Annotated in this window: 49 protein-coding genes and 1 other RNA gene (2 of these 50 cut by a window edge); 16 read left to right on the top strand and 34 right to left on the bottom strand. The window is 50.9% G+C overall.

Annotated features, from left to right (window positions below; translation table 11 throughout):
- Positions 1–100, bottom strand: partial view of a GNAT family N-acetyltransferase gene (locus AC07OI_RS25385; RefSeq protein ID WP_492706967.1) — the start only. The gene continues 455 nt to the left of window position 1, outside the view; only the first 100 of its 555 coding nucleotides appear in the window; its start codon is at positions 98–100; its stop codon lies off the left edge, out of view.
- Positions 101–103: 3 nt separating this feature from the next.
- Positions 104–1,042 carry a histone deacetylase family protein gene (locus tag AC07OI_RS25380; RefSeq protein WP_492706965.1) on the bottom strand — a complete coding sequence of 313 codons (939 nt, stop codon included), beginning with the start codon at positions 1,040–1,042 and terminating at the stop codon, positions 104–106.
- A 287-nt stretch (positions 1,043–1,329) separates the two neighbouring features.
- On the opposite strand from AC07OI_RS25380, the gene AC07OI_RS25375 reads away from it, so the two are divergent.
- The 5 genes from AC07OI_RS25375 (at position 1,330) to AC07OI_RS25355 (ending at position 7,062) form a co-directional block, all read left to right on the top strand.
- Positions 1,330–2,250, top strand: a complete 921-nt coding sequence (locus tag AC07OI_RS25375; RefSeq protein ID WP_492706963.1) for an AAA family ATPase — start codon at positions 1,330–1,332, stop codon at positions 2,248–2,250.
- A 28-nt stretch (positions 2,251–2,278) separates the two neighbouring features.
- Positions 2,279–3,253: a DUF58 domain-containing protein gene (locus AC07OI_RS25370; protein ID WP_495259151.1), complete on the top strand. Its 975-nt coding sequence runs from the start codon at positions 2,279–2,281 to the stop codon at positions 3,251–3,253.
- Positions 3,254–3,258: 5 nt separating this feature from the next.
- Positions 3,259–5,271 (top strand): transglutaminase TgpA family protein, encoded by a 2,013-nt coding sequence (locus AC07OI_RS25365; protein WP_495259150.1) that lies wholly within the window; start codon positions 3,259–3,261, stop codon positions 5,269–5,271.
- Between the two features lie 17 nt (positions 5,272–5,288).
- Entirely contained in the window at positions 5,289–6,428 is a 1,140-nt protein-coding gene (gene mltB / locus AC07OI_RS25360; protein ID WP_495259149.1) for a lytic murein transglycosylase B, read from the top strand.
- Positions 6,429–6,762: 334 nt separating this feature from the next.
- Positions 6,763–7,062: a hypothetical protein gene (locus tag AC07OI_RS25355; RefSeq protein WP_110257001.1), complete on the top strand. Its 300-nt coding sequence runs from the start codon at positions 6,763–6,765 to the stop codon at positions 7,060–7,062.
- 342 nt (positions 7,063–7,404) lie between these two features.
- Here the strand turns inward: AC07OI_RS25355 and cysM are convergent, their stop codons facing one another.
- From cysM to AC07OI_RS25340, 3 genes are all read right to left on the bottom strand, one after another.
- Positions 7,405–8,307 (bottom strand): cysteine synthase CysM, encoded by a 903-nt coding sequence (gene cysM / locus AC07OI_RS25350; RefSeq protein WP_495259148.1) that lies wholly within the window; start codon positions 8,305–8,307, stop codon positions 7,405–7,407.
- A gap of 249 nt (positions 8,308–8,556) precedes the next feature.
- Positions 8,557–9,069 carry a ComEA family DNA-binding protein gene (locus AC07OI_RS25345; protein WP_495259147.1) on the bottom strand — a complete coding sequence of 171 codons (513 nt, stop codon included), beginning with the start codon at positions 9,067–9,069 and terminating at the stop codon, positions 8,557–8,559.
- Positions 9,070–9,221: 152 nt separating this feature from the next.
- On the bottom strand, positions 9,222–10,106 hold the full coding sequence (locus AC07OI_RS25340) for a LysR family transcriptional regulator (protein WP_495259146.1): 885 nt from the start codon (positions 10,104–10,106) through the stop codon (positions 9,222–9,224).
- Between the two features lie 174 nt (positions 10,107–10,280).
- Between AC07OI_RS25340 and AC07OI_RS25335 the strand changes: the two genes are divergently transcribed.
- Complete coding sequence (locus tag AC07OI_RS25335; protein WP_495259145.1) at positions 10,281–11,084, top strand: DODA-type extradiol aromatic ring-opening family dioxygenase; 804 nt, start codon at positions 10,281–10,283, stop codon at positions 11,082–11,084.
- A 53-nt stretch (positions 11,085–11,137) separates the two neighbouring features.
- Here the strand turns inward: AC07OI_RS25335 and rfaE1 are convergent, their stop codons facing one another.
- The 12 genes from rfaE1 to gyrA all read right to left on the bottom strand — a co-directional run bounded on the left by rfaE1 (position 11,138) and on the right by gyrA (position 25,600).
- Positions 11,138–12,052 (bottom strand): D-glycero-beta-D-manno-heptose-7-phosphate kinase, encoded by a 915-nt coding sequence (rfaE1, locus tag AC07OI_RS25330; protein WP_495259144.1) that lies wholly within the window; start codon positions 12,050–12,052, stop codon positions 11,138–11,140.
- Positions 12,053–12,083: 31 nt separating this feature from the next.
- Positions 12,084–13,457, bottom strand: coding sequence for a UDP-glucose dehydrogenase family protein (locus AC07OI_RS25325; RefSeq protein ID WP_492706948.1), 1,374 nt, complete (start codon positions 13,455–13,457; stop codon positions 12,084–12,086).
- A 111-nt stretch (positions 13,458–13,568) separates the two neighbouring features.
- A complete protein-coding gene (lapB, locus tag AC07OI_RS25320; protein WP_492706946.1) occupies positions 13,569–14,744 on the bottom strand; it encodes a lipopolysaccharide assembly protein LapB in 1,176 nt (391 codons plus the stop codon).
- A gap of 129 nt (positions 14,745–14,873) precedes the next feature.
- On the bottom strand, positions 14,874–15,188 hold the full coding sequence (locus tag AC07OI_RS25315) for a LapA family protein (protein WP_162042230.1): 315 nt from the start codon (positions 15,186–15,188) through the stop codon (positions 14,874–14,876).
- 156 nt (positions 15,189–15,344) lie between these two features.
- Entirely contained in the window at positions 15,345–15,650 is a 306-nt protein-coding gene (locus AC07OI_RS25310) for an integration host factor subunit beta (protein ID WP_110256992.1), read from the bottom strand.
- Between the two features lie 23 nt (positions 15,651–15,673).
- Positions 15,674–17,377 carry a 30S ribosomal protein S1 gene (gene rpsA, locus AC07OI_RS25305; RefSeq protein WP_110257122.1) on the bottom strand — a complete coding sequence of 568 codons (1,704 nt, stop codon included), beginning with the start codon at positions 17,375–17,377 and terminating at the stop codon, positions 15,674–15,676.
- Positions 17,378–17,528: 151 nt separating this feature from the next.
- Positions 17,529–18,206 (bottom strand): (d)CMP kinase, encoded by a 678-nt coding sequence (gene cmk, locus AC07OI_RS25300; RefSeq protein WP_162059727.1) that lies wholly within the window; start codon positions 18,204–18,206, stop codon positions 17,529–17,531.
- 17 nt (positions 18,207–18,223) lie between these two features.
- A complete protein-coding gene (gene aroA / locus AC07OI_RS25295; RefSeq protein ID WP_495259143.1) occupies positions 18,224–19,561 on the bottom strand; it encodes a 3-phosphoshikimate 1-carboxyvinyltransferase in 1,338 nt (445 codons plus the stop codon).
- A gap of 49 nt (positions 19,562–19,610) precedes the next feature.
- Positions 19,611–20,519 (bottom strand): prephenate dehydrogenase, encoded by a 909-nt coding sequence (locus tag AC07OI_RS25290; protein ID WP_495259142.1) that lies wholly within the window; start codon positions 20,517–20,519, stop codon positions 19,611–19,613.
- Between the two features lie 7 nt (positions 20,520–20,526).
- Entirely contained in the window at positions 20,527–21,600 is a 1,074-nt protein-coding gene (gene pheA, locus AC07OI_RS25285; RefSeq protein WP_492706939.1) for a prephenate dehydratase, read from the bottom strand.
- A 238-nt stretch (positions 21,601–21,838) separates the two neighbouring features.
- Complete coding sequence (serC, locus tag AC07OI_RS25280; protein ID WP_495259141.1) at positions 21,839–22,942, bottom strand: 3-phosphoserine/phosphohydroxythreonine transaminase; 1,104 nt, start codon at positions 22,940–22,942, stop codon at positions 21,839–21,841.
- 6 nt (positions 22,943–22,948) lie between these two features.
- Positions 22,949–25,600 carry a DNA gyrase subunit A gene (gyrA, locus tag AC07OI_RS25275; RefSeq protein WP_495259140.1) on the bottom strand — a complete coding sequence of 884 codons (2,652 nt, stop codon included), beginning with the start codon at positions 25,598–25,600 and terminating at the stop codon, positions 22,949–22,951.
- A gap of 297 nt (positions 25,601–25,897) precedes the next feature.
- On the opposite strand from gyrA, the gene AC07OI_RS25270 reads away from it, so the two are divergent.
- The 5 genes from AC07OI_RS25270 (at position 25,898) to ssrA (ending at position 29,563) form a co-directional block, all read left to right on the top strand.
- Positions 25,898–26,482 carry an OmpA family protein gene (locus AC07OI_RS25270; RefSeq protein ID WP_492706935.1) on the top strand — a complete coding sequence of 195 codons (585 nt, stop codon included), beginning with the start codon at positions 25,898–25,900 and terminating at the stop codon, positions 26,480–26,482.
- A gap of 306 nt (positions 26,483–26,788) precedes the next feature.
- Positions 26,789–27,445 (top strand): outer membrane protein OmpA, encoded by a 657-nt coding sequence (gene ompA, locus AC07OI_RS25265; RefSeq protein WP_492706933.1) that lies wholly within the window; start codon positions 26,789–26,791, stop codon positions 27,443–27,445.
- A 225-nt stretch (positions 27,446–27,670) separates the two neighbouring features.
- On the top strand, positions 27,671–28,375 hold the full coding sequence (gene ubiG, locus AC07OI_RS25260) for a bifunctional 2-polyprenyl-6-hydroxyphenol methylase/3-demethylubiquinol 3-O-methyltransferase UbiG (RefSeq protein WP_495259139.1): 705 nt from the start codon (positions 27,671–27,673) through the stop codon (positions 28,373–28,375).
- Positions 28,376–28,481: 106 nt separating this feature from the next.
- Complete coding sequence (locus AC07OI_RS25255; RefSeq protein ID WP_495259138.1) at positions 28,482–29,159, top strand: HAD family hydrolase; 678 nt, start codon at positions 28,482–28,484, stop codon at positions 29,157–29,159.
- A gap of 44 nt (positions 29,160–29,203) precedes the next feature.
- Positions 29,204–29,563: a transfer-messenger RNA gene (gene ssrA, locus AC07OI_RS25250) on the top strand.
- Between the two features lie 343 nt (positions 29,564–29,906).
- On the opposite strand, the gene AC07OI_RS25245 is transcribed toward ssrA, so the two are convergent.
- From AC07OI_RS25245 to AC07OI_RS25230, 4 genes are all read right to left on the bottom strand, one after another.
- Positions 29,907–30,170 carry a nucleotidyltransferase domain-containing protein gene (locus tag AC07OI_RS25245; RefSeq protein ID WP_495259137.1) on the bottom strand — a complete coding sequence of 88 codons (264 nt, stop codon included), beginning with the start codon at positions 30,168–30,170 and terminating at the stop codon, positions 29,907–29,909.
- 37 nt (positions 30,171–30,207) lie between these two features.
- Positions 30,208–30,849: a hypothetical protein gene (locus AC07OI_RS25240; RefSeq protein ID WP_495259136.1), complete on the bottom strand. Its 642-nt coding sequence runs from the start codon at positions 30,847–30,849 to the stop codon at positions 30,208–30,210.
- A gap of 8 nt (positions 30,850–30,857) precedes the next feature.
- The gene (locus AC07OI_RS25235; protein WP_495259135.1) at positions 30,858–31,550 is read right to left on the bottom strand and encodes an HNH endonuclease; all 693 of its coding nucleotides are present in this window, start codon (positions 31,548–31,550) and stop codon (positions 30,858–30,860) included.
- Positions 31,551–32,257: 707 nt separating this feature from the next.
- Positions 32,258–32,917 carry a glutathione S-transferase family protein gene (locus AC07OI_RS25230; RefSeq protein WP_495259134.1) on the bottom strand — a complete coding sequence of 220 codons (660 nt, stop codon included), beginning with the start codon at positions 32,915–32,917 and terminating at the stop codon, positions 32,258–32,260.
- A gap of 402 nt (positions 32,918–33,319) precedes the next feature.
- On the opposite strand from AC07OI_RS25230, the gene AC07OI_RS25225 reads away from it, so the two are divergent.
- Positions 33,320–35,863 (top strand): DUF4962 domain-containing protein, encoded by a 2,544-nt coding sequence (locus AC07OI_RS25225; protein WP_495259133.1) that lies wholly within the window; start codon positions 33,320–33,322, stop codon positions 35,861–35,863.
- 194 nt (positions 35,864–36,057) lie between these two features.
- Here AC07OI_RS25225 and AC07OI_RS25220 read toward each other — a convergent pair whose 3' ends face one another.
- The gene (locus AC07OI_RS25220) at positions 36,058–36,801 is read right to left on the bottom strand and encodes a transglutaminase-like domain-containing protein (protein WP_492706917.1); all 744 of its coding nucleotides are present in this window, start codon (positions 36,799–36,801) and stop codon (positions 36,058–36,060) included.
- Positions 36,802–37,135: 334 nt separating this feature from the next.
- Here AC07OI_RS25220 and AC07OI_RS25215 point away from each other — a divergent pair, with 334 nt between their 5' ends.
- A complete protein-coding gene (locus AC07OI_RS25215; protein ID WP_492706915.1) occupies positions 37,136–39,172 on the top strand; it encodes a di-heme-cytochrome C peroxidase in 2,037 nt (678 codons plus the stop codon).
- Here AC07OI_RS25215 and AC07OI_RS25210 read toward each other — a convergent pair.
- From AC07OI_RS25210 to AC07OI_RS25190, 5 genes are all read right to left on the bottom strand, one after another.
- Entirely contained in the window at positions 39,166–40,182 is a 1,017-nt protein-coding gene (locus AC07OI_RS25210) for a substrate-binding domain-containing protein (protein WP_492707350.1), read from the bottom strand. The two genes, AC07OI_RS25215 and AC07OI_RS25210, sit on opposite strands and share 7 nt — an antisense overlap.
- A 76-nt stretch (positions 40,183–40,258) precedes the next feature.
- Entirely contained in the window at positions 40,259–41,515 is a 1,257-nt protein-coding gene (locus tag AC07OI_RS25205) for an MFS transporter (RefSeq protein WP_495259132.1), read from the bottom strand.
- A 75-nt stretch (positions 41,516–41,590) separates the two neighbouring features.
- On the bottom strand, positions 41,591–42,244 hold the full coding sequence (gene pgmB / locus AC07OI_RS25200; protein WP_495259131.1) for a beta-phosphoglucomutase: 654 nt from the start codon (positions 42,242–42,244) through the stop codon (positions 41,591–41,593).
- Entirely contained in the window at positions 42,237–44,630 is a 2,394-nt protein-coding gene (locus AC07OI_RS25195) for a glycoside hydrolase family 65 protein (RefSeq protein ID WP_495259130.1), read from the bottom strand. The genes pgmB and AC07OI_RS25195 overlap by 8 nt, the downstream gene beginning before the upstream one ends.
- 408 nt (positions 44,631–45,038) lie before the next feature.
- The gene (locus AC07OI_RS25190; protein ID WP_492706907.1) at positions 45,039–46,049 is read right to left on the bottom strand and encodes a LacI family DNA-binding transcriptional regulator; all 1,011 of its coding nucleotides are present in this window, start codon (positions 46,047–46,049) and stop codon (positions 45,039–45,041) included.
- Between the two features lie 587 nt (positions 46,050–46,636).
- On the opposite strand from AC07OI_RS25190, the gene AC07OI_RS25185 reads away from it, so the two are divergent.
- Positions 46,637–49,090 (top strand): TonB-dependent receptor, encoded by a 2,454-nt coding sequence (locus AC07OI_RS25185; RefSeq protein ID WP_495259129.1) that lies wholly within the window; start codon positions 46,637–46,639, stop codon positions 49,088–49,090.
- Between the two features lie 59 nt (positions 49,091–49,149).
- Here the strand turns inward: AC07OI_RS25185 and AC07OI_RS25180 are convergent, their stop codons facing one another.
- Positions 49,150–49,815 (bottom strand): thioesterase II family protein, encoded by a 666-nt coding sequence (locus AC07OI_RS25180; RefSeq protein ID WP_495259128.1) that lies wholly within the window; start codon positions 49,813–49,815, stop codon positions 49,150–49,152.
- Positions 49,816–49,889: 74 nt separating this feature from the next.
- Between AC07OI_RS25180 and AC07OI_RS25175 the strand changes: the two genes are divergently transcribed.
- Positions 49,890–50,690, top strand: coding sequence for a 4'-phosphopantetheinyl transferase family protein (locus AC07OI_RS25175; RefSeq protein WP_495259127.1), 801 nt, complete (start codon positions 49,890–49,892; stop codon positions 50,688–50,690).
- Between the two features lie 94 nt (positions 50,691–50,784).
- Here AC07OI_RS25175 and AC07OI_RS25170 read toward each other — a convergent pair whose 3' ends face one another.
- Entirely contained in the window at positions 50,785–51,018 is a 234-nt protein-coding gene (locus AC07OI_RS25170; RefSeq protein WP_492706899.1) for a hypothetical protein, read from the bottom strand.
- 270 nt (positions 51,019–51,288) lie between these two features.
- Between AC07OI_RS25170 and AC07OI_RS25165 the strand changes: the two genes are divergently transcribed.
- Positions 51,289–51,600, top strand: coding sequence for an STAS domain-containing protein (locus tag AC07OI_RS25165; RefSeq protein WP_492706897.1), 312 nt, complete (start codon positions 51,289–51,291; stop codon positions 51,598–51,600).
- A gap of 265 nt (positions 51,601–51,865) precedes the next feature.
- Here AC07OI_RS25165 and AC07OI_RS25160 read toward each other — a convergent pair whose 3' ends face one another.
- From AC07OI_RS25160 to AC07OI_RS25140, 5 genes are all read right to left on the bottom strand, one after another.
- A complete protein-coding gene (locus AC07OI_RS25160; protein WP_492706895.1) occupies positions 51,866–54,157 on the bottom strand; it encodes an ABC transporter transmembrane domain-containing protein in 2,292 nt (763 codons plus the stop codon).
- A 141-nt stretch (positions 54,158–54,298) separates the two neighbouring features.
- Positions 54,299–54,568 (bottom strand): acyl carrier protein, encoded by a 270-nt coding sequence (locus AC07OI_RS25155; protein WP_495259126.1) that lies wholly within the window; start codon positions 54,566–54,568, stop codon positions 54,299–54,301.
- Positions 54,569–54,590: 22 nt separating this feature from the next.
- Positions 54,591–56,366, bottom strand: coding sequence for a fatty acyl-AMP ligase (locus AC07OI_RS25150; protein WP_495259125.1), 1,776 nt, complete (start codon positions 56,364–56,366; stop codon positions 54,591–54,593).
- On the bottom strand, positions 56,363–57,304 hold the full coding sequence (locus AC07OI_RS25145) for an MsnO8 family LLM class oxidoreductase (RefSeq protein WP_495259124.1): 942 nt from the start codon (positions 57,302–57,304) through the stop codon (positions 56,363–56,365). Before AC07OI_RS25145 ends, AC07OI_RS25150 begins: the two co-directional genes overlap by 4 nt.
- Positions 57,301–57,671: the 3' end of a 1-aminocyclopropane-1-carboxylate deaminase/D-cysteine desulfhydrase gene (locus AC07OI_RS25140; RefSeq protein ID WP_495259123.1), read on the bottom strand. 652 nt of this gene lie beyond the right edge of the window; the window shows 371 of its 1,023 coding nt (coding positions 653–1,023); its start codon lies beyond the right edge, outside the window — the gene reads right to left on this strand; the stop codon is at positions 57,301–57,303. Before AC07OI_RS25140 ends, AC07OI_RS25145 begins: the two co-directional genes overlap by 4 nt.

Genomic DNA, 57,671 nt, shown 5'->3' with positions numbered 1-57,671 from the left:
CACCATGGATGGTGGCAGCGCTGTCTATATCGCTACGTTCCATCTTGCGTAGTAAGAGACGCTCCGTCTTCAGCGGACTCAGTCTACTGTAATTAATCATGGTTCAATCCAGATCAGCCAGGACTTTGAGATGTGCCACCACGCTACGCCCCAGGGCAGACAGGTTATAACCACCTTCAAGACAACTGACGATGCGCTTATTGGAAAACTCCTGGGCAATCTTCATGATTTCCTTGGTGATCCAGGCATAGTCAGCTTCGACCAGGCCCATCTGCCCCATATCATCTTCACGATGGGCATCAAAACCGGCAGAGATAAAGATCATCTCCGGTTCAAACTTGCGCAAGGCAGGCAACCATTGCTCAGTGATCAACTGGCGCACGACGTCACCATAACTATGCGCCGGTACGGGAATGTTCACCATATTGCGGGCTGGATGCTCAGTACCGGTGTAGGGATAATAGGGGTGCTGGAAAAAACTCACCATGAGCACCCGTTCATCATTGCGGAAAGCCTCCTCCGTGCCATTACCATGATGGACATCGAAGTCAACAATGGCGATGCGCTGCAAGCCGCGCATTTCCAGTGCATGCTTGGCTGCCACGGCCACATTATTAAACATGCAAAAACCCATGGCTTCGCTAGGGGTAGCATGGTGGCCAGGCGGACGTATGGCACAAAAGGCATTTTCCACTTCGCCATCCAGCACGGCATCAGTTGCGGCTACTGCTGCACCGGCAGCACGCAGCGAAGCACGCCAGGTATAAGCATTCAATGAGGTATCAGCATCCAGCGGGAAATGCTCGTACTCTGACCGCTCTGAAGGACAGTTTTCGCGTATGCGGTAGATGGCATCGGCAGTATGCACACGGGCCAGATGGGCTTCTGTGGCTTGCGGTGCCTCACGGTGATCGAGCAAAGTACTGATACGGCTGGCGATCAATTGGTCGTCTATGGCTTGCAGGCGCTCAGGTGATTCCGGGTGCCATGAGCCCATTTCATGGCGTTTGCAGTCAGCATGGGTGTAATACGCAGTTGTCATGTCTCTGTGCCAGAACTGCCACAAATCCCGTCCGGCACAGACATGCCAGCGCAGTATGAGTGATACAAGTTCCGTTTATCTTATCTGTCTTATTATCAGTTTCACCCTATTTGCCTGATTTTGCAAATCCGTCTGTCTGAAACTTTTCACTATGAGCAACAGTTTTTGACATTTCGGTTTACACTGTGAGCACTTAAATTTGACAATTCATGGGCAGTATCTACCGGCTTCAGACATACCCTGCATGAATTTCAGGCAATAATAAACATCGCTCAGCAAGGAAAAACATGTTTTCCAAAGTACATAAAGTAGCAAAACAGGTCAATAGCGTCATCATAGGCAAGGAACAGCAAATCAGGCAGGCGCTGGTCTGTTTGCTCGCAGGTGGGCATTTGCTGATCGAAGATTTACCTGGTGTCGGCAAGACCACACTGGCACATGCGCTGGCAATTTCACTGGGTTTGAAGTTCAATCGCCTGCAATTCACCAGTGACCTGTTACCGGCTGACGTGGTTGGCATCTCGATTTTTGACAGGGAAAAATCGCAATTTGTTTTTCATCCCGGCCCTGTGTTTGCCCAGGTATTGCTGGCCGACGAAATCAATCGCGCTACCCCCAAGACACAATCTTCATTACTGGAAGCCATGGAAGAAAGGCAGGTCTCGGTAGAAGGACAGACCCGCAACCTGCCCTCACCTTTCTTTGTCATCGCCACCCAGAATCCTGCCCATCAGGTAGGTACTTTTGCCTTGCCTGAATCGCAACTGGACAGGTTTTTGATGTGCCTGTCGCTCGGCTATCCAGATGCTGCGGCAGAACGTGCCCTATTGCTGGGAGAAGACAGGCGCAGCCTGCTGGCGCAATTACCAGCAGTAATGCAGGCAGAAGAATTAATGGAAGCGCAACAACAACTCAAGAAAATCCATACCTCGTCTGCACTGGTTGATTACGTACAGTCACTGGCGCACGCGACACGCCAGGGTGATTTATTTGCAGAAGGCATGAGCCCACGCGCCTCTATCGCCTTGTTGCAGGCAGCGCGCGCCTGGGCAGCCATGGAAGGCCGCGACCACGTCTTGCCAGAAGATGTACAGGCAGTTTTGATACCCGTGATTGCGCACAGGTTGCGGCCCTTGAAGTCGATGACGGGCAAAGTCAGTGCCAGTAGCGAATTGCTGGCGCAATTGATGAAACGCGTCAGCGTCTGAAGCTGAGCAGCCACTGATAAATAACGGCATGTTCACATCGATAAAAAAAAGACTGCGCAAAATCGTTTTTCTGGAACACAAACCAGAAAGCGGTGAAGTGTTCCTGAACCAGCGAAGGGTGTTCACCCTGCCCAGCAAACCCGGGCTGGTATTTGTCGTCCTTTTGCTGCTGATGTTTTTGGCAGCCACCAATTACAGCCTGAACCTGGGCTTTGGCCTGACCTATGTATTGGGCGGCATTGCGCTGGTCAATGTCTTCTATGGTTTTCGTAATCTGGCTTACCTGCATCTGTTGCCGGGCTCAGCCAGGGCAGTCTTTGCCGGCGAAGAAACCGAATATACGGTTTATCTGATCAACCGCCGCGCTCACCCACGCTATGCCATCAGCGTGGGTTTTGCTGAAAAAGGCCATCCAGAAAAATTTGTAGATATCGCTGCCGACAGCCGGGTCGCAGTGCAACTCAGTTATCCCACTGTCAACAGGGGTCTGGTGGCCATACCAAGAATACGTTTGCAAACCAATTATCCGCTCGGTCTGCTGCGCGCATGGAGTACCTGGCTGCCAGATGCGAATGCCCTGGTTTACCCGCAGCCGGAACCTAATCCACCTCCTTTACCGATGTCCGGCGCTGGAAAAAAAACGGATGTGCCAGGCCATGCAGGCGACGAAGATTTTGCCGGTGTGCGCGCCTATCAGCCCGGGGACGCCATGAAACATCTGGCCTGGAAGCAGATAGCCAAAGTCGATACGGCTTTGGGTGGTGCGTTGGTAACCAAGCAGTTCGCTGGTGGTTCTGGCAGTGACGTCATGCTGGACTTTGCCGCCCTGCCAAGGAATCTGGATACAGAATTGAAATTATCGCGCCTGACCAGTTGGGTACTGGAAGCCGATCAACGTGGCCTGACCTACGGCTTCAAACTCGCGCAAACGCAGTATCCGCCCACCACAGGACCGGAGCATTGCGAAGCCTGCCTGCGCGCACTGGCACTGTACGAGATATGAGCATCATGAAACTGCCCGTCTTCCGCACCATACTCTCACGTGATAAAGCAGATACCCTGCTGCTGATCTTTGCCTGTGTCTTCGTACTCTTGCCGCATGCAGATCATGTCAAATGGTGGGTAAATGCGTCTTGTGCCCTGCTTCTGGTGTGGCGAGGCTGGCTGACACTGAGTGGCCGCCGTCTGCCACCGCCTTTGCTACTATTACCTGTCGCTACCATGATGATGGCAGGCGTGTATCTGACACACAGGACTTTTTTTGGCAGGGAAGCTGGCGTTACCATGCTGGTCTTGCTGCTGACTTGCAAGCTATTGGAAATGCATGCCAAGCGCGATTTGTTCGTCGTGATTTTCCTTGGTTTCTTTTTATTACTGACCAGTTTCTTTTATCAGCAGACGATCTTCGCCGCCATGCTGACACTGACTGGTTTATGCCTGCTGTTAACAGCGCAACTGTCATTTCATTACACCGGTGTAGTACCACCATTACTACAAAGGCTCAAGCTGGGGGCGAGTATACTTGGGCTGGCAATTCCCCTGACCATCATCGCCTTTGTGCTATTCCCACGCATACAAGGGCCACTCTGGGGCTTGCCAGGTGATGCACAGTCCGGGCGCAGCGGGCTGTCAAGCTCCATGTCACCAGGCAATATCAGCGAACTGGCCCAGTCTGAAGAAATTGCATTTCGCGTCAAGTTCGATAAATTCATTCCTGCCAAACCCCAGCTATACTGGCGCGGCATCGTCATGAATCAATTCGATGGACGTAGCTGGTCACAGGAAGAAAAAAGGTCATCCTATAAAACTGATCAGGATAAAAACTGGATCAAGTACGGTGGTCAGGCGATCCATCAGGAAATCACACTGGAAGCGAATGGACAGAACTGGCTGTTTGCACTGGACATGCCTGCAGGCAAGCCGGAATTAGAAGCGAACACGGGCAGCGTTGCCATCATCAACAAACTGATGGAGACGCGGCGCGAACAAGCCACAAATGAAAGGCTCAAATACACAATAGAGTCTTACACCAGCTATACCCTGGAAGCAGCAAGCAGCCGGGAAATGATGGCGGATTCACTTAAATTGCCAGAGGGTTACAACCCGCGCACCATGGCTTTTGCTGCCACCTTACGTCAGCAGTATCCAGATGATATGCAACTGATCTGGGCAATACTCAATTATTTCCGTCGCGAGGCTTATTCTTACACGCTGGAGCCACCCCGTCTGGGCAAAAACAGTGCTGATGAATTTTTGTTTGACACCAGGGCCGGCTTTTGCGAACACTATGCCAGTGCCTTTGTCTTGCTGATGCGCGCAGCCAATATACCGGCGCGGGTAGTGGCTGGCTATCAGGGTGGCAATCTGAATTCTGTTGATGGCTACCTCGAAATACGCCAATCCGATGCCCACGCCTGGGCTGAAGTCTGGCTGGAAACGAAAGGCTGGGTCAGAGTCGATCCGACAGCAGCCGTCGCACCTGAAAGGGTGCAACGCTCACTTAATTACGCAGTGCCACGTCAGGGACTGGCCGGTCTGATGAATCTGAGCCCGGATGGAATTTCTTTTTTCAATCAGGTACGCATGCAGTGGAGTGCCGTCAACAATTCATGGAACCAGTGGGTACTGAATTACAACCAGAATACCCAAAGAAGCCTGCTGAACTCTCTGGGTTTCATGAAAGTTGACTGGGCTCAACTGACCTTGTTGTTTTTTATTGCAACCAGTCTGATACTGGGTCTGATCGCTTTACCCCTGATTCGCAACCGGCCACGTATCACAGCGCTTGATAAGGTATACTTTTCTTTCTGTCGCAAGATGGAAAAAAAGACCGCAGCACGTGCTTTGCATGAGGGGCCGCAAGCCTATCTTGAAAGATTGCGCAGCAGCCTGCCCGCAGCTGATTTTGAGAACGCCGAACGTTTTCTGACACTCTATGCAAGTGCCCGCTACGGCAAAAACCCAGGTCCGGAAAGCACGCTGATCCGGCGTTTGAAAACCTTGCTGGCCGCATGCCGCTAATTTTTTATTGACGTATTTTGATCTCACTGACCACCTCCGCATCAAACCAGCCCCGCACATTGCTGAATGGCGTTTACTCCCTGATCATCGCTACCGCCATGCTCACTGCGGGCGAAGCACATGCAACAGGGAAAAAGCATACAAAAAAAACCGCTGCGAATATTGCATCAGCCCCGGCTGCCAAAGCTAAAAAAGATGAAAGCCATTTTGAGCAATGGAAGGAAGTGTCCAACTTCATTTCTGAAATGGTCAGCAAACATGGTTATACCGAAGCAGAATTGAAAGCCATCTTCAAGCAGGCAAAGTACATAGAAACCGCCAGGCAATTAATGCGCCCTGCACCACCCGGCAAACCAAAAAACTGGAAGGCCTATCGCGCCCGCTTTGTCGAACCTTACCGTATCGAAGCCGGTATTGCCTTCTGGGATAAATATGCCGATGCACTGGCAAAAGCTGAGCAGGAATATGGTGTGCCGCCAGAAATCATCGTCGGCCTGATCGGTGTCGAAACCATCTTTGGCAAACAGACCGGTGGCTTCCGCGTGATGGATGTGCTGACCACGCTGGCCTTCGATTACCCCGACACGCCTACCCGTGATATACGCATGCAATTTTTCCGTGGCGAGCTGGAAAACATGTTGCTGATGTCGAGAGAAGCCTCATTGGATCCCTTCGTGTTTAAAGGTTCTTATGCAGGCGCGATAGGCTGGCCGCAATTCATGCCAGGCAGCATCAGAAAATATGCCGTGGACTTTGATGGCGATGGCAAAATCAACCTGACTGATTCACCGATAGATGCCATAGGCAGCGTCGCCCACTATCTTGCGGTGCATGGATGGAAGCGCAATTTGCCCATCGCCTTCCCTGCCACTCTGGTGCTGAATGAGAAAAGTGAACTGCTCAACACTGCATTGGGGAAAGGTTTACAGGTCAGCTATCAGTTGCAGGATTTAAAAGCCATTGCAACAACAGCCAGTAGTGAGGCGCCAACAAACATCCAATATGGTCTTGTCGATCTGCAAAATGGCAACGACGCAACAGAATACTGGCTGGCAACAGAGAATTTTTTTGCTATCACGCTGTACAACCGCAGTTATTTTTACGCAATGTCAGTCTTTGACCTGGGGCGTGTCATTGCTGCGGCAAGACAAAAATAATTCGTATTCAAGCCAAATAGATAGCATTACAGAGTGTTGAAGGAGGAAGGCCGTAATTTAACAGATTTTAATAAACCGAATAAAATTGTTAATTTATGTTATTCTAGTAACTAATTACTGGAATAAACATTGCCATTCAGTATTTTCTAAACTAAAGTGCTGTTATCTAGTTGACACATTTACTTCTTAACTAAGCAAAGTGTCAAGAGATTTAACAATGGTTTGCTATTTTTCTGACAAGCAAATTATATTTTAAAGATACAATATTACCGTTTGATTAATTTTTTATTGAAGCAACTAATTAAGCGTCAATAAACTACACAGCGAGGTAATTATGGCAAATTTGACCCAGCTTGAATCCGATGAAATCGACTATGATCCAAACAATCTGTTGGATACTCTGATCAAGCAATTGCATTTGAAAAATGATGCAGCACTCTCCAGAGCATTGGAAGTGGCACCACCAGTAATCAGTAAAATCAGGCATCGTCGCCTGCCGGTTGGCGCATCACTGCTGATCCGCATGCATGAAATCAGCGATGTCAGTATCAAAGAACTGCGCGAATTGATGGGCGACCGTCGTGCGAAGTTCCGTATCAGCGACAAACAATTCAAACCAAAAGACGCAGCTTAAGTCTTTTATTTGATCGGTGATTGCTGCCTGATAAATCTCTGGATTTTCAGGATAATTGCTTCATTGAAAAATACCGAAAACGCGCCACAAGCGTGATTTCGGTATTTTTTTTATTGCTTTATTTTGCACCGGATTTATGACAGCTTGATGTAAAAGCTGACAAAGATGTATAACAAAGATGTGTCGCTGACAGGATTCAGCTGAATGAGTTCTCCGAATGAGTTCTCTGAGTGAGTTCTGTGAATGAGCTCAGTAAGTAAGCCCTGCACGTGAATGCTCTGGGTGTGCCTGGTCCGTAAACCAATTAGTGAGCGCAATATCTGCGCTCACACCTGCGAATCCTCAGGCAGGAAATACACCCGTCGATAAATAACGGTCGCCACGATCACAGACGATGAAGACGATAGTGGCGTTTTCTACAGTCTGGGCAACGCGCAAAGCGATTTCGCATGCACCTGCGGCAGAAATACCACAAAATATTCCCTCTTCCACCGCCATCCTGCGTGCCATGTGCTCGGCATCTGCCTGCGTCACGGACTCCACCTGATCTACCCTGGCTTTATCAAAAATCTTGGGCATGTAAGCCTCTGGCCATTTGCGTATGCCTGGTATTTGCGAGCCTTCTTCCGGTTGCGCACCGATGATGTGGATCTGCGGATTCTGTTCCTTCAAATAAGCAGATACACCCATGATGGTGCCGGTGGTTCCCATGGCACTGATGAAATGAGTAATCTTGCCCTTGGTATCACGCCAGATTTCTGGCCCTGTACCCTCATAGTGAGCCAGAGGATTATCTGGATTGGCGAACTGGTCGAGTATCACGCCCTGTCCTTCTGACTGCATTTGTTCTGCCAGGTCACGCGCATATTCCATACCGCCAGTCTTGGGTGTCAACATGATTTGCGCACCATAGGCAGCCATGCTTTGACGGCGCTCTATGCTCAGGTTTTCTGGCATCAGCAAGATCATCTTGTAACCGCGCATGGCCGCAGCCATGGCGAGGGCAATACCAGTGTTGCCGCTGGTGGCTTCTATCAGGGTGTCACCAGGTTTGATACGGCCACGCTCTTCTGCCCTTTTGATCATGGACAAGGCGGGCCTGTCCTTGACAGAACCGGCAGGATTATTACCCTCCAGTTTGCCAAGGATGACGTTATTACGTCGGTGGTTTTCTTCGCCGGGTATGCGCTGCAATCTAACGAGCGGTGTATTGCCTATGGTGTCTTCGATGGTCAGATAGGTCATGGTAAGCAGCTTAAAAAGACAAACTCTTATTCTAATCGCAGTTACCTTTAGACGCTTGCCGCATAAGCAAGCAAATAGATGGCAAAACGCCGGGTAAACATGTTTAAATCCGCGTATTTCCCAGACAGATCAAGCCCTTCGCCGCTTTATATGATGTCGCAAATTTGCTTATACAGATTTTGAATAAGCTAATAAAAAACCTCAGGGTAGCCCCTGAGGTTTTTGCTTGCTACCAGCATCAACACCAAATTATTTGGTCTTGACTTCTTTGGTGCTGGCCTTGGAGGCAGCCGATGCTGCAGATGCTGCCGAAGCCACTGACGCAGCAGATGCTGCTGAGGCTTTGGAAGCTGCCGATGCAGCCGAGGCTGCAGAAGCAGTGGATGCAGCAGATGCCGCAGAAGCTGCCGGGGCGGCTTTTTCAGCTTTGGCTGCAGCTTTATCCGCTTTAGCAGATGCAGCACTGGCCGCTGGTTTTGCAGCTGCACCAGGTTTAGCCTGGCCATTAACAGTCAAACCCGCTTCAGACAATTTGCTGGAGCTTTTCTCGCCTATGCCTTTGACGCGGCTTTCAAAATCTGCCCAATCCTTGAAGGCGCCATTCTTGGTACGCTCTTCTATGATGGCCTTGGATTTGGCCGGGCCTATACCTTTGATACCATCCAGTGCAGCCTGGTCGCCTTTATTGACATCGACATCAGCAAATGCAAAACCAGTAGCAGCCAGCAAAGCCATCAGGCCAAATATAATTTTCTTCAACATGCGAACACTCCCTCAATAATTGAACATTTTTTTAAGCGAATTTAAAACGGATTTTTAACCGACATAGCCTGGTTTTATCGCTGGCTATGCAACTATCAACGGAACTGGATTCATTCCGTTGACAAGTATTCCACAATTTAATGTCAATATGACTAATCACCCAGCCTGTCTATCAAAAAGTCGATAAAACAGCGTAACTTGGGTGGCATCTGACGACGGCTGGCATAGACCGCATACAAATTACCGGTAAAACCCGGCTCATTACCGGCCACCAGTTGCAAACGGCCAGAAGCAAGATCTTCACTCACCAGCCATTCGGGTAAAAATGCAGCACCCATACCTGCCAGTACGCAGTGATAACTCAGCGTCGTGTCACCGCACTTCATGATGGCATCCAGCTTTAGTGGCCCGCCCCCTGTTTGCACCGGCATATGAAATCTTTCCAATTGCACGTAATTGGGTAATATCATCGCCATGTTGATGGGTTCGTCTTTTTTGCCAGCCCCCAGTTTTTTCACAAACACTGGTGTGGCAACCAGATGAAAATCGACTTTGCACAAACGCCTGGCAATCATGGCTGGTGATGGTTCGTCTGTCGCCCTCAGGGCCAGATCAAAGCCATCTGCCACCAGATCGACCATATGATTATCGAGGTGCAGATCCAGCCTGACTTCAGGATAATTTTCACGAAAGTCTGCCAGCACCCTGGCAAACCCAGGGTTGGCACACCAGACCGGGGCACTGATCTTTAATTCACCGCGTGGTGGCCCACTTTCTTGCGCGACCGAGGCGACGGCAGCATCAAGTATGTCCAGCGCCTGCCTGCCCTGTGCAAAGAAATCCTTGCCAGCCTCCGTCAGGCTCATGCTGCGGCTGCTGCGGTTGAGCAATCTGGCGCCCAGCTTGCGCTCCAGCCTGGCAATATGCTTGCTGACCATGGGTGCTGCCATACCCAGTCTGTCAGCCGCAGCAGTAAAGCTGCCGGATTCGACAATCTCGCGAAACACCCTGATGCCACTGATATCAAGTTCGTCCATATCCCGCCCCTCATGGCTCAATAGATCATTGCTGCACTTTTTGGAAACAATACAATTACTTTACCACCATCGATTTCCTCATCAGGAAACATTATGATGAATTACTTTGGGCTTCATGAAACTTAATTGAAAAAAATGGAGCCTGGCACCAAATGATCTGCGGAGGATACTCATATGAAATTACCTACCTACTTTATCTCGCATGGCGGTGGTCCCTGGCCGTATATGGAAGACATGCGCAAAACCATGCATGTGCTGGAAGAGTCACTGGTGGATATGCCACGGCAATTACCGCACAAGCCCAAAGCCATCCTGATGATCTCGGCACACTGGGAAGAAAGCACATTCAAGGTCATGACAAATCCCTGGCCAGGCATGCTGTATGACTATGGCGGCTTTCCTGAGCACACCTATAAAGTGCATTACTCTGCACCGGGTTCGCCTGAGCTGGCAGAGCGGGTAATGGGCTTGATCAAAGATGCAGGCTTGCCCGCCCAGGCCGATGCTCAGCGTGGTTTTGATCACGGCGCATTTGCGCCACTGGCCGTGATGTACCCTGAGGCTGATATGCCAGTCGTGCAATTATCACTGCGCATAGGGCTGGATCCGGCAGAACACCTTGCGCTGGGACGGGCGCTTGCTCCTTTGCGCGATGAAGGCGTGCTCATCATAGGCAGCGGGCTCAGCTACCATAACCTGCGGCGCTTTGGCCCGCTGGCGAAAGAACCCTCATCGAGTTTTGATGACTGGTTGCAGGATAGCCTGATCGCCAGCAGCACGACAGAAAGAGTCGCGCGCCTGATCCATTGGGAAGAAGCACCGGCAGCACGGGTGGCCCATCCAAGGGAAGAGCATTTACTGCCACTGATGGTGGCCGTGGGTGCCGCAGAAGATGAAGTTGCCAGTTGTGTCTATCATGAAGAAAACATCTTTGGCGGCGTGGTAGCATCGAGTTTTCGCTTTGGGGCGATTGCCTGATTCACACAATAAGAATGCTGGCTTGAATACTTCAAGCCAGCACAGGTAACAATTTAATGTGCAGCCTCGGGAAATAGCTCTTCCCGCGTCACAGTAGCGGTACCCAATTTTCCGACAACGATACCGCCAGCGCGGTTGGCAATCACCACGGCTTCTTGCATAGACTTACCCTGTGCCAGCATGACAGCCATGGTGGCGATGACGGTGTCACCAGCGCCAGAGACATCAAATACTTCACGCGCCATGGCTGGCACATGCGTTACGCCATCGGCGGTAAACAGGGTCATACCCTCTTCTGAGCGGGTCAGCAGCAAGCCGTCGATCTGCAACTCTGCGCGCAGTTGCTGAGCCCTGGATGTCAGCTCTTCTTCATTGGGCCAATCGCCAATGATTTGCTTTAACTCAGACTTGTTCGGTGTCAGCAAACTGGCGCCGGCATAGCGTTTGAAGTCACTACCCTTGGGGTCCACCAGCACGATCTTGCCTGCTGCCTTGGCCGCAGCGATCATGGCACTGACATTCACCAGACTGCCCTTGGCATAATCGGACAAAACGACCACGTCATAGCCAGTCAGCAAAGAATTGAAGCGATTGAGTTTGTCACGCAAGACATGCTCGGTCGGACGTTCTTCAAAATCGATGCGTAACAATTGCTGCTGCCTGCCGATGACGCGCAACTTGATGATGGTGGAAATTTGCTGGTCACGGCTGAGGTAAGCTTCTATGCCTGAAGTTTTCAGCAGACGCTCCATGCTATTGCCTGCATCATCGTCACCGATGACACCCATCAAGGCAGCCTGCACACCCAGGGCGACGGCATTGCGGGCCACATTGGCGGCACCACCAAGTCGCTCTTCACTTTTTTCCACACGTACGATAGGCACGGGGGCTTCGGGTGAAATACGGTTAACTTCGCCAAACCAGTATCTGTCGAGCATGACATCACCAGCGACCAGGATACGCTTCATCTTTGCATTCATGTTCTGCATTATTTGTTCGTCATTTACTTGTCAATACGGAGCGGCCTATGCCGTGGTATTCAATGCCGAGTTCGGTCATGACCGTGGGCTCAAACAGGTTGCGGCCATCAAACACCACAGGCTGTTTCAGTCGAGCCTTGACTTCATCAAAATCGGGGCTGCGGAAGGCCTTCCACTCGGTGACAATCGCCAATGCATCAGCATCCACCAGAGCATCCATGGGGTTGGCGGCATAGCGTATGGCCCCCAGCAATTCAGGTGCATCATAGAAATCCAATTCAAATACGCGTTTGGCTTCTTGCATGGAAACTGGGTCATACACCGCCACCGTCGCACCTGCACGCAGTAATTCACCCAGCAAGACGCGTGAAGACGCTGCGCGCATATCATCGGTATTCGGCTTGAATGCCAAACCCCAGATGGCGAAATGACGGCCACTGAGGTTTTCACCAAAGCGCTGCTGTATCTTGTTACCGAGTACCTGCTTTTGACGCGCATTGACGGCTTCGACTGCCTGCAGGATCAACAGATTCAAACCATAGTCTTGCGCAGTACGTTCCAGCGCCTGCACGTCTTTAGGGAAGCAGGACCCGCCGTAGCCGCAACCAGCATACAAAAAGCTGTGGCCTATGCGCGGGTCAGAACCTATGCCGTGACGCACCGCCTCAATATCGGCACCAACATGGTCAGCCAGATTGGCCAGTTCGTTCATGAAAGAGATACGGGTCGCCAACATGGCGTTCGCCGCATACTTGGTGAACTCTGCCGAGCGTACATCCATCCAGTAAGTACGTTCATGATTGCGGTTGAAAGGCGCATACAGCTTCTTCATCTGGCTGCGGGCTTTTTCACCTTGCGGTGTCTGGTCGCAACCGATAACGATGCGGTCGGGGCGCATGAAGTCTTCTACTGCCGCGCCTTCTTTCAAAAACTCTGGATTGGAGACGACCGAGAACTCCACTGCAGCGGAGCGCGTTGCAAGCTCGGCAGAGATGGCAGCACTGACGCGGTCCGCCGTACCGACAGGCACGGTAGATTTATCAACGACGACCTTGAAGTTCGTCATGTACTTGCCAATATTTTTTGCCGCCGCCACGACGTATTGCAGGTCAGCAGAACCATCTTCATCCGGCGGTGTGCCAACAGCGATGAACTGTACGTCACCATGCTTGACGCTGGCTTCGACATCGGTAGAAAACTGTATACGGCCTGCAGCGCGATTACGTGCAACGATTTCTTCCAGGCCCGGTTCATGGATAGGGATGCCGCCATTGTTGAGGATATCAATTTTGCGCTGGTCAACATCCAGGCAAAACACATCATTACCCAATTCAGCCAGGCAGGCACCTGTGACCAGACCGACATAACCTGTACCAATAATTGTGATTTTCATTTTTTGATCACCAAATTTAATAAGAAGACGCACCATCAAACCTGACACTGCTTGCCATATCCGGGCTAGCCTGGGGGGATATATCCCGTTCAAAGCTGGATGAATGCGGATCTAGTTCATAACGTTCAGTTCTTCTGTCCTTCTTGGAGGATAAGTTTCCCATTTACTGCAGCCAGGGCAATGCCAGTAAAACTGCCTGGCCTTGAAACCACAATTGGAACACTGATAACGCGCCAGTTTTTGTGCATAGCCGTGTACCAGGTTCTTGATGATGGCCAGCTCCGGCCTGACTTCAGGTGGCACCACCATGATGCGGCCATCCAGCAATTTATCCAGACCCAGCAAGGTCGGGGTGCGGCGCAATTCTTCACTGACCAGGCTATTGACGGCATCCACACCCTCCAGTTCCAGCGTGGCTTTGAAGGCAACTTCCAGCAGATCTATCGACGGTGCTTCGGCGAGGTAATTCTTTACCAGATTCAAGCCTTCTTGCGCCTTGTCGAGCTTGCGGTAACCATCCATGAGACGCTGGGCTACCAATGCCACATGCGGCACACTTTGCTGCTCTACCCTGCGCCAGGTTGCCAGGGCTATCTCGGTGTCGCCATTGGCCATATACATGTCACCCATGAGGATGATGGCACGTACATTATTGCGGTCTGCTGCCAGTGCTTTTTCCAGATTGGCCAGGGCAGCGTCAGTATTGGTATGCACCAGTTCATCCTGGGCTATTTCACAATAGAATTGGGCAATTTCTTTTTGGCGCCCACCGGCACCGCATTCCTGCAGGGCATTGGCAGCTTCTATAGCGCGCGCCCATTCTTTTTCACGCTGGTAAATTTCCAGCAAGGCGCGCCTGGCCTGGGCTTCAAAGGGGCTGTTGACGAGCAGGTTATAGGTTTCTTCGGCCCGGTCGAGCAGACCAGCCTTCAGGTAATCCTGGCCCAGTTCATACATGGCCTGGGTCTTTTGCTCGGTTGGCAGGTCTGGCCTGGCCAGCAGGTTTTGATGGACGCGGATGGCGCGCTCAGTCTCACCACGGCGGCGGAACAGGTTACCGAGGGCGAAATGCAGGTCTACCGCTTCAGGATCGAGCCTGACGATGTCGATAAAAGCATCAATGGCCTTGTCTGGCTGGTCATTGAGCAGGAAGTTCAAACCCTTGAAATAGCCGCGCGGCAGGCTGCGGGATTCGGAGATTAACTGACGTATATCGATACGCGCAGCACTCCATCCCAGGGTAAAGAATAAGGGTATGCCTAGCAGCCACCAAATTTCAAATTCCATGTGTATTTCTTCTTATTGTTGAGAACAATGTGATGCCAATGTGAGAGCGAACTTCAAGCTTACTCTGTGGATCTTCTTATGCCAGTGCTCATATGCTGCAACAAGTGCCTGAAAGTGCCAGCGCAGGTGTCAGATATTGCGAATGCTATCAGGCTGGGGCGCTTGTGTGCTGGCCCTTTGCGCGGCTTCACGTTCTTTTTCAATTTCTGCCAGGGTCTTTTTATGCTTGTGCAGATCGCGTCTGTGGCGGAATACCATAGGCACCATGGCCAGTGCGCCCAGCGTAGCACCGCCGGCAAAAAAAGCCAGCAGCATGATGACCAGTGGCGCAGATTGTTGATAGCCAAAGAAATATTGCAGCGTGACAATCTGGTCGTTTTTCAAGGCAAAGCCAAAGAACAGGACAAACAGCACGATGGCGAAAAATCTTGAAATATATTTCATGTATGCATCCTTGAGGATAAGCAGGGAAATCGTCAATTAAGCAATTAATCCCGAAAAGAGCATTGTACTGAAAAAAAACGGCATATCGGAAAACCGATATGCCGTTTTTATTTTTACATCGCTGTCGAAGCCCGATCTTTAACCAGTCAACCTGACTTAGTCATCGTGTATCGGTTGCCCCACCATGGCATCAACACGTTCGCGCAATTCCTTACCTGGTTTGAAGTGCGGCACCCGTTTTTCAGGGACCATCACCTTGTCACCGGACTTAGGATTGCGACCTATCCGTGGTGGACGACTGTTCAGTGCAAAGCTGCCAAAACCGCGGATTTCTATGCGTTGCCCTGTTGCCAGGGCATCCGACATTGCATCCAGTATGGTTTTAACAGCAATATCCACATCTTTAGCTACCAGTTGCGGATATCGCTCTGCCAGACGAGCTATCAGCTCCGACTTAGTCATAGTGAAAACCTTATGACCTAAGCTTAGTTTTTATTGTCGAGCTTGGCTTTCAACAAAGCGCCCAGGCTGGTTGTGCCGGATGCTGCGTTGGAATCAGTAGTGGACATTTTTTGCATAGCTTCTTGTGTTTCAACGCTATCTTTAGCTTTGATAGACAATTGGATACCACGAGCTTTGCGGTCAATGTTCAATACCAGGGCTTCAACTGTGTCGCCGACTTTCAGGTGTGTACCAGCATCTTCCACGCGGTCGCGGGAGATTTCGGATGCACGCAGGTAGCCTTCAACGTCGTCTGCCAACTGGATTACTGCGCCTTTGGCTTCAACGGATTTAACTGTACCAGTAACAACTGCACCTTTGTCGTTCATTGCGCAGTAGTTATTGAATGGGTCGCCTTCCAGTTGCTTAACGCCCAGGGAAACGCGCTCACGCTCAACGTCGATTGCCAGAACGATGGCTTCCAGTTCGTCACCTTTCTTGAAGCGACGTACTGCTTCTTCGCCTGTTTCATTCCAGGACAGATCAGACAAATGTACCAGACCGTCGATGTTGCCGGACAAACCGATAAATACGCCAAAATCAGTGATGGACTTGATCGCGCCGCGAACTTTGTCACCTTTCTTGTGGTTGATCGCGAAATCATCCCAAGGATTGGCTTTGCACTGTTTCATGCCCAGGCTGATACGACGACGTTCTTCGTCGATTTCCAGAACCATGACTTCAACTTCGTCGCCCAATTGAACAACTTTGTTTGGAGCAACGTTTTTGTTCGTCCAGTCCATTTCGGAAACGTGAACCAGGCCTTCGATACCTTGCTCGACTTCAACGAACGCGCCGTAGTCGGTCAGGTTCGTTACTTTACCGAACAGACGTGTGTTCGCTGGGTAACGACGGGACAAACCTGTCCATGGGTCGTCGCCCAATTGTTTTACGCCCAGGGAAACACGGTTTTTCTCTTGGTCGAATTTCAATACTTTTGCAGTGATTTCCTGACCAACTGTCAACACCTCGGAAGGGTGACGTACACGACGCCATGCCAGGTCGGTGATGTGCAACAAGCCATCGATGCCCCCCAGATCAACGAACGCACCGTAGTCAGTTATGTTTTTAACAACACCAGTAACCACTGTGCCTTCTTTCAGGGTTTCCATCAGTTTTTGACGCTCTTCGCCCATGGACGCTTCAACAACAGCGCGGCGGGACAGCACAACGTTGTTACGTTTGCGGTCGAGCTTGATAACCTTGAATTCCATGGTTTTGCCTTCGTAAGGAGTTGTATCCTTAACTGGGCGTGTATCAACCAAAGAACCTGGCAAGAAAGCGCGGATGCCGTTCGTCAGAACAGTCAAGCCACCTTTGACTTTGCCATTTACTGTACCAGTAACGATCTCGCCAGACTCCAGCGCTTTTTCCAGCGCGAGCCAGGAGGCCAGACGTTTAGCTTTGTCACGGGACAAAATTGTGTCGCCGAAACCGTTTTCCAGCGAATCAATCGCTACGGAAACGAAATCGCCGATATTAACTTCCAGGTCGCCCTGGTCGTTTTTGAATTCTTCAACAGGGATAAAGGCTTCAGACTTCAAGCCAGCGTTAACGATCACGAAGTTGTGGTCGATACGGACGACTTCAGCAGAAATCACTTCACCGGAACGCATATCCTGACGTGACAGGGATTCTTCGAACAAAGCTGCGAAGCTATCTGCACCGGTTGCGAAATCTTGGGACATGAAAACAGTAGACATAGTATTTACAAGTTAGCCGGAACGGTGCAAAAGGCACTATTTACCGGGTTAGGTTGAACATCCCTTTATTGACCTTGCGTCAATAAAGGCTCTTGAAACGACACCTGCAAACTTCACCAGATACTTAAATACTTACTTATATAGTGTTGTTTGTCTGTGTTTGCGCATACCAGACCAGTACTTTATTGACTGCTTCTTCAGCAGTTAATTCAGATGTATCCAGGATGATCGCATCTGGCGCGGGCTTGAGCGGCGCTGTGCTGCGGGCACTATCTCTCGCATCACGTTCCATCAAATCTTTTACCAAGTTTTCCATATTAGCAGAAATTCCCTTTTCAATCAATTGCTTATATCGACGGCTTGCGCGCGCCTCAGCACTTGCTGTTAAGAAAACTTTTAAGCTGGCATCTGGGAAGATCACCGTCCCCATATCGCGCCCGTCAGCCACCAGGCCGGGCGTATAGCGAAAAGCCACCTGCAAATCAACCAGCGCCTGGCGTACTGCTGGCAAAACAGCAATGCGTGAAGCAGCCACACCGACTTCTTCTGCCCTTACGGCGTCGGTGACATCAGCATCTTCCAGAAAAACATGGCCGTGAACAAAACGGCAAGGCAGGGTTCTTGCCATACTGGCAATGGTAGTTTCATCATCCAGAGCGATGCCATGGCGGGTAGCCATCAAGGCAGTCAGGCGGTACAGGGCACCAGAATCCAGGTAATGAAAACCCAGATGCTTGGCCACCCTGTGTGCCACCGTGCCCTTACCGGATGCGGTAGGGCCGTCTATCGTGATAACAGGACTACGTGTAGTCATAGAAACAATAAAAACCTTTAAAACAAATCTTTGTGATTAATTTTGGCAAAGACTTCAAAATAATCAGGGAAAGTCTTGGCCACGCATTTTGGATCATTGATGCGCATAGTAGCACCTCTGCGGGCCCGGCCATCGAGGCTGGCCAAAGAGAAGCACATGGCCATGCGGTGATCGTCATAGGTATCTATGGTCGCTGGCAGGATATGCTCCGGTGGGGTCACCGTCATATAGTCTGCCCCCTCTTCCACTATTGCCCCCAGTTTGCGCAATTCTGTTGCCATGGCAGACAGGCGGTCAGTTTCTTTCACGCGCCAGCTGGCGATATTGCGCAGCGTCGTGGTGCCATTTGCATATAGCGCCGCTACCGCAATTGTCATGGCAGCATCGGGGATATGGTTGAAATCCATGTCTATGGCTTGCAATACACCATTGGAAGTGGCTTCTATCCAGTTATCACCACGGGTGATGGTTGCACCCATTTTCTCCAGCGCCTCGGCAAAGCGCACATCGCCCTGTATGCTGGATTTGCCTACGCCTTCTACACGCACAGGGCCACCAGCAATGGCACCAGCTGCCAGGAAGTAAGATGCTGAAGAAGCATCGCCTTCTACGTGGATAACGCCAGGCGATACATAATGCTGGCCTTTTGTAACAGTAAAAGCCTGCCAGCCATCACGCTCTACCGTCACGCCAAATTTTTGCATGAGGTTCAGGGTGATTTCTATATAAGGCTTGGATATCAGTTCGCCTATCACTTCTATCGTCACATCATGTTCACGTGCCATCAAAGGTGCAGCCATCAGCAAAGCCGTCAGGAACTGGCTGGAGACATTACCCTTCACTTGCAAACGCTGGGCATGGATATGACCACGGCGTATATGCAAAGGCGGGTAGCCCGGGTTGCCGGTATATTCTATCTGCGCACCCGCTTCATTCAGAGCATCAACCAGGTCACCGATAGGACGCTCATGCATGCGGTGCACGCCGTGAACGGTGTAATCACCACCCAGCACGGCCAATGCACCAACCAGCGGGCGTATTGCTGTACCGGCATTCCCCATGAACAGATCAGCCTGGTGTTTGGGGAAGTGGCCGTTAACGCCCTCTACCGTGTAATTCTGGCTATCGCCTTCCTGCTCCCAGTGCACACCCAGTTGCGTCAGAGCGTTCAGCATGACCAGGGTGTCATCAGATGCCAGCAAATCCATGATCCGGGTCTTGCCTTCTGCCAGCGCTGCCAGCAAAAGAGTACGGTTGGAAATGCTTTTGGAGCCCGGCAATTTGACCGTGCCCTGCACCTGCATCACAGGTTGCAGATCGAGGTAATGCGGATAATGTTTGCTTGCTTGTGTCATGGTCTTATTCAATTCTGAGTTTGTCGATGTAGAGAAGAGCGTAGCCCTGTCAATCTCCACCTTCACGCTGCTGTTTCTCGGCTGCCTCAATGGCGCTGATCCAGTTATGGCGCGCACGCTGGGCATTGGCGTAAATACCTTCTATGCCTTCACTGTCTGCATCCACCAGATGCTGGCGCAAGATGGACAGGCGGGCGGTGTAGGAATCCAGTTCCTGCAACATCGCAGCGCGGTTCGCCAGGCTGATGTCACGCCACATTTCTGGTGATGAACCGGCAATGCGGGTAAAGTCGCGAAAACCGCTGGCGGCATACTGGAACAAGGTATCCGCATGCGGCTTGCGGGCGATATCATCGACCAGGGCATAAGCCAGCAAATGCGGCAAATGGCTGACTGCGGCAAATACGCCGTCATGGGCTGCTGGCTCCAGATGATGGATGATGGCACCGCATTGCTGCCATGCCCATGCCACTCTCGCCACATCCACATCGCTATTTTCTGGCAGGCGGGTGATGACGGCTTTTTTGCCTGCATACAAATCCACCAGTGCTGCCTCAGGGCCATTCAATTCACGACCGGCGATCGGATGCGCGGGTACAAATTGCGCGATCTTTTCGCCCAGGCTGGCGCGCGCTGAAGCAACCACATCAGCCTTGGTACTGCCAGCATCGGTCACTATCGTGCCCGGCTGCAGGTGAGGATAAATCGCTGTCAATATCGCGCCGGTCTGTGCCACTGGCGCAGCTATTAGCACCAGGTCACAGCTGCGCAATGCCTGTTCGGCACTCAGGGCGATTTCATCAATGATGCCCAGTTGCTGCGCTTTTTCCAGCGAAGCCTGGCTGCGCCCTACCCCGACTATCTGTTCAACTGCCCCTGCCTTTTTCAAAGCCAGGGCAAATGAGCCACCAATCAAACCTACGCCAAAAATCGCTATGCGTTGAAAAGCTTTTTGCATCAGGCGCTCACACTGTACAAGGGTAAGAACCCAGCACCTTGAAGAAGGCTGCCTTATCATTCAATTCGGACATGGCAGCCTCTACCTTGGCATCCATGACATGCCCCTCTACGTCGACATAGAAATAATATTCCCAATTGCCGGTACGTGCAGGGCGTGACTCAAAGCGCGTCATCGAGACACCGTGTTTTTCCAATGGGGCCAGCAGATTATAAACAGCGCCTGCCTTGTTCGGCGTCGCCAGCACGATGGAAGTCTGGTCTTTGCCACTGGGCGTAGTACGCAGGCGGCCAATGACAGCAAAACGGGTACGGTTATGTGGATCATCCTGGATATGTGCAGAGACTATGCCCAGGTTGTACTGGTGACCGGCAATTTCACTGGCTATCGCTGCCACGGTATAGTCACCACTTGCCATACGCGCTGCCTCAGCATTCGATGCCACCGCATGTCTTTCCACATGCGGGAAATGCTGGTTCAGCCAGGCCTGGCATTGTGCCAAAGCTTGTGAGTGGGCGCAAATGCGGCTGACGCCTTCCATATTGCCAGACTTGCTCATCAGGCTATGCTGTACAGGTATCGCCAGCTCGCCACTGATGGCCAGGCTGGTTTGCAAGAGCAAATCAAGAGTACGGTTGATCGCACCTTCAGACGAATTTTCGATAGGCACGACACCAAAGTCCGCCGTACCAGCTTCCGTCGCACGAAAAACTTCATCGATAGACACGCAAGGCAGAGGCTGGATGGCATGACCAAACTGCTTGTAGACAGCCTGCTCGCTGAAAGTGCCGACAGGCCCCAGGAAAGCCACGACCACGCGGCGCTCCAGCGCACGGCAGGCTGACATGATTTCGCGGAAAATCAATTGTATGTCGTCGCTCAGCAAAGGGCCGGGATTGCGTTCGGCCACGCCACGCAAGACTTGGGCTTCGCGCTCAGGGCGAAACACTGGCGCATTGGTTTCTGCCTTGACATGACCAACTTCTTCCGCCACGCGGGCGCGCTGGTTCAGCAAATCCAGGATTTGTGCATCGATGGCATCGATCTTGATGCGCAGGGGGAGTAATTTATTGTCGCTCATAATGACCTAAAAACCGTGTTTGATAGGGTGTGGGCAGGCAGCAATACTGTAGCGCATGACTGCAATGCCGGATATGCTTTTTTCGCCAGGCTTTTGACCTGGTTCATCAGCGCCACGGTTTCCAGGTGATGGTGAGTACCATGCTCAGAAAGGGCTGATGATGAAAATAATGTTAGCGGCACCTGTCTATAGTGTAAACAAAACAGACGCCATGTGCTTAAGCCCCTGGCTTAAGTAGTTAAGTATGTTTGCGGGCAAACTCTTGCATAAAGCTGACCAGGGCCTGCACGCCTTCTATAGGCATGGCGTTATAAATCGAGGCACGCATGCCGCCTACTGATTTATGGCCCTTTAATTGCAACAAGCCACTCGCCTTCGCTTCTGCCAGAAATGCCGCATTCAGGCTTTCATCTTTCAGGTAGAAAGGCACATTCATACGCGAACGGCTGCCTTTTTCTACCCGGTTTTCATAAAAGTCTGTGGAATCGAGGTTGTCATACAGTAAGCTGGATTTGGCAATATTCTTTTGCTCCATCGCTGCCACACCGCCCTGTTGCTTGAGCCACTGGAACACCAGGCCCGCAATATAAATCGCATAGGTTGGCGGGGTGTTGTACATGGAATCATTGTCGGCAACGATTTTCCAGTCAAAGGCAGATGGACAGATGGGCAAGGCATGGCCAAGCAAATCTTCCCGCACGATGACGATGGTCAGACCCGCCGGACCGATATTTTTTTGCGCACCACCAAAGATGACGCCGTATTTGGAGACATCAATCACGCGTGACAGAATGTGCGAAGACATGTCGGCAACGATAGGCGCATCACCAGTTTCTGCGGCGATATCCGGAGCAAAATTGTATTCGATACCGTCAATAGTTTCATTGGTACACAAATGCACATATGCTGCGCCATGCGTCAATTTCCAGCTATCGCGTGGCGGCACAATTGTGAACCCGCTAGCCTCACCGGAAGCCGCAATATTCACATTACCGTATTTTTTTGCTTCCTTGATGGACTTGCCCGTCCAGGAACCGGTATGCACAAAGTCTGCCGTCGCAGGCTGTGGCTTGCGTCCCATCAGATTCATGGGGACGATGGCGTTTTCGCCCAGGCCACCACCTTGCAGGAACAGGATTTTATAATTGTCCGGCACCGCCAGCAGCTCGCGCAAATCACTTTGCGCAGCAGCGAGGATGGACATGAATTCTGGCCCGCGGTGGCTCATTTCCATGACGGACATGCCACTGCCATGCCAGTCCAGCATTTCGGCAGCGGCTTGCTGCAATACCTCTTTCGGCAATACTGCCGGGCCTGCAGAGAAATTGTAGATCGTCGTCATGATGTTTTACTCCGCTGCGTCGGCTTCTGGTGCGCTGCCTTCTGCTTCGCCAGCACCGTTATCGCCTGTATCTACATCCGCATCTGTTTCAACAATACGTTGCAGGCCAGACAGTTTGGTGCCATCTTCCACCGCAATCAGGGTCACGCCCTGGGTTGCCCGGCCCATTTCACGGATTTCGGAAACGCGGGTACGGATCAGGATGCCACCGGTAGTGATCAACATGATCTCGTCCGTTGTCTCTACCAGGGTAGCCGCTACAACCTTGCCGTTACGCTCGGAAGTCTGGATAGCGATCATGCCCTTGGTGCCACGGCCATGACGGGTGTATTCAGTGATAGGAGTACGTTTGCCGAAGCCGTTTTCAGTCGCAGTCAACACAGATTGCTGTTCGTTTTCAGCCACCAGCAATGCAATAACCTGCTGACCTTCATCGAGGTTCATACCGCGTACGCCACGGGCTGTACGGCCCATAGGACGTACATCGTTTTCATCAAAGCGCACTGCCTTGCCAGAATCAGAGAACAGCATGACATCGTGCTTGCCGTCGGTCAGCGCAGCGCCGATGAGGAAATCGCCTTCGTCCAGGTCCACCGCAATAATGCCGGCTTTACGCGGGTTACTGAAGTCAGTCAAAGGTGTTTTCTTGACTGTGCCCAGGCTGGTGGACATGAAGACATAATGGTCTTCAGGGAAAGTACGGTTATCGCCAGACAAAGGCAGGATGACAGTGATTTTTTCACCGTCCTGCAATGGGAACATGTTCACGATAGGCTTGCCGCGCGAAGTACGCGAGCCTTGCGGTACTTCCCACACCTTCAGCCAGTACATGCGGCCACGGTTACTGAAGCACAGGATGTAATCATGGGTATTGGCCACGAATAATTGCTCGATCCAGTCATCATCTTTTGTTGCCGTCGCCTGCTTGCCACGGCCACCACGTTTTTGCGCGCGGTATTCAGACAAGGGTTGCGACTTCATATAGCCAGTGTGCGACAGGGTCACGACCATGTCTTGCGGCGTGATCAGGTCTTCCGTACCCAAATCTGTAGCGTTATGGGTGATTTCTGAACGGCGTACGTCTTTGTTGCCTTCGCCATATTCATTGCGGGCCAGAGTCAGTTCATCAGTGATGATGACGGTGACGCGTTCTGGCTTGGACAAGATATCCAGCAAATCGGCGATTTCGGCCATGACGTCTTTGTATTCATTGACGATCTTGTCTTGTTCCAGGCCAGTCAGGCGTTGCAAACGCATTTGCAGGATTTCCTGCGCCTGGTCGTCAGACAATTTATACAGGCCATCAGGCTGTATGCCGTAATGCTTGGGCAAATTCTCAGGGCGGAAAGCATCGATGCCAGCAGTATTGTCAGCCGCAGTACGCACCAGCATCTCGCGCACCATGGAACTATCCCAGGCACGGGTCATCAATTCCTGTTTCGCGATCGGTGGCGTAGGCGCAGCGCGGATGATGGCGATAAAGTCATCAATATTTGCCAGCGCAACAGCCAGACCTTCCAGCACATGGCCACGCTCACGCGCTTTACGCAGCTCAAACAGGGTGCGGCGTGTCACTACCTCACGGCGGTGTGAAAGGAAGCAGGACAGCATTTCCTTCAGGTTCAGCAGTTTTGGCTGGCCATTCACCAGCGCCACCATGTTCATGCCAAAGGTGTCTTGCAATTGCGTTTGCTTGTACAGATTATTCAGTACGACATCAGGTACTTCACCACGCTTGAGTTCAATGACCACGCGCATGCCCGATTTATCGGATTCATCGCGGATATCAGAAATACCATCGAGCTTTTTGTCACGGACCAGCTCGGCGATACGTTCCAGCAGGGATTTTTTATTGACCTGGTATGGCAGCTCATCAACGATCAGCGCAGTGCGGCTGTCTTTGCCAAACTCTTCAAAGTGCGTCTTGGCACGCATGACCACGCGGCCACGGCCAGTGCGGTAACCATCACGCACACCAGATACGCCATAGATAATGCCGCCGGTAGGGAAGTCAGGCGCAGGGATGATCTCGATCAACTCATCAATCGTGCAATCACTATTGCGCAAGACATGCAGGGCGCCGTTGATGATCTCGGTAATATTATGGGGCGGGATATTCGTCGCCATACCCACCGCAATACCGGATGCGCCATTGATCAGCAGATTCGGTATACGGGTAGGCAGAACCGAAGGCTCTTTCTCTTTACCGTCATAGTTGGGGACGAAATCGACAGTTTCTTTTTCGATATCCGCCAGAATTTCATTGGCGATCTTGTCCAGGCGGCACTCGGTGTAACGCATCGCCGCAGCATTGTCGCCGTCGATGGAACCGAAGTTACCCTGACCATCGACCAGGGTATAACGCAGGGAAAAGTCTTGCGCCATACGCACCAGCGTGTCGTAAATGGAGGCATCGCCATGGGGATGGTACTTACCCATGACCTCACCCACCACACGCGCACATTTGACGAAGGGGCGGTTATAGACATTGTTCATTTCGTGCATCGCGAACAATACGCGACGATGCACAGGCTTTAAGCCATCACGCACATCCGGCAAAGCGCGACCTACGATAACGCTCATCGCGTAATCGAGATAGCTTTTGCGCATTTCTTCTTCAAGGGAAATCGGGAGTGTTTCTTTTGCGAATTGATCCATTGGCGGCCGGCGAATTAGAGCTTGGTTAATTAATAACGTCTTAATAACGTCTTTAATAAAATCTTATTAAGACTGCTAAAGACTGACGTTTAACTCTTGATTCTAACATGCCTCCCCCGCTGAATTCCATTTATAGCAATTAAGTCGGCCAAACACAGCTAATAGCCTGCAAAATAGCCAACTATCAGCATGCAACACTGTCATTCAAATGACAGCCGGGGTGCAAATTTATATGATTTAATCAAAAGCATAATAAAAAACACCTGACAAAATAATCAACATCCTACGGAGACAACCATGTTAAAAAATTTGACAGCACTTTGTGTGCTTGCAGCATTCGCCTTGCCTGCTTCATCAGCCCTGGCTCAGAATGCTGCGGCTGCACCAGCATCGACAGCACAAAGTGCTGAAGCCCCTGCTTCTGCCGCTGCCCCCGTTACACCTGCAGCAGCGCCAGCAGCAGCTACCCCACCAGCACCGCCCAAGCGCTGTGACTTTGCCCTCACCCTGCAAAGCGATGAGATTTTTGAACACAAGAAATCCGTACAATTGTCTGTACTAAATAGCAAGGGCAAAGAGCGCATCGATAACGAAGTCATGGCCAAACTGGCAAATTGCACCAAAGTTGACCTGATCGTCGTCAGTGGCCATACCGACTTGATTGGCAGCCATGCGCAAACCCAGAAATTATCTGAAAAGAATGCTGATGCCGTCGTGGCCTACCTTGGCAGCAAAGGCCTGAATGCCCCTATGGATACCATGGGCATGGGTAAAACCCAGCAAATCAAGGCTTGCGATGACAAATTGCCAAAAGCAAAACTGGCAGAATGTCTTGCACCAAACAGGCGCATAGTCATCGAAGGACGCGGTTTAGCAAAATAATTTCATGTGAGAAATCAGTCTAATTTCTGGTCAAAAACAAAACATTTCTGCTCCGGAATTGATATTAGCTTGCCAAACCATACATTTCGTTGTCAAAATACGACATATTTAACTAACTGTAACTTTGTCTATTTAACAATTTTCGTCTTTATATGGATGACTATGGCAAAATAGAACGAATGTTGATTTATGGCCGTGATGATGTTTGACGAAATAGTAATGTCATCATCGCCGTGTTAATATCTGGTTTTATGCAGTAATTTGCGCAGTTCATCTGCGGTAATAATCTCACCCGAGAGGAGAAATATGAAAAATTTAGTCAAGCTCGTTATCGCAGCGTCCGCAGTAGCATCCTTTTCTGCTTCCGCACAGCAAGACATTATGGCTAACAAGCCACACAGCGCCTATGTACAAGATGGTCGCGGTGTAATTGCACGTGACCCATTTGGTCTGTGCTGGCGTACTGGCTACTGGACTCCTGCTGACGCAGTTCCAGGTTGCGATGCACCATTGGTACAACCAGCTCCACCTACACCACCAGCAGCACCAGCAGTTGTTGCACCAGTTGAACCACCAAAACCGGTTGTTCCACCTGCACCTACTTCTGAAAAAGTAACATTTGCAGCTGACGCATTCTTTGATTTTGACAAAGCAGTTCTGAAACCAGAAGCTAAAGTCAAACTCGACGACATGGCATCCAAACTGAAATCAATCAATCTGGAAGTCGTGATCGCTGTTGGTCACACTGACTCTGTAGGCTCTGACGAATACAACCAAAAATTGTCTATCCGTCGCGCTGAAGCAGTCAAAGCTTACCTGGTAAGCAAAGGTATTGAAGCTAACCGTGTTTACACCGAAGGCAAAGGCGAAAAACAACCAGTAGCTGACAATAAAACAGCTGATGGCCGCGCTAAAAACCGTCGCGTTGAAATCGAAGTTGTTGGTACACGCAACGTTAAGTAATCGAAGCCTGGCTTCAATAAAAAAACCCGCTTCGGCGGGTTTTTTTATTTGTGGCTTGCGCTCATACATTTCTGCTTCGTTTCCGCATCAGCTCCAAACTCCTTCCAAATCCCTTCCAGATCATTTCCACACTATGTTTATTTTCCGCCAATGCGGTATAGCCCCGAATCGCCTACAATAGCGGTTTCGCAGCTCATGCCCTGACCGGGCACCTCAGACCACATCATGTCGACCTTGAACGCTGATCCCGCAGAAATCCAGAAATTTAGTGAACTTGCCCATCGCTGGTGGGACCCCACCTCCGAATTCAAACCACTGCATGAAATCAATCCCCTGCGTCTGGAATGGATCAACCAGCGCGCACCGCTGGCGGGCAAACAAGTCATCGACGTAGGCTGCGGCGGCGGCATCCTGGCCGAGTCCATGGCAAAAAAAGGCGCAACCGTTACCGGCATAGACCTGTCTGACAAAGCGCTCAAAGTCGCCGACCTGCACGGTCTGGAATCTGGTGTCAACGTGCGCTATAAAAAGATCGCTGCAGAAGACATGGCAGAAGCCGAAGCTGGCCAGTTTGACATCGTCACCTGCATGGAAATGCTGGAACACGTGCCCGACCCCGCATCCATCATCAAAGCCTGTGCAAAGATGGTCAAACCCGGTGGCCACATATTCTTTTCAACCCTGAACCGCAATGCCAAGGCTTACCTGTTTGCCGTCATCGGTGCAGAATACCTGCTGCAAATGCTGCCCAAAGGTACACATGACTATGCCAAGTTCATTACCCCGGCAGAATTGTCGCAAGACATACGCAATGCAGGTCTCGAATTACATGCGATGAAGGGCTTGAGTTATAACCCCCTCACCCAAATCTATTCACTGAATGCCGACACCAGCGTCAACTACATGGTCGCCTGTACACGCCCGCTTTGAACCGGATAAATTTGATGAGCCTGATAAATCCGATGTGCTCAATGAACTTAACAAAACGCCTTCATCAAACATGAGCGCGTGCTTTTGATTCCTTTGATCTTTTATTATGCAAACTCCACTAGCAATACTGTTTGACCTGGACGGCACCCTGGCAGATACGGCACCCGACCTGGCAGCAGCAGTCAACGTCATGCGTGCAAACCGCCAACTGACTCCCGTCCATTATCACAGCTTGCGCCCTCATGCCTCTGCAGGCGCGCGCGGCTTGCTGGGTGCAGGTTTTGGCATGACGCCTGAACACCCCGACTACCCCACCATGCGCGATGAATTCCTGTGCCAGTACGAATCCGCCATCGCCGTCCATAGCAAACTCTTCAAACAAGTGCCTGATCTGTTGCGCGGCCTTGATGTCATGGGTGTTGCCTGGGGCATAGTCACCAACAAAGCCATGCGCTTTACCCGCCCGCTGATCCCGCTGCTGGATTTGCAGGAAGCACGCTGCGTCATCTCCGGCGACACCACCCCCCATTCCAAGCCCCACCCCGCCCCCTTGCTGGAAGCAGCAAGGCAGCTGGGCATACGTTCAGAAAATTGCTGGTACGTTGGTGACGACCTGCGCGACATCCAGGCTGCCGAAGCCGCCGGCATGACCAGCATCGCCGCCGCCTGGGGTTATTGTGGTGCCACCGAACCCAAACACTGGAAAGCCGACGCCATCATCGACAGCCCGCTGGAACTGCTGGAGCTGGTACGCGCCAAACATTTACAGGCCGTAGGCTCTTGAATCTTCCGTACCAGCCTATATATGGGATATACTAGCAATGCTTAGGGGTCGACCAGGTTTCGACAGGGGTTGCAAAGCAGCGCAGGGCATACCGAGGCCAGACTACCTCGTAAATACAATCTGAACTATATAACTGCAAACGATAACTCGTACGCATTAGCCGCTTAATACCGGCTAACCTTACACCACTTCGTCCATAGGGTGGGCTGGCAACAGCAGTAAGGACATTCATATGGAATCGTCTTGAGCCGGGTTACTTGACTCTCGATTAAATAATAGGTAACTCGTCCTGCCGCAGCGTGTGCGTCCGCGTCGTCAGGATTAAATCAAATGGCAGCACTAAGTATGTAGAACTGTCTGTAGAGTGCTTCTGGACGCGGGTTCGATTCCCGCCGACTCCACCAAAAATGCAAAACCACCCAGCTTCATCGGGTGGTTTTTTATTTTTGTTGATTTGGTGGGGATCTAACCCGCGGGACGTGGGGCGAACAGGGGTTTCGAGCTGCATGCAGCGAGCCTGTGAGCGACATATCGCTTGCAAGCGATATGGCTGGCTAGGATGGACGATTCCCGCCGACTCCACCCAAAATTCGTAAGCCATTGATTCGTCAACGGTTGTTCCTTTTTGTCTGTCCGGTTTGTCTTGAAACCTCAAGGCAGCCCCCTCAATAATGGGACAGGAATAGCAATCAAGTTACCGTCACGCCTCGGTTTCAATTTTAAAAATTGAAGTGGCCTATTAACTGATTAACATTTTTCGATGCGCGGGACAACAAGCGCAGCATTCTGTTTTCTTACGAAGTTAAGGTAAATCTCTTCATTAGTAGTCATGTAAATTACATCGATTGGAGCCATTAAGCTCAGCGAGGAAAAATATTCCTTTAACTCAGCAAGACCATTCACCGACTCATAAACCACCAAGATATCCACATCTGAAACTTGTGGTTTGCTAGTTAAAATTGAACCGAATAAATAAATCTTTCCTCCATCAAATGCAGCAGCCGCATCCAAGATGAAAGGGTAAATTTCAAGCAGTAATTCTTCTTTTTTAACTATTTAAGGCTCCTAGTAACTGCCGAACATCTACGATTCGAACGCCTGCACTTCTGGCTGCGTCAACGGCTTCGGGCGTGACACGTCCATTTGGATTGTTAACAAGAATGGTTCGACTTCTTCCGAATCTCTGAATATTATCTCTGATTACATCGGCGGTGATTTCATACTCGTTAATAGCCAAAACTTGATACGCAGCCATCGTATGCCGATGAATAAGAAACGTATTGTTGTTCAACATCTCTACGCGAGAAACGACTTCATGCTGAGACAACGCTCGAAAAATGAATCTTCTTTCCGGGCAAATATATCCTCGCAAGTCTTTTTGATTGACTGCCCTAAGCAAATCGCCCATCCCGCCAAGTCCAACCGGAACGCCGTAAGCAAAATTTATAAGATCTCCATCGAAAAGTGCATCCTTGGGTATGTTTAAAATAAATTCTACATCTGATCGGCGAGCTATAGCCGGGATATTAGCCAATCCTGCGACACGCAACGACATAACCGCGACCAGAACAGGGCCCATCTCTTCAATATCTAGCTCAATCAGATTGTTTTCTACGGCGCGCACGCTTGAAACATGCTCGTGTGACAATTTGCCCGCAACCCAATTAGTGCTGCCATCTGTAACTGTCATGTGTTAACTCACTCAAATATTTTATTAAGTTGCTCCGGAAATTGTTCACCACTGTGTGGAACACCTCCTAAATGCTTTGCCTCAAAGTCATTAACATGCTGTCGAAAAGTCTCAATGGTGAGAAATTCTTCCTCGTGAAGTAAAGTGCGATTGGCATCAAGAATATCGAGAATTTTACGGTTGTTGGGGATAATGCTTTCCCTTATTTTTCGACGCCATTGAGCTGGCACTGAGCTTTCCGGATTAAATCGCTCGTCTGTATTTGGCCCGTATTTATCAAAAATTGATCTATTTTCCAAAAGAAGTGGGGCTATTGCGTATCTTGCTTCTTTTCTAGAAGGGAAAAGTTTTATCCCAAATAGAGCCGCTAGCTTTTCCTTATGCCGTCTTTTCCATTCAAGAATCAAATCTTCCGAGAACTTATCCTCGGCCTTATCAATCGAGGTGTGACAATTTGGACAAAGCAAAAGAAGATTTTCATATCTGCTTCGCTCCTCATCGGTTAGTTTCGCATCCGCACGGGGGCCTTTGTCTCCTGCGCTAATGATATGTGCGATCTCAGCAATGTGAATAACTTCATCATCAAATTCTTTGAATATTGGCTCAGAGCAATTGGGGTTAGCGCAATAGCCTCCAGAATCCGCAAACAAACGAAGCTTGGTAATTGGCGTCGGCGCAATCCGGCCATGTGAACATGTCATGTTATAGCTTTCAGCGTTATTGAAGTGGCTCAACGAGCGCCACCGGTCACATTTCGAATAGCCTAGTGGCTCCAAATTCCTAAGCCTTTGAACGGCTCTTTAACAGGAATCTCAGCACCCACCAGTTTCCACGTAGAGAATGCTGTGCTTATTTTTCGCTGAAGTTATCCTGCTTGGCTGCAATCTACATAGTTCAATTTCTGCGCGTCAATCTTTATAAAATACTATATGTGATGAATGTTGTCTAGTTGATCATAATTCAACCCCAACATCAACGTCATCCCATCCTGAGGCGACACATGAAAACCATAGTATTCATAAACGCTTTTGCCTTGTCATTCAAGGCATGAATAAGCAAAGTGCGCACGCCAGTGTTTTATGAGACCTGCAATACCCGGTTCACTGCATCCTATAAAAATGCTACACACAGTTTAATGTCTTGCGTCTCGCTATCTACTGCAAGGCGGCTAAGAACCAGCACCGGAATGGATTCAGGCATATTGCAGCGTATATTGCGGTGGCAAGTTGATGTGCGACTGCTCCAGCCGCCATGACGTAATAGCCACGTACCTTAGTTTGCCCATCAAGCACAACAAAAAATCTGCCAACACCCGTGAGTTGATTGCTCATGGCACGACAGTTGAGCCAGTCATCCAATGATACGATAGCCTGCAAGTTATCAGATGCTGAGGAAATCAATCCCTCATTCAATCCCTATCCGGCGCCCCAAGCGGAAATAACTGTCGATAAGGCCGTGCCTCTTCCACTGCCCTTGCGAATGATGGCCGGGCCAGCAAGCGGTTGCGGTAGGCGCGCAGTCGTGGGTATTTTTCTGCGATCTGCTGGGTCCAGTCTGCATAGAAAAGTGAAGGTGCTGCGGCGCAATCTGCCAGCGTGAAAGCTTCATCGCTTGCCCATGTTGCTATGTCGGGATGATCTTCCAGCCATGCATAGGCGAGGTCGAGTTTGCTGGCGGCATGGGCCAATCCTTCCTGTCTTTTTACAGTGTCGCCTGTCAGTGCTGCGCCTACCGCATGTTGCACCGGGGTCATGATGTGCAGGTCGAAGTAGCGGTCAAGAAAGCGCACGTCCAGTGCCTGCATGGGATCTGCGGGCAGCAGGCGCACTGGTCCAGGGTGGGCCAGTTGCAGGTACTCGATGATGATACTGGTCTCGACGACATTGCGCTCACCATCGACCAACAGGGGAAATTTGCCCAGGGGCCAGCGTTGCAGCCACTCTGCTGTGTATCCGGGGGTATCTGGCCCAATGCAACGGAATTCGAAGGCAGTGTCATTCTCATACAGGGCGATGAGGACTTTCTGGGTGTAGGAAGAGAATGGGTGACCATATAGTGCGAGTGACATTGCCTATACCTTTAAGTATGTGTTCGTTGATGAGGTTCACGCTGCCCAAGTATTCGTCTCGCTTTGTGGCCGTGCGTATGACCAGGGCCATCCCGGTCATGCGCCGCAAATACACGCCTGGCCCGATTCTCCGCGGCCACACATATTGAATCCAAAACTGCCATTCGGCGACAAGTCTTATTATTTGCCGACTATGTCAAAAATGCAACAACTTGTAAAATGAGAATGATCATGAAACGACTTGCTATATAACAACGTCGGCGACAAGTGAGTACAGGGCAATAGATGTTGCCCGCGGAAGCATTTATCTCATCAGCGCAAAGGTGATTAAACGCGGTCCTCTCTACCCCCGAAGAATGGATACACGCTTCATTTTCATGAAAATAAAAGTGAGTTAAAACTATGCCCTTACAAGCACATATACATGCACATATCGAAAGAATCTTTAAAGCCATACCGGTTTTTTGCTCCTGCCTGCCGGTCTTTGTACTGACTGCCTGCAGCAGCGGCTCAATCGCTGACAATGGTGACAAGGCCCAGGCCAAACTGGCCATGCAGGCACCGCCAGCAGGCGTTACGGTCGTCGCAACCTATGATGGCAATATCTATAAGGCGAGATTTAACCAGGCCTGTACGCCAAACCAGGTGGCCGATTTTATTTCAAACCAGCCCCAGCTTTTGGGGAGTGTTTATCCTGAAGATTGTGGTATGTCAAAAACCAAAGCTCCAGTTTTACAATGGCCAGAAGGTTATCTGCCGGTGAACACCGCCATTGCAGAACCCTGGAATATTAATATTATCAAGGACAGCCAGCCTTATCTGTCGGCCACCAGCAAGTACCCGCAATATCAGTTGCCAGGTAATCTGCCTGCTGGTAGTTACGAATGGACAGTCAGTTACAAAAGCAAGAACGGCACGACACCACAGAGCCAGACAAGGCGTTTTTATGTTGATGCCACTGCGATTGATGTGGCCAGTTATAACCCCACGCAAATCATCAATGCAACAAAATCAGCGATCAGGCCGCGCATGTTCCCCAGAGGCTTGAGCAAGGAAGCCATGCTGGCCAATATCACGCAAAATGCCAGCGCCCCATTTGCAATCCTGAAAGAAAGGGCAAAAAAAATACAGGCGAACCCAATTGATCCAGAACCACAGAAACGGCCTCTCAACACACCAAACCCGACTGACTATACAAGCTGGCTGATTTCACTCAACAACATCGCCTCAGCCGCCGCCAGCGACATGAATTATCTTGGCTACGTGTCAAAGCTGACCAATGACGCCAGTATGGCTACCGCTGGCAAGGCACGCCTGCTGGCACTGGCAGACTGGGATCCGGTTAATGGTGTCAGCAACTATGCGTTCCAGGATCAGGCAGCACGCCAGGTGCTGCTGGCGCTGGCCAAAGGCTATGATTATTTCTATGATGATCTGAGCGCTGCAGAAAAAAGCAAGGTCATCAGCGTCATCAAAACGAGAGCGGAACAAATGATGCCGCTGATTGCCAATCATCATTTGCACAAAAAAGATTCGCATGGCGTGACCAATGTCGGTTTCTTGCTGAATGTATTATTGCTGCTGGCAGGCGACCAGAACTTCCCGGAAGCAGAGCAATATCTGCGTGATGCCTATACCACCTTCCTGGTCAGCAGTACCGCCCATGGTGGTGACGATGGCGCGTTCCAGAACGGTACAGGTTATGGCTGGTATGTCGCAACCTTGCTCGAAACCCTGATCAACATCAAATCTGTTACTGGCTACGATATCAGCAATCAGCCCTACTATGCCAAGTATGTGGATTACCTGATGGCATTCACCGCGCCTTTGTACAAGCAGTTGATGACGCCATTTGGCGATGACCACACCTATAACTATGATTACCTGGCCTATTCATTCGACACCTTGCAGCCATTTGCATTGCTGACGCAAAATGCTACGCATGAATGGTATTTCCAGGCGAACAAGGACAATCTCACCAATCAGAATATCCGTCCGGTTTATTATTTTAATCTGGTCGCCATGGGTGCCAAGCCGGTCACCCCGGTTGCGCCAACGCAGGACAATTGGTTCTTCCCGAATGCGGGGCTGGCCTCGCTGACCAGCAAGTTCACGGATGCAAACAGGTCCAGCATTGCCTTCCGGTCCAGTGAATGGGGTGCCTACAACCATTCCTATGCGGACCAGAACAGTTTTACCCTGGTTTCCAAAGGCAGGGACATGCTCATCAGCAGCGGCTATTATTATGCTTATGATTCAGAACATCACAGGCAAACCCGTTCAACCAGGTCACAGAATGCCCTGACCTTTGATGGCGGGATAGGCCAGTCAGAATCCCAGACGACGGTGTCACCACTCAAACCAACTGTCCCGGTCAGCACATCGGATGCCGCAGGCCAGCTCTATAACGGTGGCGAGAGTAACGGCATTGCCATCGTGACCGGCGATGCGAGCAAAGCTTACCGCCGCCAGACTGCCAGCGGCACGCCAGCGACATGGGTGCCACTGCTCGATAATGCGATACGTTCCATGGCTTATTTCAAGGATGAGCGTATTATCGTCATCTATGACTGGGCCAATAGTTCAACAGCGCGCACCTGGGAATTGAACTTCCATGCCTTGCAACCGTTTAATATTGATACTACCGGCGCGGCCAGGCTTGTCAACGCCCCGTCGTCCATCTGTATCACTCACCACAACTTTCCATCGGTGATGACGATGACTGATCAGGTCGATATCCAGCCAGACAAGCCATCTCCCAGTCAGTATCACCTGCGCTCGACGGCAACAGCCCCAAGTAAAGAATTGACCGCCATCACCGTAATACGTGAAGATTGCGCCATAACGCCCATTAACATCAACGTGAGCGGTACGGATGCTCAGGTCATGATAGGCAGCAAGGGCGTGGAATTTAACAAGAAGGTCGTTTCCATCCTCAAGAAATAGATAATTGGCCCACCGCATCCAAGGTGGTCTCACGGAGCTTGAACTCATTTCATCAACAGGGATGAGTTCAAGTATTACGCAAGCGGCCTTGTATGCCTGGAACTAAATCAGCTCTGATTTGAGTTTGCATGGCATCGCCAGTTCTCCATTTGCAAATTCATGTTCTACATCTTTATGCAAACGAAGCGTACTCTTCATCCACGGATATTTGCCACATTATTATTCATCCATCGCCTGACGATATTCAGGAAAATCCAGCGTTTTATGCCCGACAAATTCACCCCATGTTGCACATAGAATTCATCAGGCGTTTCATAGATACCCAGATCAGCATTGATGCCATCTTTTTGTATATAGGTATCACTTCCCTTCCACTCAATTTGCGGGTTTTGTAAATCTGGCGTTGCTGCTCCATAGCCGCAAAACGCGCCTTGCTCACGTGAAAATCTTTGCTGCAATTGGCAAAGGTATTTTTTATCGAGAATGAACCCTTCCAGATGAAGCCAGCGCCCGGCAAACCAGACCTCAACCCAGCTATGGATAATGCTGCGTGGTGCCAGGGCGTAAGCCAGGCCCGTGATGGCCCCTTTTTGCAAAGCCTTGTCTATGGTGAACCCATGGAAACGGCAAGGGATATCCAATGCACGTAATAAGGCCATGAGTAAAGTGCCCTTGGTATTGCACTGCCCTATACCGTCTGCCAGCACTCGTGATGCAGGCAAATCATCTGCCGTGTTATAGCCAAAAGCGATTTCATCACGCACGAAACCATAAGCTGCACCAATGCGGTCGAATTCATCCAGATTCTTCCACCCACGCACTGCAATCAGTTTCTGTATGGAAGGGTGCTGGTAATCAAGCAAGGCACTGGGTTTGAGCAGCGCGTTTTCCGTCGCAAAATTGCGAGCCTGTGCCTCTTTTGTGTTTGTATCAGCCATGATTTCGTTATTTTCTTAAAATTAAATTTGAGTCTGATAACCATTTAAAACCCTGTAGTAACTATAGAGTCAATCACTTTTTTAGTTCAATGTGAAATGACACCCTGAGCTCACCCCCGCTTGCCAGCGACAAAGTGTTTGCTGCAACCCAGCCACACGCCTGTGAGAAAAACCTGGCTTGCCTGCCTCAAAATGTTGTTGCTAAATACGCACAACCACTTCAACTAAAACAATGGTCCACAAAAAAACACTTAAAATATCGACATGATAAAAATACAATCATAAACAACGCCAAATCACCGGATTTCCCGCGTCTTTCCACTCAGGGAGCATCATGAAACTTCCAAAAATAAAATTCAAAATATGGCATGGCTTCTTGCTGCTGATTTTGCTATTCATCATCCCGCCCCTCATCATCACTTTGTCACAGAGATGGGAAGTGTCTGACAGTGATCCTGATCGCGGTGCAATGACGGTCAAGCAGGATGTATTTGGTGACAGCGCAAGCAAGATTGTTTACCTGGAACAGAACTGGAAGCCTGAGCAGAGTCTGTGGTTCTACACCACGACGCAGGGCTCCAACTTGCTGCCTTATGATTTTTTCCTGGTGCTGGAACAGGACGACAAGCCTGAGCTATTCCGCAGTGATGAGAACATTAATCGCTACCGTTATCTGCCACAGAAAAAAACCTCCAGTAACCCTGATGCCTTGCCTGTGGGCTTTGTCAAAGACAATTACCTGAGCAAGAATTACATGGGCTTCACCTGCGCCGCCTGCCATACTGCGCAAGTCAATTACAAGGGTACGGGCATGCGTATTGACGGTGGCCCGGCCAGTGCAGACATGGCGGGATTCCTGAAAGGACTGACCCAGGCGATGGTGGCAGTCAGGGACAAACCTGATGTGCAAAAACGTTTTGTCCAGGCTGTTTTGAAACTCGGTGCTTATAGTAATGAAGCGGATGTGATTGCCGATATCAAGACTTATACCCTGCGCCTGACCAGCTATAACATCATCAACCACAGCCCGGTCGATTATGGTTACGCGCGGCTGGATGCCTTTGGCCGTATCTATAACCGCACGCTGGAACATTTGCTGAACCGCCAGCAGATAGAAGAAGTGCTGGGCAAGGTGTTGACTGAAGATGAAGTGAGGACAGCGCTGGCTGGCATAGGGCCGGATATCAGTTCTGCCGACCGCGACAAGATCGTGGAAAGAGTGGCGACCTCGGCCAAGAACATCGTCAAACTCAGGCAGGAATTATTCATCAAGGCGGATGCGCCTGTCAGTTACCCATTTCTGTGGGATATTGCCCAGCATGACTATGTGCAGTGGAATGGCCTTGGTGGCAATGGTGGCCTGGGGCCGTTGGGGCGCAATACAGGAGAAGTCATTGGCGTATTTGGCTCGCTGGACTGGCATGAAGGCAAGCGCTTCTCTATTACTTCATTGATTTCTGGCCAGGGCTGGACCAAGAAGGTCGTTGAGTATAACAGCTCCATCAATACCCAGAACTTGCGCCGCATAGAAAACCAGCTGACTGAATTGCAGTCACCCAAATGGCCGCAAGAGATTTTGGGCAAGCTGGATCAGACCCGCATCAAGCGTGGTGAAAAACTGTTTGCCAATTATTGCGTCAGCTGCCATGCAGAGATAGACCGCAGTTCACCACAACGGCGCGTGGTGGCGCATATGTCCAAGCTGGAAGAAGTGGGTACCGACCCCACCATGGCCGACAACAGTATCAAATACGATGGTTATTCAGGCATCTTGCGCAATCAATACGTAGGCGCGGGTGTGGGTGATGTCTTGCTGGATAAAAAAGCCCCTATCGCTGCCCTGCTGACCAAGGCGACTCTGGGCGTGGTGACTACACCAGATGCAGACAAGGGTTTCATACGCCGCTGGTCTGAGTGGTTGCACAATATCATCCAGGCTCTGTTTGGCAATGAGATCAAGGATTCAAACAAGCATGGTAATTACATACCTGATACCACGATGAATCCCTACTCTTCACTGCAAGCCTACAAGGGACGCTCACTGAATGGCATCTGGGCGACCGGGCCTTATCTGCATAATGGTTCGGTGCCTACCTTGTATGATTTGTTGCTGCCAGCGACCTGCCCTGCAGACCAGAAAGATGCAGAATGCCGCCCTGAAAAATTCCTCGTTGGTTCGCGTGAATTTGATGCAGAAAAAGTCGGCATGAAGAGCACAGGTTATGAAGGCTTTACCTTCGATACCAGGCTCAATGGCAACCGTAACTTTGGTCATGAATATGGTACCAAGGCAGCAAAAGAGCCAGGTGACTTGCCTATGCTGACGAAGGAACAAAGGCTGGATTTGCTGGAGTACTTGAAGGATCAGTGATGATCTTCACATTGGCCGGTGGTTGATCCCGCGATCAGCACCGGCTGCCACAAGACCTGCAAGTCTGCTGCGGGTGTGCCGCTCATCAGCGCCAGCAGCATTTCACTCATCTTGGTGCCAGCCGCTCTTGGGTCGGGCTGGTCTATGATGGTGACCTGGTCACCGACCAGGGTGTCTTCCATATTGCCCCAGACGATGACGGAGATGTCGCGGCCTATGGTAATACCAGCATCCATCAGAGCGCGCATGGCACCGACACCTGAGAGATGGTTATCGACGATGATGGCACTGGGTCTTGGTGAACAGTTCAATAGCTGCTGCACTGCCAGGTAGCCACTGCGTCTGTCGAGAGCATCCTGTATCAGATAGCGGGTATCAATATCGAGGCCGGCGTTGCTCATGGCTTCGACAAAGCTGGTACGTCGTTGGCGCGCAAAGTTCAATTCCAGCGGTGCGCTGATAAGGCTGATGCGCTGGTGGCCAAGTCCCAGCAAGTGCTGCACAGCCAGCCGTATACCGTTTGCATTGTCGTAATCAAACCAGGCATAGGGCTTGTCTGTCTGGGTACGGCCATGGGCGATGAAGGGAAAACCCTGTCTCGACAAATAAGCGATGCGTGGGTCTTGCACCATGGTGCGGCTGACGATGAGGCCATCGACGCGGCGACCTTTGACCATTTGCTCGTACGAGGGTAATTCATTGCCGGGCGAGACAGGCGCAATCATCAGGTTCATCTTGCGCGCTTCCAGCGCCTCGGCCATGCCACCGACGACACCCAGGAACATGGGGTCGCCCAAGTCAGATGGCAGCAAGGGGTAGATCAGGCCAAACACATTGGTGCGGCCTACGGCAAGGCTGCGCGCCATGGGGTTGGCTTCATAGCCATGCTGTTCTGCTGCTGCCAATACTTTTTTGCGCGTCTGCTCGCCGACCTCAGGGTAGCCGTTCAAGGCACGGCTGACCGTGGTCTTGGACATCCCCAGACTGGCAGCAAGCTCCTTTAAAGTAATCGACATAGGGCAAATGAGAAAGATGGAAATGAATAAGCTGGAAATAAGCTGGGATTATATACTTGTGCAGGGTGGATCAGTCCAGCCTCTCAATGGCTCGCTTGAAGAAAAACAGAGTCATCAAGATGACACTCAAGGGCAACAAGGAGAGGTAAAACGCCGTTTGCCCATTCATCGCACCAAACACATAACCAGTGATCATGGAACCGCTGGTACCGCCCAGGGCTGAAAACAAGACCAGCAAACCCGTCATGGCGGCGTGCTGGTTAGTCGGTAAAGAGCTCAACATGACAGAATTGATGCCAGGATAAATCGGTGCCATGAACAGGCCAATCAATGGGAAAATGAAAGCCGCCAGCGGCGCATTGCTCCAGCGCAGATCGGGGTTGGCGACGATGTTATGGGTCAATGGCAGCGTCAGCAAGACCAGCGCTGCCATGCTGATGAGGCAGATGTTCAAGACCAGGTACCAGTTGAGCTTGCGCATGACTGCACCTGCCCCCAGCCGGCCTATGGCCAGGCAAGCCGCGAAGATACTGGTGGCTTGCACGCTCATGTCTACTGGCATCTTGAGGATTTCATTATTGAAAGTGGGCAGCCAGGTGCCTATACCCTGCTCCAGCAGTACGTATAAAAAAGCCGAGATTATGTAAACACAGACGAGGGGACGCGCCATCAGTTTAAGCATATCGGCAAAATCGGTAAGCAGGCTGCTGTGACTGACTGTCAGCTTTGCTTCAAATTCGGTGAAGCTGGTGGTCGCCACCAGCAGGAAGGTCAAGGCACACAAGGTTGCCAGCAGCCAGTAGACGTGCAGCCAGACTGGTGAGGCGGGATCATTGGCATCAATGAAATAACCAAATATCCAGTAACCACTGAGCACGCCCACCATGAAAAAGCCTTCCAGCGTATTCATCAGGCTCGCATGTTGTTTGCGGTCAGCGCTGATCAGGCCTATGGTCGCATAGACGGATACCTTGATAAGGGCAAAGGCAACACCCACACTAAGGAACAAGAGTTTGGTCATCAAGAAGCCGGGCAACAAGGGCATGGTTGCTGTGCTAAGCGTGACGATGGCCATGCCTGCCAGCATCGCATATTTATAACCCAGGCGCGGCAGGAAAGATGCGACGCAAAACGAGACTATGCTGATGGGAATATCCTTGAAAGCCTCCAGCACACTGGCAGCAGATTTGCTGACGCCATAAGTCTTGATGACTTGCAGTATCACCGTGCCCACGCTGTTGAGCAGGATGGCGAATACAAAATATAGCAGGAATAGCGCAAAAATGATGCGCCGCCTGCTGGCTGCGTGCTGAGCCTGATTGGTCATGTTGTCTCCTGCCTTTTTTATTTTTACTGCTTATTTTTTTATGTTTTACTTTTACTGCTACTGCTGTTACTGCTGTTACTTCAAATAATCCTGCAAACTGAATTGATGCAAACCTGCGATGACAACATCTGCCTCAGTCAATACTGCCGGGCTGCCTATGCCCAACGCAAACATGTTCGCAGATTTGATCGCGCGTATGCCTGCGATGGAATCTTCGATGCCAAAGCATACATCTGCAGTCAAACTCAGCCCTGCTGCTGCGGTCAGGAAAATTTCTGGGTCCGGTTTGCTATTCTTTATTTTTGCGGCATCGACGACAACATCAAACTGATCTGCGATACCCAGTCTTTCTATCACTGCCTGGGCATTTTTACTGACGGATGCCAAGGCTGTTTTTAAACCGGCTGCTCGTATCTGCTGCAAGGACGCTGCCGCGCCGGGCAATAAGTCAGCAGGACTGAGTTGTGCGATCAAGCTTTGATAATGCAGGTTTTTTTGATCTGCCAGTGCCAGTTTATCTGCATCGCTAAAGTCTTTGCCGGATGTTGCGAGGATCAGGTTCAGCGAACCCATTCTATCGACACCTTTTAGCTGCTCATTGAAGGCTTCGTCAAAACTCGCACCAACACTCTCAGCCAGTTTTTTCCAGGCCAGATAGTGATAATGTGCAGTGTCTGTCAGCACGCCATCCAGATCAAAGATGACACCGCGATAATCATATTTACGCATGGCTCAGCTCCTGTGCCTGCAAAACTACTTTGCATGTCGCTTGCTGCTCAGTCACTTGCAGGCTTTGCCCATTGTGCTGGAATTGCAATGCCGCGCCGCGCATGAGACGGTATTCGGCATGGGTTTGGCCCACGGTGATTTCCAGTAGTTGCCCTTGGAAATGTACGCGGAACTGGTAGTCCTGCCATTGCTTAGGCAAGACCGGCGCAAAACTCAATTGCCCCTTGCTGATGCGCATGCCTGCAAAGCCATAGGCAATGCCCAACCAGGTGCCGCCCATGGCTGCCGTGTGTACGCCATAGTGGGTATTGCCATGGGTATTATCCAGATCCAGCCTGGCGGTTTGCATGAAGTAATCATAGGCCTTGTCCTGATAACCAACTTCTGCAGCGATGATGCTGAAGATGCAGGTGGACAGGGATGAATCATGGGTCGTGACCTTCTCATAAAAATCAAAGTCACGGCGCTTGTCATCGAGACTGAACTGGTCACTGAGCAAGAGCAAGGCCAGCACTACATCTGCCTGCTTGCAAACCTGATGGCGATAGATAACCAGCGGGTGGTAATTCAGCAGAAGAGGATAATTTTCTTTGGGGGTATTGGCAAAGTCCCAGACCTTTTTATTGAGGAAGCTGTCATCCTGTTCATGGATGCCGCGCTCTTGGTTATAGGGCAAAGCCATCAGATCAGCGGCGCGTTGCCATGCGTTTTCTTCATCAGTTTGCAGGTGGATTTTTGTGGCAAGTTCAGAAAATTTCTCTGTGTGTTCAGCCTGCAATTGCCTGACGATATCAGCCGCAAAACGCAAATGCATTTGCGCCATGGCATTGGTGTAATAGTTGTTATTGACTTGCGCCGTGTATTCATCAGGGCCGGTCACTTCATTGATGCAGAATGATTCCTCGTTGTGCCCAGGCAAGCGGGTGTAATGGCCCAGGCCCATCCACAGGCGGGCAGTTTCCAGTACGATTTCTGCACCTTGCGTGAGCAAGAAATCCATGTCTGCCGTTGCGTCCATATACAGCTTGATGGAATAGGCTATGTCAGCATTGATATGGTATTGCGCCGTGCCTGCGGGGAAGTAGGCTGAACATTCTTCACCGTCTATGGTACGCCATGGGTAGAGTGCGCCGCTGGCATGCGACATCTGACGCGCACGCTCCCTGGCTTGCGGCAGGTATTGATAGCGGTATTCAAGCAACTTCCTGGCGATCTCTGGTTTGTTGTAGAGGAAAAAGGGAAAGATATAAATTTCTGTATCCCAAAAATAATGGCCCTCATAACCTTCACCTGTCAGGCCCTTGGCAGCAATATTGGTCTTGCCATCGCGTCCTACCGATTGCAGCAGGTGGAACATATTGAAGCGTATGCCCTGTTGCAAGGCAGCGTCACCGCTGATGTGTACATCGGCCTGCGCCCAGAAGTCATCCAGATAAGCTTGCTGGCTGGCTGCCAGTTGTGCAAAACCTTGTTCACGTACCTTGTCTAGTGTTTGCTGGCTGAGTGAAAGCAAAGATGCGGCAGGATAATCGCGGGATGAAAAATAACTGCAGAATTTGTCCAGCTTTATTGCCTGCCCTTGTACTGCCTGGATAGTGAATTGCTGTTCCAGCTTCTCATCATCCTGCTGCAAGCTGCTGGTGTAAGCACTCTGTGTTTGCAAATGATTTTGCATGGCAGTTGCCAGGCTCAGGCCGCTATTGTGGGTGCGGTGCAGGAAGGCGGAGAAATCATCTTCCTGCATCACTTCGAGTTTGTGCAGCACCGGGCCGCTGATAGCCGAGCCTACGCGCGGGTCGTCGCCAGCCGCTATATTTTTAACCGCTGCATCAATGGCAGAAACCAGTTTGATCTCGCCAGAAAAATTCAGCGGCGTGACTTTATACGACATCGCGTACACGTGCTTGTTATCAAAACTGACCAGGCGTTGGCTGTGCAGGCGTATGCTGCGCCCCTGTGCGGATGTCCATTCCAGCGTGCGCGTCAGCAAGCCAGTACGAAAATCCAGTTGGCGCTGGTAACTGTCTACCCTGCCCTGCTGCAAATCGAAAGCCTCATCTTCCAGCATTAATGCCAGGCATTTGGCATTCGGCACATTCAGCATGAATTGATTGGTGCGTGCCAGGCCGTAGGCGTTTTCTGGGTACTGTATGGCTTCGGATTCATAAAAACCGTTGAGGTAACTGCCGTTCAGTGAATCTGCTGCGGTTCTTTGGTTACCTTCTTCTGCCGTGCCGCGCAAACCTATGTAGCCATTTCCCAGGGCGAACAGGGTTTCGCTGAGCAGATGATGCCCGTCATCGAGTTGATTTTCTGTAATCCCCCAGCCTTCCAGCGGAAATTGATGTTGCAAGGCATCGCTTGTTTGCACGGTGTCGTCCTTCATTTTTGTTCTTGATTTTGGGTGTTTATGGGTGTTTTATGAGGTTTTTTCCAGTTTTATAATTTTTAAATTTATTCAAACCGGTTTGAATTTGAATTAATTCTATTTAAACCGGTTTTAAAAGTCAATGAAGTAAATTTTTATTTTTCCAGCCTTGCTTTTAAAAATTGCAAATGAAGACAGAAAATGGAAGGAATTTAAGGAAACTTTTGTGCATTCGCTTTTAAGGTGAACGTGGTCAATCGACGAACGACACTGCCAGGCTCCGGCCTTCGCAGAAGCGACGATTGGGAGGCTTGTTGCCTATGTGGGACGTACGAGTATGCGCTGGCCTAACTGGGTCAGTTGCAATTAATTAGCCGTAATGGAGCAGCAGCAATTGGCTTGGCCACCCTTAGCGAAATGGCTATCTCAAGTCTGCCTGACCACCAGCATGGTCTGCAAGACCTCGGACTCCACCGTCTCTTCATTGATAAGGCCAAGGATTTTCTTGGCGAGCAGGATGCCGCCGTCGCGCAGGTATTGGTGGACACTGGTCAGCGCAGGGATGAAGCTGGCGGCACCAGGGGTGTCGTCGTAGCCGATGACGGATACCTGACCAGGAACTGACAGGTTGTTTTCAGTGATTGCACGTATCGCGCCCATGGCCAGCAAGTCACTGGCGGCGAAGACGGCGTCGAAGGCTTTGTCTTTTTTATCCAAATAGGCAGACATGCAGTCAAACCCGGCTTCAAAGGTAAATGCCTTGGGGCGCAGTATAGTCACCGCGTGCTGCTGCTCGCCCAGGGCTTCCATGAAACCGGCACAGCGTTCCTGCACTTCTGCATGGTCGATATCGCCGATGAACAGGAGCTTACGCCGCCCTTGCTGGATAAAGCGTTCCGCCACGCTGGCACCGCCCTTGCGATTGTCACTACCGACCACGATGCCAGGTTGGTTGGCATCCGGTGCACCCCAGATCACCAGTGGCAGGCCCGAACGTTGCAAACGGCGCACTGCTTCACCGTGCGACCCCTGCCCCAGCAGGATCATGCCGTCCGCCCCCTGCACAGGCGGGGTATCGATGAGTTGCATGGAAGTCAACACCACGCTATAGCCTGCCGTCGTCAGTTCCTGGGTGATGCCGCCCAATAATTCCAGCGGATAAGGGTCAGACATGGGCCTGTCATTGGCGGGCGTCATCTCCACGACCACAGCCACAGAATGGCTGCGGCCCAGGCGCAAATTGCGGGCGCTGACATTGAAGCGGTAGCCCTGCTCTTCTGCAATCTTGCGGATTTTTTCGCGTGTATCCACCGTCACCAGTGGGCTATTGCGCAAGGCTCGCGACACCGTAATGGTGGATACTCCGGCAATGGCTGCCAGGTGTTCCATCGTTACCCCGGATTCGGGATTGGGTGTGCTACGCTTTTTTGCTGACATGCAAAGACCTTATTGAGTGCTAAATGTGTATCAAATGTGTGCCAAATCCGGCTCAAGATGCAATGATTTCATGTTCCGGCAGATACCAGAGCTATCACTGGCCTCGCCACCCCTGAAGTTCATTTCAATTAATTCCCGCGCATTATGACAGAGCTTGTTTGGGCGCGATATATCTCGCGCCCCGACTGTCAACAGTTATGCACCCGACCTGGCAACCTGCGGTCAATAAGGCATAGGCAAGTCACCAGAAAACACGTCGAATATTTTGTCTGTGCCATGCGAATATCCTGCTTGAACGCGCTCACCGGACATCCATTTCCATAAAGAAATTTGAGTTTTTTGCAATTAAAATAATTTGTGTCGAATAAATGACATCGATAACATTTCAATTGACATCGATAACATTTATTGTTTCAATGAGCTTGTTTTTACATCTCGTCACTTGAGTTCCAGGGATACAGGCCAAAAAAATCAGGCCAGACTCATTTAGGAAGTGGCAAGAGGCAACAATGCGTATGATGAGTTGGTGCATTGCCCTTGATCGGATGTTAAGGACGACAAACTTTAATAATATTCAGGAGCACAACATGAACTGCAACAAGCCCTTCCGCTTGTCGGCGATCACTATCGCCATGATGACATTATTGAGCCAGGCTCAAGCCCAGGTCGCCAGCACCCCAGAGACGAGCACCACCGCTGCGCCAGCCAAGGCAGATGAAGTCCAGCAAATCGTGGTGACAGGTAATGCCCGCAGTGGCGGTCAGCGCAAGATTGACGCGTCTTACTCCATCACCACCGCCAATGAAGAACAACTGAAACAGGCTGCCCCCAGCAGCACTGCTGATTTACTGAAAATCGTGCCAGGTATTTATGCCGAATCCAGTGGCGGCAATGCCGGTGCCAATATTGGTGTACGCGGCTTCCCTATCGATGGTGATGCGCCGTTTGTGACGATACAAATGAATGGCTCGCCTTTGTTCCCGCCGCCTACCCTGTCTTTTCTTGAAGGTTCATCGCTGTTCCGTATTGATGACACAGTAGAACGGGTCGAAGTCTTGCGTGGTGGTCCCAGCCCTATCTTCTCGAATGGCCAGCCTGGCGCAACCATGAACTTTTTGCTCAAGAAAGGCCGTGATCTTGCAGAAGGCAGCTTGCGGGCTACTGTGGGAACTGGCAATCTGCGTCGTATTGACGGCTACTACGGTGGCAAGATTGCCGATGGCTGGTACGGTACCATAGGTGGTTTTTATCGTGTTGCACAGGGCGTGCGTGACGGGCAATACCCGGCAGATGAAGGCGGCCAGATCACTGCCAGCGTCACCAGAAAACTGGATCAGGGTGAGCTGACTTTCTATGCGCGCACTGTCAATGACAAAAACACTTTCTATACTGGCGTACCGCTGATCTCGGCCAGCTCTGCTGGCGGCAAACCTACGGGCTTCCCTGGTTTTGATCCTCTGACGGGTTCGCTGTATAGCAATGAATTGCGCAATGTCGCTCTGGAAGTGGGCCCGGGTCAAGTATTGAATAAGGACCTGGCAAATGGCCGTGGCTTGCAAGCCAATCTGTTTGGCGTGGACTTTTCGCAAAACATCAATGGCTGGAATATCAGCAACAAACTCAATCATTTTTCTGGTGATGCACCTACCCTGGCGATCTTCACCGGCAATAGCCCTGTGAGCATGTCCAGCTATATCAATAGTGCAATCCAGTCAGCCAATGGCCAGGCCAATGTGGTAGCTGCGGCAGGTGGCAAGCAGGCTATCTCAGGCACGGCGACTTATCTGAATGGTGGCGGTGCAGTTGCGGGTGACCAGCAAGTGATGTCTGCCGGCATCTGGTCGGTAGAAAAGAAACTGAGTTCCTTCACCGATGAACTGCGCATCAGCAAAGAATTCGTCAAGGACCACACCATGACGGCTGGCCTGTACTATGCAGATTATTCATCCAAGGACATGTGGTATCTGGGTAACGGTGTCCTGATGACAGCGACACCGAATGCCCGCCCTATCAATGTGCAATTGAATAATGGTGTGGTAGTCAGTGGCAATGGCCATGACGGCGCATCCTTCTATACCTTGAACGAGAATTTCTCGGCACAGAATACCGCGTTTTACCTGGCTGATGAATGGAAGATCAATGACCGCATCCGTGTTGATGCCGGTGTACGTACCGAAAACCGCCGCTTGAATGGTGTTATCTCGAATCCAAAATCAGTGGATCTGGATAATAATCCGCTGACCTTGTACAACAACAATGCATCCGTATTGAGTGGCTCGAATACGCCCGTCAATCGCAGCGACAGTGAAGTGTCTTACACACTGGGCGGCAATTACAAGGTGTCAGAAAACTTCAGCGTATTTGCCCGCCTGAACTCTGGCTTTGCGCTGCCACAGTTCGACACCATACGTGACAACGGTGTGAATGCGCCTGTGACCAAGGTCAAGCAGTATGAGATAGGTTTGAAGAGCGTGTCGGAATACGTCAGTGCTTACCTGACCTTCTTCCATAATACTTTCACTGGCCTGCCCTTCCAGCAGTTTTTGGCTAATGGTAGCAATGTGACTGCGATTGGTGGCTCCAGCGGTTCTGGTCTGGAATTTGAAGTGGCTGCACGCCCTGTCAAGAATTTCCAGATTTCACTCAGTGGTGCCTACCAGCAATCGAAGTATGAAAACTATGGTGCCAATACCGGCAATGAAGTGAAGCGTCAGCCTAAATTGCAGTTCCGCCTGTCGCCCAGCTACCGTATCCCGCTCGACAATGGTGATATCAAGCTGTATGGCACTTACACCCATGTCGATGCGCGCTTTGCCGATGCAGAAAACCAGCAATCCCTGCCCAAGTATTACACCCTGGATGCAGGCATCCTGGTGGGTCTGGGTGAGAATCTGGAATTCCGTCTGGCAGGCACTAACCTGACCAATCAACTGGGTCTGACCGAAGGTAATTCCCGCGTCATCGGCAGTGGCAGCAGCGTGGTCTTTGCCCGCCCTATCTTTGGCCGTGCAATTGAGGCGTCGGTGCTGTATAGGTTCTAAAACTTATTTGTCTTGTTCTGCAAGCGTGGCTCTGCTGTTCGGAGTCACGCTTTTTCATTTCAGGCAATCAGGCTTTGCACTTTATCGACTTCATCAAACAAGAAGAAATGCCCGCCTGCAAAGGTATGCACTTCAGGTGCATTCACAAAACATTCTGCCCAGGCCATGCCATCGGCCAGCGCTATCCTGTCATCCTGCCCCAGCAGCACTCTCACTGGAACATCGTACTGACGCAGGCTGCCATCGACATAGGCTTCTGCTGCGCCTATGTCGGCGCGCAGGATAGGCTCAAACAATTCCATCAATTGGGGTTCTGCGAGTACTTCTGCCGAGATGCCACCCATGTTTGCCACCCATTCCAAAAATTCGTCGTGCGGCAATTCCGCATGATGTTGTAATGCGCGGCTATGCGGTGCGGCAGCGCCTGACAACACCAGCCTTTGCGGCAGGCTGGCACCCAACTCCACCAGTCTGTCCAGCATAGCCAGCGCGATATAGGCACCCATACTGTGACCAAACAAGACATAAGACTTGCCAGCAGTCGCATGCAAAGTAGGTTCGAGTAAGGCCGATACCATCTCGGGTATGCTGTGCATCAAAGGCTGGCGCATATTGCAGCCATGTCCCGGTGGGTCTAGCACCAGCCATTCATGGTCGTGCTCACGCGACAGCTTGGCATAGCTATAACTGCTGCCACAGGCAAATGGGTAAGCGATGATTTTCAATATGCTTTTCCTTTATTACATTGCATGGGACTGATTTAAAAATATAATGCGGCAAAGACGAATATAACCTGACTATGACTTTCAGCACAAAAAATACAGCCTTCAGCCCGGCACCAGAAATATGGATAGCCAGGCTGGACTATCTGCGCGCATGCAGAAGTGGTTTGCAAACCCTGTTAACGAACGCTGAACAAGTGCGTGGTCAGCGCTATCTGCAGCAGGATGACCGAGACAGGTATCTGGGTGGGCGTGCGCTGGTCAAACTGGCTGCTGCAAAAATGTGTGGTATCCCGCCTCAAGAAATATCGATCGTTATAGCCGCTACAGGCAAACCGTCAGTCAGCTTAGCCAGGGAAGATATTGTGGCCCCGGCCATCAGCATTTCTCATGCCGGTAACCTGGTTGTGGTGGCACTGCAATATGGTATGGAAATTGGTGTGGATGTGGAGTTATTTAACCATGATGTCAATCTGGCTGAGTTGATGGACGTGGTTTGCAGCAGCGAAGAAATTGCTGAAGTCAATGATTCAGACAGCCAGAACCGGGCGCAAAAATTTTATGAATTCTGGGTACTAAAAGAGGCTTATCTGAAAGCCACAGGTGAAGGTCTGTCTGCCGATGCGCGGCGGCTGGTGTTCAGTGTGGATGCAACATCAAAGGTCAGCTTGATAAAGAGCCTTGACAGTGGCAATGCCGGGGATTGGGATTTTCTACTCAAACAGTATGATGAACTGCATGTCATTGCATTGGCAAGCAGGAGAGATCAATCCGGCAACGCTGTTGACTGCGGACGCGAACTGGTACACCGCAGGCCCACATTCATCGATGCATGGTCTTTGTTCAGGGAATATTGTTCAGGAAAAACATTCGATTGATGTGCTACATGATATCTGTTACATGAGCTTGCTACAGACATCAGGCACACAGCCCGGATGAGCCATGTGCTCTACTCTACTCGCGAGTGGGGATTTACTTCTTGATGCTGAGAACGATAGAACCGTTCCAGTTTGCACCGCCGTTTTCAACGAGGATGCTCAATACATTGGTGATCTCTGTCCATTCCATGGAAATTTTTGCGCCGCCGATGTCAACGCCGTCAGATTTCAGAGTGCCGTTTGGGTCAGACAGCAGTTTGGTACGGTATGCAGGATCTTGTGCGGATTTTGCGATTGCAGATGCCAGTTGGTCATATAAATGTGCCATTTTTTTTACCCCTAGTTTACGTGGTTCAACGAAGATATATCGGAATGAAACGAAACTCTATGCTGCCCGAAAATCAAAACTTGAAATCAAAATTCAAGCCCAAATTTTAGGCAGCGAAGGCAATAGTACACGCGCACAGAAATGATGTCTAGTGTTTAACAAAATTCAAAAAAATATTATTATTTTTGCGTTGTTAAAAATACGATTTGAGTCGAAATTACGTCTAGAATATGCAGCATTTAGTCCACAAACTTTCCTGTCAGGATCATTATGCCGAATATAAAAACCTTTACTCCTGCTGGCCGCCTCGATAGCAATAACTCTGCTGCGTTTGAGAAAGAAATTCTCGCTGCCATCGAAGCTGGTGAAGTGCACATACTGATCGATTTTTCTGATCTCGCCTATATCAGCAGCGCCGGTCTGCGTGTCATCTTGCTGACAGCCAAGAAAACCAAGGCAGCCAGCGGCAAGCTGGTCTTGTGCAGCCTGAATGAATCGATCAATGAAGTATTTTTGGTCAGTGGTTTTAATGCCATCCTGGATATACAGGCGAACAAGGATGCAGCGCTGGCGCGCTTCTGAATTCATTAAACTGTCATAAAAAGGCTCTCGCAATTTTTTTGCGAGGGCTTTTTTAATTTCCGTTGCCAGGACGCGCGCAAAATTTTCCCGGCATGGTTTGCACTTTAGGAAACCGCCCTTGCAAGGGCGATTCGTTTCATCGGCGGACAACATGTTGTCCGAAACCTCGACTACATCGCAGCGACGAAGGTAGTACTCTGGTACAAAGTCTTGCAAAAATGCGAGAGCTGCAACACAGCTGGGGCGGTTTTGCGCGAGCCCAGGCTCAGGCGTCTGCCGCTTCCATGATGGCCTGCGTCCACTCTGCTGCGCGCTCATAGGCAGTTGTCGTCACTGCTTCCTTGAGTTTGGGATCAGCATCCATCAGTTCCATGAATTGCTGGCGATCGAGGCTGATACAGGTACTATCTACCACCGCACGTACAGACCAGGTACGCGGTACCGGGCGTATCAAGGCCATCTCACCAAAGTAGTCGCCATCATCCAACATACCCAGCGGTGTTTCTTTATCGCCTTCGAGCTTCACATAGTTTTCAAGCTTGCCACGGGCGACGATGTAGAATTTGCTGCCTGGCTCACCTTCTTCAAACACAGGTTTGCCAGCAGCAAAGGATTCTGACACCAGCGACTTCGAGAGTTTTTGCAAGACTTCGTCCGAGCATTCTGACAGGAAAGGGATGCCCCTGAGTCTTTCGACGGAAACACTGGCCTTGCCGTCATCAGTAATCGTAAAGCCGCTTTGCTTGCGCCACAGCATGGCATAGCGGCCATCCTTGGCCAGCAGTTCTTCATGCGTACCCGACTCCACCACCTGGCCTTTTTCCATGACGATAATGAGGTCGTAATTGGTGATATGGGTAAAGCGATGGGTGACAGATACCACGGTCCAGTCGGCAGAGATGGCATCAAGAGTTGCACCTATCTCGGCCTCTGTATGGGCATCAAGTGCCGAAGTTGCTTCATCAAGAAAGAGTATGCGTGGATTACGCAACAGTGCTCGGGCAATCGCAATACGCTGGCGCTGGCCGCCCGACAGGCTGCCACCCTGGCTGCCGACAACGCTTTGATAGCCGTTCGGGAAAGTCTCGATCAAATCATGGATGCCCGCATCCTTGGCGGCAGCGACAATTTCTTCATCTGTTGCATCCAGCCTGCCCATGCGTATGTTTTCTGCGATGCTGGTATCGAACAAAGCCGTGTTTTGCAAGACCACGCTGGTCTGTGCGCGCAGCGATGCCTCGGTGCCATCACGCAGATCCACATTATCTAACAGTATCTTGCCCTTGTTCGGGTCATACAGACGCATCAGCAAAGACAGTACCGTCGATTTGCCGGAGCCGGAACCACCGACGATGGCAACAGTTTTGCCCGCCGGGATTTCTATATCGACGCCGCGCAAGATGGGATGATCCGCCTGATAGGCAAATTCCACACCTTGCAGTTTCAGGTTTTCCTGTATCGCTGGCAGTGCCGTGGCTGTGGGGCTATCAGGCAATGCTGGCTGCGCACCCAGCAGTTTTTGTATGCGCGAATAACTGTTCATGCCCTGCACCAGCAGAGGGATGGCCTGGGTCAGGTTGTCGGTAGCGCCACCGATATTGAGCAACAAGCCTATGAAGGCAATCAGCAAACCCGTGGTCAGAAAACCCATGACAGCCAGAATGGCACCAACACCGAGTACACCTATCTGCAGGAAACCAGCTGCCACATTGGTGGAGCGGCCTATCATGGAGGTGAAAAAATTCGCCCTGAAATCATCTTCCTGCAAGCGCGTCAACCTGTCACCAAATTGTTGTTCACGGTATTTGCTGAGATTAAAGGTACGTATGGTCAGGTGGTTCAGCAAGTTCTCTTGTACCAGACCTGCATTACCGGATTGCAGGTCATCACGTGAACGGCCAAACTTGCGCGCACGCGGGCCAAATGGCTTGGGAGCAAAGGCGATCATGGGCATGAGTATCAACGCCACCATCGCCAGCCGCCACTCAATGACGAATAACAAGACCAGACTGGTGACGATGGTGACCAGGCGCATGCAAAAGCTGGGCAAGCCACGCACCAGTGCGGTTTCTATCGCCATCACATCAGGACCAAAACAGGCAACGATATCGCCTTGCGGTGTCTTGCTGAAAAAATCGGTGGATTGCTTTTGCAGGTTGGCGAACATCCTTTCCTGCAAACTCTTGGAGATACGTGAACCTATGGTCGCCGTACCAAAATCCTGCATCAGCCCAGCACCAGCATTGAGCAGGAAACCCACAGCCAGTATGCCCAGCAGCATTGCCAGCAGCGGCATGTCCTTGTTGACGATGGCCTTGTCGAAGATATAGCGGTAGCTTAAGGGCATGAGCAGATTAAAGCCTATCTGCACCAGCAAGGCCAGCGCCACCAGGCTGGCCAGCAGACGGTAGGTAAAAGCCAGACCCAGTGCCTGACCGATAAATCCCCAGAAACTGGTTTTATGTTCGCCATCTGCTGCCTTGGCGGCTTCGTTTTTGGGTACTGACTTTTGATCGCTCATGCTTGCTCCGGTAGAGATAGGATCATGGGTTTCCATGATGCATTCATTCAGTGCTGCTCTTGCTTAGAGGTTATCGCGAAATTAACCTGGCGTTGTTGCGCCTCCTTGCCGTACTAAAGTACTGTCTGCGGCAGCGCGCCTAGCCATCTTAATCTCGCAACAACCTCTTAGTATTTTTTACTCTTTAGCCAGTGTTGCTACGTATTCACTCAAGAGACGTATCGTCGGATAATCCCAGACGATGGTGGACTCAATCTCTATACCGAGCAAATCATCAAGTTCAACAATCAGGTCCATGACATTGATGGAATCCAGGCCCAGGCTGTTGAACGGCATGTCGGGATCGATATCATCGGCTGCTTGCTTCAGTAGTTGCGCGACTCTGCTGACGAGCCAGTCTTCCAGCTGTTCTGCATCCCAGTTTTTTGCTGCCAGCTTTTCTGCCATTATCTGTTCCCGGATTAACTGATTAGTCTTTGTTGCGGAATTCTGCCGATGCGGTACGTGATCTGATACTGTCTGGCAATTCAGAAAATGTCCTGCGGTTCTGACCATAGCTGGTCTTGCCACTGGTAGTCTTGCTAATGCCCATGGGACCAACGAGGCGCAGATGGGTAATCGCAATTTCTGCCGGCGCCACTGCCAGCCGGATCTGGTTGGCGAGTTTTTCGAGTTCTGCACTCAGTGTCTGCTCAGCCGTGTCTGCAAACCAGCCGCGCGCCGTGCGTGCCAACTCGCAGATGACGATAATGCTTTCATTTTTTGCGCTCGCATCATCATAAGAAAAAACGGCGACATCCTCAATCCCAGCGACTGCATTCTGTATCAATGCTTCCACATCATGAGGATATATATTGCGGCCATTCACAATCATTAACTCTTTGCTGCGTCCGGTCACATACAATTGCCCATCGACAATGGCACCTATATCCCCAGTCACCAGATAACGCGACAGAGGCTGGCCAGCAAGTTGCGCATGAAAAGTCAGCTGGCTTTGCTCAGGATTATTGAAGTAAGTCTCAGGCACGCTGGGGCCGGTGATCCAGATTTCACCTATCTTGCCCTCAGCCAGCCTGAGTTTGCTCGTCGGGTCGGCAATGGCTATGCGCTCAGGGTCGGCATGACCACTGGCAACGAGTTGACGGCTATCTTCTTCATTCAGCGGCGCACCTATATTACCCTGCTCCAAACCCAGTATTGAAACGGGGCGTATGACAGGATCATGGTTACCCGTAGCGAACAGCGTGGTTTCTGCCAGGCCATAGCAGGTCAGCATATTCATGTTCGAATAGCCTGCCGGAGCAAAGCGTTGTTCAAATTTTTGCAGAGTGATTGCGCGTATCGGTTCGGCACCGTTATAAGCAGTCTTCCAGGCGTGCAAGCGCAAGTCTGTTATATCGGCATCGGCCACCCGGTCAGCACAAAGCTGATAAGCAAAATTGGGGCCGCCGGACATGACTTTACGGCCATCGTCTTGTGCCGATATCAGTTGCAACCAGCGCACCGGGCGTTTGATGAAGGCAGACGGTGCCATGCTGACACCGGGTATACCACCATATAGTGGCGTCAGCAAACCACCTATCAGACCCATGTCATGATAATGCGGCAGCCAGTTGACCATGACAAACTCGGGATCAACTCTGAAGTCTTTTTGTATTAGCGCGAGATTAGCTGCCAGATTGCTGTGGCTGACCAGTACGCCTTTTGGCAAGCTGCTGGAACCAGACGTGTATTGGATGAAGGCATAGTCCTGGGCTTTGCGCCCGGCCATGTCCCTGCCTTCACCTAATACCTTCAACTGTATGGTACTGAGTACATGCATGCCTTCCAAAGCCGGGCTGGAGGCAAATACATCCTGTAATCGCAGCACTTCAGGCTCGCTGGTCAGCGTCATCGTCGCGCCGCAATTGCTGACGATGGCTTCGAGTATATGCGCTTCGCGTCCACGTCTGGGCATGGCGATGGGGATGGCAATAACGCCCGCAATCTGACAAGCCAGGAAAGCCAGTATGAAATCCAGACCTGGTGAAAACGCCAGGATGATCATGCGCGGATGATCATCAGGCCAGCTTAATTGCAACAGGCCACAGGCGATGCCTTCACTGGCAGCATACAGTTCCTGGCGGCTCAAATGTTCTGCCAGGTCTTGCGAGCGCTCTGGCACCCAGGACATGGCAGCGGCATCAGCATCTACCTCCATGTATGCACGGTATTGATCCAGTAAAGTCAGAGGACTGGTCTTCATGTCTGAAATTCCGTTGGCAATTGAAATAATTCAGCCAGTGCAACTATGGCTGCACGCTTGTGTTCTTCCAGATGCCACATGTGATAGATGATGATGCTGTCAGCATCGTAGCGTTCCTGCATCGCGAGTATCTGGTCGCGGCAGGATGCTGGCGTGCCACAGATATTGACGCGCATGGTGCTGCCTATCCAGCTTTCTACCTGCTGTTTTTGAGTCTGGGCAATCTCTTCGGTATCAGCACAGACACAACTCAGTGCAATGGCGATTTTTGCTTTGTCTGTACTGCCCTGGTATTCGCCATACTGACGTTTATAGGCAGCGGTGATGGCAGCATCCTGCGTACTGGCTCTGTGAAATAGCGAATAGGCATAACTGGCTGCTGACTTTGCTGCCAGTTCTGCCGTGCCAAAGCCTGAACCCATGATCCACAGCGGTGGTCTTTCAGCAAAGCATGGTGTGGCTGCGTGGGCAAAGCGGTGCCCTTCGGGGAACTCACCATCGAGATAGCGCTTCAGATCCGCCAGTTTGCTGGCAAACTGTTTGGTAATGACAGCGGGCGGCTCATCCGTACCTGTCAATGCGGCCAGTGCAACAGGATCAGCAGGCACGCCACCGCAAACTCCCAGCACGACACGACCACCTGATAATGCAGATAAGCCACGATAATTTTCTGCCACAGCCAGCGGGCTATACAGGGGCAGCAATACTGCTGCTGATCCCAGCCCTATACGTCGCGTGGCTTGCGCCAGCGCAGCCAGCATCATTTCCGGCGCAGCCCAGGAGAAATGGGATTCGTGGTGTTCGGCCAGCCATAGGCGCTCATAACCCAGTTGGTCAGCCAGCTTCGCCATCCTGAAGGTTTGCGCCAGCACATCTGCGCCATTCTGGCCGGGGGCAATGATGCCCAGATCCAGCAGGGATAAGCTCAAGCTACTCATGCTGCCGCCTTTGCACAAATGGTGGATGGATCAGGATCAACCGCGCTATAGGTATTCCAGAACAGCACGCGCCGCCCTTGCAAGGTGGACTTGCGGAACATCGCCAGTGTCTTGGAGATATAGGTGGTCTCAGTACGGAAGTTACTGGCCTCCGCCACTTCCTTGGCGGCTTCGTCGGCATCGGCATTGCTTTGCCCGTAACCTGGTGCGGCAAAGTCATCGACCCAGAGTATTTCGCCGAACTGCGGTTCTTTGGTATAACCAGCCTGGCGCAACAGGGCCAGGGTTTTCATCGCCAGTTTTTTCATCTTGCCTGGGCCAGTGATCATCATGGGTACCATGCGCACCGCCACCACACGTATCGGCA

The organism is Undibacterium sp. GW821-FHT07F11, from assembly GCF_059418665.1.
Note: the sequence above shows the minus strand (reverse complement) of the source record. Positions and strands in the feature narration are given on the sequence as shown.

Bases quoted from the DNA above. Each gene is read 5' to 3' on its own strand.
- AC07OI_RS25380 (WP_492706965.1), bottom strand. From the start codon at position 1,042: ATGACAACTGCGTATTACACCCATGCTGACTGCAAACGCCATGAAATG.
- AC07OI_RS25375 (WP_492706963.1), top strand. From the start codon at position 1,330: ATGTTTTCCAAAGTACATAAAGTAGCAAAACAGGTCAATAGCGTCATC.
- AC07OI_RS25370 (WP_495259151.1), top strand. From the start codon at position 2,279: ATGTTCACATCGATAAAAAAAAGACTGCGCAAAATCGTTTTTCTGGAA.
- AC07OI_RS25365 (WP_495259150.1), top strand. From the start codon at position 3,259: ATGAAACTGCCCGTCTTCCGCACCATACTCTCACGTGATAAAGCAGAT.
- AC07OI_RS25355 (WP_110257001.1), top strand. From the start codon at position 6,763: ATGGCAAATTTGACCCAGCTTGAATCCGATGAAATCGACTATGATCCA.
- cysM (WP_495259148.1), bottom strand. From the start codon at position 8,307: ATGACCTATCTGACCATCGAAGACACCATAGGCAATACACCGCTCGTT.
- AC07OI_RS25345 (WP_495259147.1), bottom strand. From the start codon at position 9,069: ATGTTGAAGAAAATTATATTTGGCCTGATGGCTTTGCTGGCTGCTACT.
- AC07OI_RS25340 (WP_495259146.1), bottom strand. From the start codon at position 10,106: ATGGACGAACTTGATATCAGTGGCATCAGGGTGTTTCGCGAGATTGTC.
- AC07OI_RS25335 (WP_495259145.1), top strand. From the start codon at position 10,281: ATGAAATTACCTACCTACTTTATCTCGCATGGCGGTGGTCCCTGGCCG.
- rfaE1 (WP_495259144.1), bottom strand. From the start codon at position 12,052: ATGAAGCGTATCCTGGTCGCTGGTGATGTCATGCTCGACAGATACTGG.
- AC07OI_RS25325 (WP_492706948.1), bottom strand. From the start codon at position 13,457: ATGAAAATCACAATTATTGGTACAGGTTATGTCGGTCTGGTCACAGGT.
- lapB (WP_492706946.1), bottom strand. From the start codon at position 14,744: ATGGAATTTGAAATTTGGTGGCTGCTAGGCATACCCTTATTCTTTACC.
- AC07OI_RS25315 (WP_162042230.1), bottom strand. From the start codon at position 15,188: ATGAAATATATTTCAAGATTTTTCGCCATCGTGCTGTTTGTCCTGTTC.
- AC07OI_RS25310 (WP_110256992.1), bottom strand. From the start codon at position 15,650: ATGACTAAGTCGGAGCTGATAGCTCGTCTGGCAGAGCGATATCCGCAA.
- rpsA (WP_110257122.1), bottom strand. From the start codon at position 17,377: ATGTCCCAAGATTTCGCAACCGGTGCAGATAGCTTCGCAGCTTTGTTC.
- cmk (WP_162059727.1), bottom strand. From the start codon at position 18,206: ATGACTACACGTAGTCCTGTTATCACGATAGACGGCCCTACCGCATCC.
- aroA (WP_495259143.1), bottom strand. From the start codon at position 19,561: ATGACACAAGCAAGCAAACATTATCCGCATTACCTCGATCTGCAACCT.
- AC07OI_RS25290 (WP_495259142.1), bottom strand. From the start codon at position 20,519: ATGCAAAAAGCTTTTCAACGCATAGCGATTTTTGGCGTAGGTTTGATT.
- pheA (WP_492706939.1), bottom strand. From the start codon at position 21,600: ATGAGCGACAATAAATTACTCCCCCTGCGCATCAAGATCGATGCCATC.
- serC (WP_495259141.1), bottom strand. From the start codon at position 22,942: ATGACGACGATCTACAATTTCTCTGCAGGCCCGGCAGTATTGCCGAAA.
- gyrA (WP_495259140.1), bottom strand. From the start codon at position 25,600: ATGGATCAATTCGCAAAAGAAACACTCCCGATTTCCCTTGAAGAAGAA.
- AC07OI_RS25270 (WP_492706935.1), top strand. From the start codon at position 25,898: ATGTTAAAAAATTTGACAGCACTTTGTGTGCTTGCAGCATTCGCCTTG.
- ompA (WP_492706933.1), top strand. From the start codon at position 26,789: ATGAAAAATTTAGTCAAGCTCGTTATCGCAGCGTCCGCAGTAGCATCC.
- ubiG (WP_495259139.1), top strand. From the start codon at position 27,671: ATGTCGACCTTGAACGCTGATCCCGCAGAAATCCAGAAATTTAGTGAA.
- AC07OI_RS25255 (WP_495259138.1), top strand. From the start codon at position 28,482: ATGCAAACTCCACTAGCAATACTGTTTGACCTGGACGGCACCCTGGCA.
- AC07OI_RS25240 (WP_495259136.1), bottom strand. From the start codon at position 30,849: ATGACAGTTACAGATGGCAGCACTAATTGGGTTGCGGGCAAATTGTCA.
- AC07OI_RS25235 (WP_495259135.1), bottom strand. From the start codon at position 31,550: ATGACATGTTCACATGGCCGGATTGCGCCGACGCCAATTACCAAGCTT.
- AC07OI_RS25230 (WP_495259134.1), bottom strand. From the start codon at position 32,917: ATGTCACTCGCACTATATGGTCACCCATTCTCTTCCTACACCCAGAAA.
- AC07OI_RS25225 (WP_495259133.1), top strand. From the start codon at position 33,320: ATGCCCTTACAAGCACATATACATGCACATATCGAAAGAATCTTTAAA.
- AC07OI_RS25220 (WP_492706917.1), bottom strand. From the start codon at position 36,801: ATGGCTGATACAAACACAAAAGAGGCACAGGCTCGCAATTTTGCGACG.
- AC07OI_RS25215 (WP_492706915.1), top strand. From the start codon at position 37,136: ATGAAACTTCCAAAAATAAAATTCAAAATATGGCATGGCTTCTTGCTG.
- AC07OI_RS25205 (WP_495259132.1), bottom strand. From the start codon at position 41,515: ATGACCAATCAGGCTCAGCACGCAGCCAGCAGGCGGCGCATCATTTTT.
- pgmB (WP_495259131.1), bottom strand. From the start codon at position 42,244: ATGCGTAAATATGATTATCGCGGTGTCATCTTTGATCTGGATGGCGTG.
- AC07OI_RS25195 (WP_495259130.1), bottom strand. From the start codon at position 44,630: ATGAAGGACGACACCGTGCAAACAAGCGATGCCTTGCAACATCAATTT.
- AC07OI_RS25190 (WP_492706907.1), bottom strand. From the start codon at position 46,049: ATGTCAGCAAAAAAGCGTAGCACACCCAATCCCGAATCCGGGGTAACG.
- AC07OI_RS25185 (WP_495259129.1), top strand. From the start codon at position 46,637: ATGAACTGCAACAAGCCCTTCCGCTTGTCGGCGATCACTATCGCCATG.
- AC07OI_RS25175 (WP_495259127.1), top strand. From the start codon at position 49,890: ATGACTTTCAGCACAAAAAATACAGCCTTCAGCCCGGCACCAGAAATA.
- AC07OI_RS25170 (WP_492706899.1), bottom strand. From the start codon at position 51,018: ATGGCACATTTATATGACCAACTGGCATCTGCAATCGCAAAATCCGCA.
- AC07OI_RS25165 (WP_492706897.1), top strand. From the start codon at position 51,289: ATGCCGAATATAAAAACCTTTACTCCTGCTGGCCGCCTCGATAGCAAT.
- AC07OI_RS25160 (WP_492706895.1), bottom strand. From the start codon at position 54,157: ATGGAAACCCATGATCCTATCTCTACCGGAGCAAGCATGAGCGATCAA.
- AC07OI_RS25155 (WP_495259126.1), bottom strand. From the start codon at position 54,568: ATGGCAGAAAAGCTGGCAGCAAAAAACTGGGATGCAGAACAGCTGGAA.
- AC07OI_RS25150 (WP_495259125.1), bottom strand. From the start codon at position 56,366: ATGAAGACCAGTCCTCTGACTTTACTGGATCAATACCGTGCATACATG.
- AC07OI_RS25145 (WP_495259124.1), bottom strand. From the start codon at position 57,304: ATGAGTAGCTTGAGCTTATCCCTGCTGGATCTGGGCATCATTGCCCCC.